General features: G+C 72.3%; 50 protein-coding genes, 1 other RNA gene and 3 pseudogenes (1 of these 54 only partly in view). 21 read left to right on the top strand and 33 right to left on the bottom strand.

Annotated elements, in window-relative coordinates; all coding sequences use genetic code 11:
• Positions 1 to 451: 451 nt before the first annotated feature.
• Entirely contained in the window at positions 452 to 1,528 is a 1,077-nt protein-coding gene (locus JNO44_RS15060) for an MBL fold metallo-hydrolase (protein ID WP_205364602.1), read from the bottom strand.
• Positions 1,529 to 1,748: 220 nt separating this feature from the next.
• Between JNO44_RS15060 and JNO44_RS15055 the strand changes: the two genes are divergently transcribed.
• Both JNO44_RS15055 and JNO44_RS15050 read left to right on the top strand, forming a co-directional pair.
• Complete coding sequence (locus tag JNO44_RS15055; RefSeq protein ID WP_205364600.1) at positions 1,749 to 3,200, top strand: aldehyde dehydrogenase; 1,452 nt, start codon at positions 1,749 to 1,751, stop codon at positions 3,198 to 3,200.
• Complete coding sequence (locus JNO44_RS15050) at positions 3,200 to 3,433, top strand: ferredoxin (RefSeq protein ID WP_205364598.1); 234 nt, start codon at positions 3,200 to 3,202, stop codon at positions 3,431 to 3,433. The genes JNO44_RS15055 and JNO44_RS15050 overlap by 1 nt, the downstream gene beginning before the upstream one ends.
• 194 nt (positions 3,434 to 3,627) lie before the next feature.
• Here the strand turns inward: JNO44_RS15050 and JNO44_RS15045 are convergent, their stop codons facing one another.
• Both JNO44_RS15045 and JNO44_RS15040 read right to left on the bottom strand, forming a co-directional pair.
• A complete protein-coding gene (locus JNO44_RS15045) occupies positions 3,628 to 4,890 on the bottom strand; it encodes a helix-turn-helix domain-containing protein (protein ID WP_205364596.1) in 1,263 nt (420 codons plus the stop codon).
• A gap of 343 nt (positions 4,891 to 5,233) precedes the next feature.
• Positions 5,234 to 6,646 (bottom strand): helix-turn-helix domain-containing protein, encoded by a 1,413-nt coding sequence (locus JNO44_RS15040; protein ID WP_205364594.1) that lies wholly within the window; start codon positions 6,644 to 6,646, stop codon positions 5,234 to 5,236.
• Here JNO44_RS15040 and JNO44_RS15035 point away from each other — a divergent pair.
• Complete coding sequence (locus JNO44_RS15035) at positions 6,645 to 6,932, top strand: hypothetical protein (RefSeq protein WP_205371446.1); 288 nt, start codon at positions 6,645 to 6,647, stop codon at positions 6,930 to 6,932. The genes JNO44_RS15040 and JNO44_RS15035 overlap by 2 nt on opposite strands.
• Positions 6,933 to 7,592: 660 nt before the next feature.
• Here the strand turns inward: JNO44_RS15035 and JNO44_RS15030 are convergent.
• Positions 7,593 to 8,285 (bottom strand): TetR family transcriptional regulator, encoded by a 693-nt coding sequence (locus tag JNO44_RS15030; protein ID WP_205364593.1) that lies wholly within the window; start codon positions 8,283 to 8,285, stop codon positions 7,593 to 7,595.
• A gap of 240 nt (positions 8,286 to 8,525) precedes the next feature.
• On the opposite strand from JNO44_RS15030, the gene JNO44_RS15025 reads away from it, so the two are divergent.
• From JNO44_RS15025 to JNO44_RS15005, 5 genes are all read left to right on the top strand, one after another.
• Complete coding sequence (locus JNO44_RS15025) at positions 8,526 to 9,887, top strand: glycosyltransferase family 4 protein (protein WP_205364592.1); 1,362 nt, start codon at positions 8,526 to 8,528, stop codon at positions 9,885 to 9,887.
• Positions 9,888 to 9,964: 77 nt separating this feature from the next.
• Complete coding sequence (locus JNO44_RS15020; RefSeq protein WP_205364591.1) at positions 9,965 to 10,828, top strand: class I SAM-dependent methyltransferase; 864 nt, start codon at positions 9,965 to 9,967, stop codon at positions 10,826 to 10,828.
• Positions 10,825 to 11,895, top strand: a complete 1,071-nt coding sequence (locus JNO44_RS15015) for a prenyltransferase/squalene oxidase repeat-containing protein (RefSeq protein WP_205364590.1) — start codon at positions 10,825 to 10,827, stop codon at positions 11,893 to 11,895. The genes JNO44_RS15020 and JNO44_RS15015 overlap by 4 nt, the downstream gene beginning before the upstream one ends.
• Before the next feature lie 139 nt (positions 11,896 to 12,034).
• Positions 12,035 to 12,607, top strand: a complete 573-nt coding sequence (locus JNO44_RS15010; protein WP_205364589.1) for a hypothetical protein — start codon at positions 12,035 to 12,037, stop codon at positions 12,605 to 12,607.
• A 454-nt stretch (positions 12,608 to 13,061) separates the two neighbouring features.
• The gene (locus JNO44_RS15005) at positions 13,062 to 13,874 is read left to right on the top strand and encodes a maleylpyruvate isomerase family mycothiol-dependent enzyme (RefSeq protein ID WP_205364588.1); all 813 of its coding nucleotides are present in this window, start codon (positions 13,062 to 13,064) and stop codon (positions 13,872 to 13,874) included.
• 196 nt (positions 13,875 to 14,070) lie between these two features.
• Here JNO44_RS15005 and JNO44_RS15000 read toward each other — a convergent pair whose 3' ends face one another.
• The 4 genes from JNO44_RS15000 to JNO44_RS14985 form a co-directional block, all read right to left on the bottom strand.
• Positions 14,071 to 15,078, bottom strand: a complete 1,008-nt coding sequence (locus JNO44_RS15000; RefSeq protein WP_205364586.1) for an LLM class F420-dependent oxidoreductase — start codon at positions 15,076 to 15,078, stop codon at positions 14,071 to 14,073.
• A gap of 172 nt (positions 15,079 to 15,250) precedes the next feature.
• Entirely contained in the window at positions 15,251 to 16,057 is an 807-nt protein-coding gene (locus tag JNO44_RS14995) for a DUF5336 domain-containing protein (RefSeq protein ID WP_205364585.1), read from the bottom strand.
• 188 nt (positions 16,058 to 16,245) lie between these two features.
• A complete protein-coding gene (locus JNO44_RS14990; protein ID WP_205364583.1) occupies positions 16,246 to 17,151 on the bottom strand; it encodes an N-acetylmuramoyl-L-alanine amidase in 906 nt (301 codons plus the stop codon).
• A gap of 19 nt (positions 17,152 to 17,170) precedes the next feature.
• Positions 17,171 to 17,830: a class I SAM-dependent methyltransferase gene (locus JNO44_RS14985; protein WP_189860988.1), complete on the bottom strand. Its 660-nt coding sequence runs from the start codon at positions 17,828 to 17,830 to the stop codon at positions 17,171 to 17,173.
• Positions 17,831 to 18,496: 666 nt separating this feature from the next.
• Here JNO44_RS14985 and JNO44_RS14980 point away from each other — a divergent pair.
• The 3 genes from JNO44_RS14980 to JNO44_RS14970 all read left to right on the top strand — a co-directional run bounded on the left by JNO44_RS14980 (position 18,497) and on the right by JNO44_RS14970 (position 23,603).
• Positions 18,497 to 20,683, top strand: a complete 2,187-nt coding sequence (locus JNO44_RS14980; RefSeq protein WP_205364581.1) for an acyl-CoA dehydrogenase family protein — start codon at positions 18,497 to 18,499, stop codon at positions 20,681 to 20,683.
• Positions 20,684 to 20,722: 39 nt separating this feature from the next.
• Positions 20,723 to 21,937 (top strand): thiolase C-terminal domain-containing protein, encoded by a 1,215-nt coding sequence (locus tag JNO44_RS14975; protein WP_205364579.1) that lies wholly within the window; start codon positions 20,723 to 20,725, stop codon positions 21,935 to 21,937.
• 220 nt (positions 21,938 to 22,157) lie between these two features.
• On the top strand, positions 22,158 to 23,603 hold the full coding sequence (locus JNO44_RS14970) for an MFS transporter (protein WP_205364577.1): 1,446 nt from the start codon (positions 22,158 to 22,160) through the stop codon (positions 23,601 to 23,603).
• A 40-nt stretch (positions 23,604 to 23,643) separates the two neighbouring features.
• Here the strand turns inward: JNO44_RS14970 and JNO44_RS14965 are convergent, their stop codons facing one another.
• The 4 genes from JNO44_RS14965 to JNO44_RS14950 all read right to left on the bottom strand — a co-directional run bounded on the left by JNO44_RS14965 (position 23,644) and on the right by JNO44_RS14950 (position 27,237).
• On the bottom strand, positions 23,644 to 24,249 hold the full coding sequence (locus tag JNO44_RS14965; RefSeq protein ID WP_039637015.1) for a response regulator transcription factor: 606 nt from the start codon (positions 24,247 to 24,249) through the stop codon (positions 23,644 to 23,646).
• Complete coding sequence (locus JNO44_RS14960) at positions 24,246 to 25,526, bottom strand: sensor histidine kinase (RefSeq protein WP_205364575.1); 1,281 nt, start codon at positions 25,524 to 25,526, stop codon at positions 24,246 to 24,248. The genes JNO44_RS14965 and JNO44_RS14960 overlap by 4 nt, the downstream gene beginning before the upstream one ends.
• An 83-nt stretch (positions 25,527 to 25,609) precedes the next feature.
• Complete coding sequence (locus JNO44_RS14955; protein WP_205364573.1) at positions 25,610 to 26,338, bottom strand: ABC transporter permease; 729 nt, start codon at positions 26,336 to 26,338, stop codon at positions 25,610 to 25,612.
• Positions 26,338 to 27,237, bottom strand: a complete 900-nt coding sequence (locus JNO44_RS14950) for an ABC transporter ATP-binding protein (RefSeq protein ID WP_205369854.1) — start codon at positions 27,235 to 27,237, stop codon at positions 26,338 to 26,340. Before JNO44_RS14950 ends, JNO44_RS14955 begins: the two co-directional genes overlap by 1 nt.
• 550 nt (positions 27,238 to 27,787) lie before the next feature.
• Between JNO44_RS14950 and JNO44_RS14945 the strand changes: the two genes are divergently transcribed.
• From JNO44_RS14945 to JNO44_RS14935, 3 genes are all read left to right on the top strand, one after another.
• On the top strand, positions 27,788 to 28,681 hold the full coding sequence (locus tag JNO44_RS14945) for a MaoC/PaaZ C-terminal domain-containing protein (RefSeq protein WP_039637020.1): 894 nt from the start codon (positions 27,788 to 27,790) through the stop codon (positions 28,679 to 28,681).
• 85 nt (positions 28,682 to 28,766) lie between these two features.
• Entirely contained in the window at positions 28,767 to 29,852 is a 1,086-nt protein-coding gene (locus tag JNO44_RS14940; RefSeq protein WP_205364571.1) for a Zn-dependent alcohol dehydrogenase, read from the top strand.
• Between the two features lie 66 nt (positions 29,853 to 29,918).
• A complete protein-coding gene (locus tag JNO44_RS14935; RefSeq protein WP_205364569.1) occupies positions 29,919 to 30,878 on the top strand; it encodes a 3-oxoacyl-ACP reductase in 960 nt (319 codons plus the stop codon).
• A gap of 93 nt (positions 30,879 to 30,971) precedes the next feature.
• Here the strand turns inward: JNO44_RS14935 and JNO44_RS14930 are convergent, their stop codons facing one another.
• Positions 30,972 to 31,133 (bottom strand): hypothetical protein, encoded by a 162-nt coding sequence (locus JNO44_RS14930; RefSeq protein ID WP_205364567.1) that lies wholly within the window; start codon positions 31,131 to 31,133, stop codon positions 30,972 to 30,974.
• A gap of 161 nt (positions 31,134 to 31,294) precedes the next feature.
• The gene (locus tag JNO44_RS14925) at positions 31,295 to 32,593 is read right to left on the bottom strand and encodes a hypothetical protein (RefSeq protein WP_205364565.1); all 1,299 of its coding nucleotides are present in this window, start codon (positions 32,591 to 32,593) and stop codon (positions 31,295 to 31,297) included.
• 234 nt (positions 32,594 to 32,827) lie between these two features.
• Here JNO44_RS14925 and JNO44_RS14920 point away from each other — a divergent pair, with 234 nt between their 5' ends.
• The 4 genes from JNO44_RS14920 (at position 32,828) to JNO44_RS14905 (ending at position 36,885) form a co-directional block, all read left to right on the top strand.
• The gene (locus JNO44_RS14920) at positions 32,828 to 33,853 is read left to right on the top strand and encodes an ABC transporter substrate-binding protein (protein WP_205369852.1); all 1,026 of its coding nucleotides are present in this window, start codon (positions 32,828 to 32,830) and stop codon (positions 33,851 to 33,853) included.
• 210 nt (positions 33,854 to 34,063) lie between these two features.
• Positions 34,064 to 34,939 (top strand): Nif3-like dinuclear metal center hexameric protein, encoded by an 876-nt coding sequence (locus JNO44_RS14915; RefSeq protein WP_205364563.1) that lies wholly within the window; start codon positions 34,064 to 34,066, stop codon positions 34,937 to 34,939.
• Positions 34,936 to 35,679, top strand: a complete 744-nt coding sequence (locus JNO44_RS44815) for a zinc ribbon domain-containing protein (protein WP_205369850.1) — start codon at positions 34,936 to 34,938, stop codon at positions 35,677 to 35,679. The genes JNO44_RS14915 and JNO44_RS44815 overlap by 4 nt, the downstream gene beginning before the upstream one ends.
• Positions 35,680 to 35,682: 3 nt before the next feature.
• The gene (locus tag JNO44_RS14905; protein ID WP_205364562.1) at positions 35,683 to 36,885 is read left to right on the top strand and encodes a bifunctional RNase H/acid phosphatase; all 1,203 of its coding nucleotides are present in this window, start codon (positions 35,683 to 35,685) and stop codon (positions 36,883 to 36,885) included.
• Positions 36,886 to 37,003: 118 nt separating this feature from the next.
• On the opposite strand, the gene eda is transcribed toward JNO44_RS14905, so the two are convergent.
• Together eda and yaaA are read right to left on the bottom strand one after the other, a co-directional pair.
• The gene (gene eda, locus JNO44_RS14900) at positions 37,004 to 37,663 is read right to left on the bottom strand and encodes a bifunctional 4-hydroxy-2-oxoglutarate aldolase/2-dehydro-3-deoxy-phosphogluconate aldolase (protein WP_205364561.1); all 660 of its coding nucleotides are present in this window, start codon (positions 37,661 to 37,663) and stop codon (positions 37,004 to 37,006) included.
• 72 nt (positions 37,664 to 37,735) lie between these two features.
• A complete protein-coding gene (yaaA, locus tag JNO44_RS14895) occupies positions 37,736 to 38,533 on the bottom strand; it encodes a peroxide stress protein YaaA (protein ID WP_205364560.1) in 798 nt (265 codons plus the stop codon).
• A gap of 127 nt (positions 38,534 to 38,660) precedes the next feature.
• Between yaaA and JNO44_RS14890 the strand changes: the two genes are divergently transcribed.
• The gene (locus JNO44_RS14890; RefSeq protein WP_205364559.1) at positions 38,661 to 40,184 is read left to right on the top strand and encodes an RNB domain-containing ribonuclease; all 1,524 of its coding nucleotides are present in this window, start codon (positions 38,661 to 38,663) and stop codon (positions 40,182 to 40,184) included.
• Between the two features lie 113 nt (positions 40,185 to 40,297).
• On the opposite strand, the pseudogene JNO44_RS14885 reads toward JNO44_RS14890, so the two are convergent.
• Positions 40,298 to 41,097, bottom strand: a pseudogene (locus JNO44_RS14885) (MerR family transcriptional regulator).
• A gap of 78 nt (positions 41,098 to 41,175) precedes the next feature.
• Between JNO44_RS14885 and rnpB the strand changes: the two are divergent.
• Positions 41,176 to 41,576: RNase P RNA component class A (gene rnpB / locus JNO44_RS14880), an RNA gene on the top strand.
• Between the two features lie 852 nt (positions 41,577 to 42,428).
• Here rnpB and JNO44_RS14875 read toward each other — a convergent pair.
• The 10 genes and pseudogenes from JNO44_RS14875 to JNO44_RS14840 all read right to left on the bottom strand — a co-directional run.
• A complete protein-coding gene (locus JNO44_RS14875) occupies positions 42,429 to 42,623 on the bottom strand; it encodes a hypothetical protein (protein WP_205364558.1) in 195 nt (64 codons plus the stop codon).
• Between the two features lie 136 nt (positions 42,624 to 42,759).
• Positions 42,760 to 42,957 (bottom strand): hypothetical protein, encoded by a 198-nt coding sequence (locus tag JNO44_RS14870; protein ID WP_205364557.1) that lies wholly within the window; start codon positions 42,955 to 42,957, stop codon positions 42,760 to 42,762.
• 92 nt (positions 42,958 to 43,049) lie between these two features.
• Positions 43,050 to 43,646 (bottom strand): DUF5753 domain-containing protein, encoded by a 597-nt coding sequence (locus JNO44_RS14865; protein ID WP_338058612.1) that lies wholly within the window; start codon positions 43,644 to 43,646, stop codon positions 43,050 to 43,052.
• A gap of 57 nt (positions 43,647 to 43,703) precedes the next feature.
• Positions 43,704 to 43,904, bottom strand: a pseudogene (locus tag JNO44_RS44810) (helix-turn-helix domain-containing protein); the annotation flags it as partial.
• A gap of 25 nt (positions 43,905 to 43,929) precedes the next feature.
• The gene (locus tag JNO44_RS14860; protein ID WP_205364554.1) at positions 43,930 to 44,457 is read right to left on the bottom strand and encodes a DUF6879 family protein; all 528 of its coding nucleotides are present in this window, start codon (positions 44,455 to 44,457) and stop codon (positions 43,930 to 43,932) included.
• On the bottom strand, positions 44,435 to 44,662 hold the full coding sequence (locus JNO44_RS14855) for a hypothetical protein (RefSeq protein WP_205364553.1): 228 nt from the start codon (positions 44,660 to 44,662) through the stop codon (positions 44,435 to 44,437). The genes JNO44_RS14860 and JNO44_RS14855 overlap by 23 nt, the downstream gene beginning before the upstream one ends.
• Before the next feature lie 127 nt (positions 44,663 to 44,789).
• Complete coding sequence (locus JNO44_RS43430; RefSeq protein WP_240167547.1) at positions 44,790 to 44,900, bottom strand: type VI secretion lipoprotein TssJ; 111 nt, start codon at positions 44,898 to 44,900, stop codon at positions 44,790 to 44,792.
• Positions 44,897 to 45,103 carry a hypothetical protein gene (locus JNO44_RS14850; protein ID WP_205364552.1) on the bottom strand — a complete coding sequence of 69 codons (207 nt, stop codon included), beginning with the start codon at positions 45,101 to 45,103 and terminating at the stop codon, positions 44,897 to 44,899. The genes JNO44_RS43430 and JNO44_RS14850 overlap by 4 nt, the downstream gene beginning before the upstream one ends.
• Positions 45,104 to 45,969: 866 nt before the next feature.
• The gene (locus JNO44_RS14845; RefSeq protein WP_205364551.1) at positions 45,970 to 46,890 is read right to left on the bottom strand and encodes a phosphorothioated DNA-binding restriction endonuclease; all 921 of its coding nucleotides are present in this window, start codon (positions 46,888 to 46,890) and stop codon (positions 45,970 to 45,972) included.
• Between the two features lie 146 nt (positions 46,891 to 47,036).
• Positions 47,037 to 47,383, bottom strand: a pseudogene (locus tag JNO44_RS14840) (aldo/keto reductase); the annotation flags it as partial.
• A gap of 218 nt (positions 47,384 to 47,601) precedes the next feature.
• On the opposite strand from JNO44_RS14840, the gene JNO44_RS14835 reads away from it, so the two are divergent.
• Positions 47,602 to 48,192: a GOLPH3/VPS74 family protein gene (locus JNO44_RS14835; protein WP_420882645.1), complete on the top strand. Its 591-nt coding sequence runs from the start codon at positions 47,602 to 47,604 to the stop codon at positions 48,190 to 48,192.
• 141 nt (positions 48,193 to 48,333) lie between these two features.
• Here JNO44_RS14835 and JNO44_RS14830 read toward each other — a convergent pair whose 3' ends face one another.
• From JNO44_RS14830 to JNO44_RS14805, 6 genes are all read right to left on the bottom strand, one after another.
• Entirely contained in the window at positions 48,334 to 48,876 is a 543-nt protein-coding gene (locus JNO44_RS14830) for a DUF6882 domain-containing protein (protein ID WP_205364550.1), read from the bottom strand.
• Between the two features lie 462 nt (positions 48,877 to 49,338).
• Positions 49,339 to 49,671, bottom strand: coding sequence for a hypothetical protein (locus tag JNO44_RS14825; protein WP_240167546.1), 333 nt, complete (start codon positions 49,669 to 49,671; stop codon positions 49,339 to 49,341).
• Between the two features lie 15 nt (positions 49,672 to 49,686).
• Entirely contained in the window at positions 49,687 to 53,592 is a 3,906-nt protein-coding gene (locus tag JNO44_RS14820) for a hypothetical protein (protein WP_205364549.1), read from the bottom strand.
• Positions 53,593 to 53,787: 195 nt separating this feature from the next.
• Positions 53,788 to 54,891 carry a hypothetical protein gene (locus tag JNO44_RS14815; RefSeq protein WP_240167545.1) on the bottom strand — a complete coding sequence of 368 codons (1,104 nt, stop codon included), beginning with the start codon at positions 54,889 to 54,891 and terminating at the stop codon, positions 53,788 to 53,790.
• A gap of 44 nt (positions 54,892 to 54,935) precedes the next feature.
• Positions 54,936 to 55,616 carry an RICIN domain-containing protein gene (locus tag JNO44_RS14810; RefSeq protein ID WP_205364548.1) on the bottom strand — a complete coding sequence of 227 codons (681 nt, stop codon included), beginning with the start codon at positions 55,614 to 55,616 and terminating at the stop codon, positions 54,936 to 54,938.
• Between the two features lie 116 nt (positions 55,617 to 55,732).
• Positions 55,733 to 55,787, bottom strand: partial view of an RICIN domain-containing protein gene (locus JNO44_RS14805; RefSeq protein ID WP_205364546.1) — the 3' portion only. The gene runs 500 nt beyond the window's last position; only the last 55 of its 555 coding nucleotides appear in the window; its start codon lies off the right edge, out of view; its stop codon occupies positions 55,733 to 55,735.

Genomic DNA, 55,787 nt, shown 5'->3' with positions numbered 1-55,787 from the left:
CATACCTCGACGGCGCCGCGCACCGGTCGGCCGCGGGGGCGGTGGATCCGGTGGCGGGAGCCTTGGTCGTGCCCCATCGGGTGCTCCGGCTCGTCCGGCCGCGGTGGGGGCGGCCGTGCTCACGGACGGGGTGCCCCCGGGCTCGAACGAAGCCGAGAGCTCAGGGGAGGGGCAGCGCCGGATTTGCACCGGCTTCCCCCCGATCGGGTACGGATGAAATTGTCCCGCACACCTTAACGCCGGCGGTCGGGAGGGCCCGGTGCGGCCGGGGTGGTGAGGCCGCCGGGCCGGTTCGGGATCAGTCGCCGGCTCTGCGCTCTCCCGCGGTGGGGCGGGGCGTTCGCCTGCCGCACCGTGCGGCTTTCCCCGGTGGGCCGGGCATCACCGGTGCCGGTGCCCGGCCCGGGTCCGTTGGTGGCCGCCCGCCCGTCACCTGACCGCGGCGACCGGTCTATATCGCTAGGTAGTGGACCGGATCCGAACCGGAAACCGGCTCGACGTGGCCGCGCTTGACCAGGTGGCGGAGGTGGGCCTCGGCCTCGGAGACGGCGATGTTGCGGGAGGCGGCGGGGATCTGGCCCCAGGGGCGGTTCCACTGCATGGCGGCCGCGAGCTGCCAGGCGGTGCGCGGTTCGCGGAGCAGCGTGCGGAGGTCGCTGAGGCGGTCCTCGTGGTGGGCGATCAGCTCGCGGACGCGGCCGGCGGCGTCCGGGAAGGCGTGCTGGTGGGCCGGCAGCACCTCGGCAGGCGCGAGGCGGGCGATGCGTTCGAGGGAGTCGAGGTAGTCGCCGAGCGGGTCGCCCCGGTCGTGCAGGTCGGGGGCGACGTCGTCGGGGTCCTCGTACAGGCCGATGTGCGGGGTGATGCCGGGGAGCAGGTGGTCGCCGGAGAAGAGCCGGCCGAAGGTGGCGGGTCGGGCGTCCTGTTGGGCGGGGTGCGCCTCCTCCAGGTGGAGGCAGACGTGGCCGGGGGTGTGGCCCGGTGTCCAGATGGCGCGGATGCGGCGGCCGGGGAGGTCGAGGAGGGCGCCGGGCTCGATCCCGCGGTCGGGCAGTGCGGCCCGTCGGGCGGGCGCCTTCCGGCCGCGTCGGGCGGCGCGGGCGGCGCGGGCGGCGCGGAGGGGCTCCAGGTGGTCGTCCGGTGCCCCGGCCGCGGTGAGCTTGACGAGCAGGTAGTCGAGCCACTGGCCGGGCCGTGCCGCGCGGGCGCGCCGGATCAACGCGGCGTCGGCGGCGTGCATGGCGATCCAGGCGCCGGAGGTCTCCCGCACCGCGGCGGAGAGCCCGTGGTGGTCGGGGTGGTGGTGGGTGATCACCACGCCGTGGATGTCGGCGGGGGCGAAGCCGCAGGCGGTGATGCCGGCGGTGAGCGCGTCCCAGGAGTCCGGGTCGTCCCAGCCGGTGTCGACGAGGACCGGGCCGCGGTCGGTCTCCAGGAGATGGACGAGGGTGTGGCCGAGCGGGTTGTCCGGGATGGGGACGGCGATGCTCCACACCCCGCCCTTGTGGTCGATCACCTGCGGTGCCATGGGTCCCGCCCCCTCCTGCGCCGTTGTCGCCCCAACTATAACTAGAACGAGTTTCAGTGCCAGGGGAACGCCTCGTGGCGGACGGGGAGTTGGGATTCGAGTGGTGGGCGTGGACTCCGCGGGAGGGAACTGGTATCAGTTCTGGTGGCGATTCTGATGGAGCGTCAGAAAACCGCCATCCGGAGCGCAATCCGTCGAGACCGTCGGGAGGCGGGCAGCTATGAGCGACCTCGTCGAGCACGGAAAGCTCTATATAGGCGGTGAGTTGGTCGACCCGGCCGGGCCGGAAACGATCGAGGTCGTCTCGCCGCACACCGAGCAGGTCATCGGGCGGGTGCCGCACGCCGCGCGGGCCGATGTGGACCGGGCGGTGGCCGCCGCCCGGGCGTCCTTCGAGTCGGGGGTGTGGGCGAACGCCCCGTTGGACGAGCGGATCGCGGTGGTGAGCCGGATCAAGGACGCGTTCGCGGTGCGCAGCGAGGAGTTCGCGCGGGTCATCGGGGCGCAGAACGGGACGCCGGTCACCTCGGGCGTGATGGTGCAGTCGCTGGCCGCGATGATGGCGTGGGACGCGGCGCTCACGGTGGCGCGGGAGTTCCCGTTCGAGGAGCGGCGGGCCGGGGTGCTCGGGCCGCTGCTGGTGCGGCGGGAGCCGGTGGGGGTGGTCGCGGCCGTCGTGCCGTGGAACGTCCCGCAGTTCACCGCCGCCGCCAAGCTCGCGCCGGCGCTGCTGGCCGGGTGCTCGGTGGTGCTGAAGGTCTCGCCGGAGACCCCGCTGGACGCCTATCTGCTCGCGGAGATCGTGACGGAGGCGGGGCTGCCGGCGGGGGTGCTGTCGATCCTGCCGGCCGACCGGGAGGTCAGCGAGTACCTGGTCGGGCACCCGGGCGTGGACAAGGTGTCGTTCACCGGGTCGGTGGCGGCCGGCAAGCGGGTCATGGAGGTGGCGGCCCGCAACCTCACGCGGGTGACGCTGGAGTTGGGCGGCAAGTCGGCGGCGGTGATCCTGCCGGACGCGGATCTGGACGCGGCGTTGGCCGGGATCGTGCCGTTCGCCTGGATGATCAACGGGCAGGCGTGCGTGGCGCAGACCCGGATCCTCGCCCCGCGCAGCCGCTACGACGAGATCGCCGAGCGGTTCGCCGCGGCGGCTGGCGCGTTGACCGTCGGCGACCCGCTGGATCCGGCCACGGAGGTCGGACCGCTGGTCGCCCGTCGCCAGCAGCAGCGTTCGCTGGACTACATCGCGCTGGGGCAGAAGGAAGGCGCCGAGGTGCTGACCGGCGGCGGCCGGCCGGAGGGGCAGCCGACCGGCTGGTACGTCGAGCCGACGCTCTTCGGCGGGGTCGACAACGGGATGCGGATCGCGCGCGAGGAGATCTTCGGGCCGGTGATCTGCCTGCTGCCGTACGGGGACGAGGAGGAGGCGGTGCGGATCGCCGACGACTCGGAGTACGGGCTGTCGGGGTCGGTGTGGACGGCGGACGTCGAGCGCGGCATCGACATCGCGCGGCGGGTGCGGACCGGGACGTACTCGGTGAACACCTTCAGCATCGACATGCTCGGGCCGTTCGGCGGCTACAAGAACTCCGGGATCGGGCGGGAGTTCGGGCCCGAGGGGTTCGGCGAGTACCTGGAGCACAAGATGATCCACCTGCCGGCGGGTGCCTGATGGCGGAGCGTTGGCGGGTGGCGGTGGACCGGGGCGTCTGCATCGGGTCGGGGCTGTGCGCGGGGACCGCGCCGGAGCGGTTCCGGCTGGACGCGGCGCGGCAGTCGCACCCCGTCGAGCCGGAGGCCGAGCCCGCGGGCGGGGTGCTGGCGGCGGCCGAGGGGTGCCCGGTGGAGGCGATCACGATCACCGCGGTGGAGAGCGGGGAGACGGTGTTCCCGCCGGAGGAGTGAGCCCGGGGAGTGAGCGACGGGGCGGGGACCGTGGCCATCTGCGGTCGGCCCCAGCCCCAACGGTCATCCTCCGCGCCGGAGGGGGCCGTTGGAACTGGGGGCCCGGGTCGGGCTGTCAGTTCAACGCCGGAGGACGTTGCCGTCGCAGTGCCATGCTCGGGCGCCGGCGGCAGTTGGTTCCTGTGGTTCCCGCCTCATAGCGTGTACGGGTCCTCTTGCATGGCTTCACTTACTCCGTGGAGGGCGTCGCGAAGGCTCTCAGGAATTTTCGCCTCCCCCTCCCCGATTGCGACGGTTCCCCTCAGTAGATTCCGCGCGCGCACCGAACCGATTTCGGAAACAGTCGGAATGATGAATTCGAGCAATTCCCCTGCTTCCAGCCACGCCTTCTCACTCAAGAGCGAGTCCAGGAGTCGCGCGGAATAAATTCCCTGATATCCGACCCGTGGGCGACGTTGGTTATATACATTTTCCTGGAGCAGTGGGATGGCGGATCTCCAGTCGCCCGAATCTTGGAGTACGAGGGCCAGATGACCGTTAACTTCATCGGCGCTGATCCACCAGGCCCAGAAAGGGTCACTGATTCTCGCGCCATCCTCGATCAGAGAGCGTGCGCGGTCGAATATCTTCATGGCTTCGGTCGTTCGACCTGAGGCGAACAACCCCCTGGCTTCACGCATCCTAAAGATTGCTTCAACGCGTGGTGACAGGTTCTGTTGGTCAAGAACCGATCGGGCGATGGCCATCTCTTCCCGTGGTCGCCCTTGCCACCCGGACTGCATGCTCATGTTCTGCAGAATCAGGAGTTCAATGGCCCGATCTCCTGACGTTCGCGCCAGAAACAGAGCCTCCTGATTGAATCGGCGTGCCGCTTCGTACTTCTCCGCGTCAAACAGGGCCCATCCCGCGACCTCCGCCAGCTCTGCGGCCGCAGCCTGAATGTCTCGCTCGTGCTTCGGCTCGGGTTCGCCACCGCCGAGACGGCGATGCACCGCTTTGAATGAGCGCGCCGCCACGTCTGCAATCGGTAAGCCATTGAGCTCGTTGTCAAGAGCGATCAGCCTTTGCGAGGTTTCTCGAATCGCCTCTACGTATTCATCGCCTCGCGCTTCGTTTGAAATGGAGATCCGTCGCGGTGCGGCGTGGTCGGCATGCGAATCAGCAACCCCCGGCAATGACTCCCACGGCCTGGGGGTGAGTCTTAGCATATGGCCCGGGATGCGAAGCGCGTCGGCTATCTTTTCAATTTTCGTCAGTGCGCTAATCGAACCCTCGCCGCGCGCGAGTTCGCTGATGCGGGAAGACTCGATACCGCACGATTCCGCAATTTGGTTGTAGGTGATCCCGGCCCATTTTCGAACCAGGTAGAAGAGCTGGCCGAAGTCATGCGCCTCAATGGCTTCTCGGACATCACTCCGAGCCAGTACCTCTGCCGGGATCGCAGTTGATGGCCTCATGACCAACTCCGGGTAGCCGAATGACGGTTACTGCCCATGCTACGTCCCGTCACCCGACGGCAAGCCCATGGTGGGTGACCCACCGTGGGCTTACGGCTGCACCGCCACGGCGGGAAGAACCCCGAAGTCTCGGCCGTTCCGCTCGTGGCCGGGTCGGATGCCTACCTCCGCTGGATCGCCACTACCGTCGGGCCGGTCCGCGAGCAGTAACTGTCATGCACGGGCCTTTTCCAAGACCTCGGCGACGTCGGGCACGGTCCGGTGTTCTCCGAGCCGTCGCAGGACGGGAGCGAGTCGACACGGCAACGGCTCCTCGAACCTGCCACCAACCCCCGTTATTGCCTTACGCACTGAGTACATGCCCGTGATCGTGAAGCAAGTCGCGGACCTCGGGTACTTCCTCGAAGTCCCGGAGTCGCTGGAGTACGACACGAGCCCGAGAGGCGGTGCGGTCACTCGCCATATCCGCAGACGCGGAGACAACACGTCGTGCTTCCTCGGCTGCTTGCTCCGGCTCGTTGGCGTTGGCAAGGGCGACCGCGAGCCATGAGCGGTAGAGGGCGACCTCTCGCGCGTGTGTGGCGTCGTAGCGGCTCAGTACGTCGGTCAACAACGGAACGGCACGCAAGGGACGGTGCAGTTCGGTGAAGACTCGGGCGTCCATCACCTCAAGTTCTTCCGTGCTCACCCAGTACGCCCATCGGGGCGCGTCTTCGTCGGCTTTGCTCAGCGCGTCGTGCGCTTGCCCGAGCGCCTGCATTGCGGGCTGTGCCTCTCCGGCGCGGGCGTGGGCCCACGCCACGCGGTCGAAGAAAAGTGCACGCGTCTTGGACGGGGCGTCCGGTCCGGCTTCCGCCAGGGCGGCGCGAGCGAGATCGAGGCCGACGCGTTCTTGTCCGGTGTTGCTGAGTTGGTAGGCGAGGCTCCCCGCTAGGTTCGCGACCAACGGGCCGTTCCCTGCCTGCCGCGCCGCTTCGATCCCGATGCGGTACACGTGTTCAGCCTTCTCGTGACGTCCCGCATCACTGGCGATCCATCCGGCGATCTGAGCCAGTTCGCCGATCTGGGCCAACAGTGCACTGCCGACCGCTTCTGTGTGCGTGCTCTCGCGGTACAACCGCATGGCTGCGTTGAGTTCGCGGAACACGGGTGCCATGAGATCGCCCCCGGCGAGTACGTCATCGGCGAGTCGGAAGCCGTGTACACGGGCTGCGAGGTTCGCCACGTCGTCGCTGCCGATGCGGCGACCGGCGCGTGTGGCGAGTGGCGCCAACAGGTCGCGCGGCGGAATCAGCTCGGAGAGGATCACGGCGGCCCCGAACGGTGGCCCGTCCGACTCACCGCGGGCGTGCGCGGCGGCTCGTTCCAATTCTCCGACAGGAACCCCTAAGACTTCCGCGATGAACGGCAGCCAGGCTTCCGGAATGCGCTCGCCGCGCTCCCACCGGGAGACCTCGTTCCGCGTGAGGGACGGTGTGCCCGAGACAGCACACAGTAAGGCAGCAAGCTGACGTTGACTCTTGTGGGCATCGCGTCTCAGGCGTGCCAAGTACGCACCGAACTGCCGTCGCCGTTCATCCGCCACTCGCTGGCCCCCTCTCCGTTCCCATTCTGGCCCCTTCCTGGCCCCCTGGCTGGCGCCTCTTTCAAGGAACCCTGGCCCACTTCGATGGGACGACACAAAGAGACCCCCGCGACGTTGCTGGAGCGGCGAACGTCCGGGGGCGCGGCCAACGCTGTAGAGGAGCGTCAACATGCCGAACCGTATCGCCCGTCTTGTCGAAGTGCTATTGCTTCGGTTACTGCCAGCGGCGGGCCGCCATCGGTCGGCCAGTGCACTGCCCGCCACATGGTCTGAGGACGCGCCGACGCCCGTACGTCCGTACGTTCCCGTCCGGCACGCGGGACTGCTTCATGGCGAGGACTCGGCCCTGATCCGCCCCTCCATCCTCACTCCCGAGGAGCAACGGGCGCTGTGGCAGGCCGTGCATGGTGTCGATACCGGCCCGCGCCGGATCTACGGGGTGGAGGCGATGGTCTGATGCCCCGCAAGTGCCGCCCGGTTCACCTGTCCGACCCGTTTCCGGCGCCGGAACCCGAACCTGTCGCCGGGTGTGACGTGTGTGCCGCCCTGGCCGAGCAGCGTGCGGTGGCGCGTGCCATCGGAGACAAGGCGACGGTGATCGACCGCAACGTCGAGATGCGCCGCCACTCTCACGTACGGAAGGCGAAGACATGACCGAGCGGGCCAGGTTGAGGCCGCCGGAGCTACGACCGCCGTTGGTGGCGACGGGTGAGGGCGTCGTCTACGTGCCCCCTGGTGATCCAGTGCCGTCGTGTCCAGATCCCTGTGCGATCTGCCAGGCGAAGGGGCGACAGGCCACGCCCGAAGAGTGACCCGATGAACTCCGCTGCGGTGAGCGCCAATTGCGGCGGCGCGGTGTCTCCCGACGGGGGATCAGCCGGATCACGGCAGACGTGTGGCGGCTCCGGCCCCGTCCGCCCTCGTATGCGGGGTGCCGCTTCGCCGGTGAGGGACGTCGCAAGGCCCCACCCCGTCCAGGGTTCTCCGGAGCCTGGACGGGGTGGGCTCGGCCGGGCTCCGTGAACGCACGTGGCGGGGCCCGTAGGGGGTGGGGTGGTCGGACCCGTAGGGGGCGGGAGGGCCCCTTGCGGGCCAATTACCCGTGTGCGGGGGGAGGTTATGCGGAGGGAGGGTGACGGTCCTGCGTCCGGCCCGGGGCCGTCAGGTCGATCAGGCGGCAGACGGTTTCGATGTCGATCTTCACCTGGGCGATCGAGGCGCGCCCGGACAGCCAGGTGATCAGCGCCGAGTGCCAGGTGTGCTCGATGACCCGGACCGCGGAGAGCTGTTCGGGGGTGGGCGGGACGGCGGGGCGCGCCGGCCCCTTCGAGGGGGGGTGGGCGACGGGCGGGGCCATGGCGTCGAGGATGATCGCGGTGGTCAGCCGGGAGACGGTGTCCACCTCGGGGCTGACGGACCGGTCGGCGAAGGTCAGCGCGCGCACCATCGCGTCGGCCAGGTGCGGTTCGCGCTGCAGGGCGCGGAAGGCCCGCATCAGCGTCTGGGCGACCCGAGCGCCGGGGTCCTCCTCCGACGGGGGGCGCTTGCGCAGCGTCTCGTGCATGTGCTGGAGCTGGTCCTGCATGGTGGCGACGAGCAGGTGCACCTTGGACGGGAAGTAGCGGTAGAGGGTGCCGAGCGCGACTCCGGAGGATTCGGCCACCTCGCGCATCTGGACGGCGTCGAAGCCGCCGCGGCTGGCCAGCTTGGCGCTGGTGTGCAGGATGCGGCGGCGCCGGGCCTCCTGACGTTCGGTCAGGGGAGGACTAGCCGGAAGCGCCGGCCCGGCCGCCTTGGATTCCGTAGTCATGTGTCCCATTCCGTGGCTTTCCGTCCGCGATGCGGTGAGTGCCGGTGGTGTGTGATCGGCACAGCATGGCAGGGGTCCTGTCGTGGCGCGAATCACCTGGTGCGGCTCTTTTCGCTCCGTTCCCGGCCGGTAGATTCGAAACTCGGTGAACTGATCAGTAGCTTTTCAGTTCTGAAACTTGTTCTAGATTACCGCCAGCGGTTACGCTCCGGCGAAAGTCCAGTGAGAAGGGGGCCGTGCGTGACCGCAGAGGCCGTCCAGGCAGCCGCGCCCCGCCCGGCGGAGACCCCCTCGGCCTCCGCCCCGATGGACCCCGAGCGTCCCCTGCGGATCGCCATGCTCACGTACAAGGGGAACCCGTTCTGCGGCGGTCAGGGCGTCTACGTCCGCCACCTCTCCCGCGAACTGGCCCGCCTCGGCCACGCCGTCGAGGTGATCGGCGCCCAGCCCTACCCCGTCCTGGACGAGGGTGTGACGCTGACCGAGCTGCCCAGCCTCGACCTCTACCGCCAGCCCGACCCGTTCCGCACCCCCGGGCGCGACGAGTTCCGCGACTGGATCGACGGCCTCGAAGTCGCCACGATGTGGACCGGCGGCTTCCCCGAACCGCTGACCTTCTCCCTGCGCGCCCGGCGCCATCTGGCCGCCCGCCGCGGACAGTTCGACGTCGTCCACGACAACCAGACCCTCGGCTACGGCCTGCTCGGCGGCCCGACCGCGCTCGGCGCCCCGCTGGTCACCACGATCCACCACCCCATCACCGTCGACCGCCGACTGGACCTGGCCGCCGCGCAGGACTGGAAGCGCCGCGCCTCGGTCCGCCGCTGGTACGGCTTCACCCGGATGCAGAAGCGGGTGGCCCGGCGGCTGCCGTCGGTGCTCACCGTCTCCGGCTCCTCCCGTCAGGAGATCGTCGAGGACCTCGGCGTCCACCCCGGCCGGATCCATGTCGTCCCCATCGGCGCCGACACCGACCTCTTCTCCCCGGACCCGTCCGTCCCGGAGGTGCCCGGCCGGATCGTCACCACCTCCAGCGCGGACGTCCCCCTCAAGGGGCTGATCCACCTCGTCGAGGCGCTGGCAAAGGTGCGCACCGAGAACCCCGACGCCCACCTGGTCGTGGTCGGCAAGCGGGCCGACGACGGGCCGGTCGCCGCCGCCATCGAACGCCTCGGGCTGTCCGACGCCATCGAGTTCGTCAAGGGCATCAGCGACGCCGAACTCGTCGACCTGGTGCGCGGCGCCCAGATCGCCTGCGTGCCCTCCCTCTACGAAGGCTTCTCGCTGCCCGCGGCCGAGGCGATGGCCACCGGCACACCACTGCTGGCCACCACCGGCGGTGCCATCCCCGAAGTCGCCGGACCGGACGGCGAGACCTGCCTCGCGGTGCCGCCGGGCGACGCCGGGGCGCTCGCCACCGGCCTGCTCCGGCTGCTGGGCGACGAGGCGCTCCGCCGCCGGCTGGGCGCGGCCGGCCGGCGGCGGGTGCTGGCCCGCTTCACCTGGCGGCAGGCCGCCATCGGCACCGCCGAGCGCTACCGCGAGGCCATCGCCCGCCAGGCGGGCCGGTCCGCCGCTTCGCCGGTCGCCGGCCGTCGGTGACCCGTACCATGCCGCACTCCCACCGCCCACGCCGCACCTCACCCCGCCCCTGACCGCCGGACGAAAGCGTAAACGCCGTGCTGACCGTCGACTTTTCCCGATTCCCGCTCGCTCCCGGCGACCGCGTACTCGACCTGGGCTGTGGCGCCGGCCGGCACGCCTTCGAGTGTTACCGGCGCGGCGCGCAGGTCGTCGCCCTGGACCGGAACGGCGAGGAGATCCGCGAGGTCGCCAAGTGGTTCGCCGCGATGAAGGAGGCCGGCGAGGCCCCGGCGGGCGCCTCCGCGGTGGCGATGGAGGGTGACGCGCTGGCGCTGCCGTTCCCCGACGCGAGCTTCGACGTCGTGATCATCTCCGAGGTGATGGAGCACATCCCGGACGACAAGGGCGTGCTCGCCGAGATGGTCCGGGTGCTGCGCCCCGGCGGCCGGATCGCGGTCACCGTCCCGCGCTACGGCCCGGAGAAGGTCTGCTGGGCGCTCAGCGACGCCTACCACGAGGTCGAGGGCGGCCACATCCGCATCTACCGCGGCGACGAACTCCTGGGCAAAATGCGGGAGGCCGGCCTGGAGCCGTACGGCACCCACCACGCGCACGGGCTGCACAGCCCCTACTGGTGGCTGAAGTGCGCCTTCGGCGTGGACAACGACCAGGCGCTGCCGGTGAAGGCGTACCACAAGCTGCTGGTCTGGGACATCATGAAGAAGCCGCTGGCCACCCGCCTCGCCGAACAGGCCCTCAACCCGCTCATCGGCAAGAGCTTCGTCGCCTACGCCACCAAGCCGCACTTGCCGGAGATGGAGTTGGAGACGGAGGGGGAGACGGAGGGGGAGACGGCGCCGGAGAAGACGGCCGCCGCCAAGCCGGCCGCCAAGCGCACCCGCTCCGCGACCAAGCCCGCCGCCGCCAAGCCCGCCACCGCCCGCGGGGCCGCCAAGTGACGAGTCCCGGGCGCACCGAACGGCTCGTCCTGCCGGGGGTGCTCACCGCCGAACAGGCCGCCCGTACCGTCGAGGGCATCCTGGCGGCCCAGCGCACGGACGGCGCCATCCCGTGGTTCCGCGGCCACCACCTCGACCCGTGGGACCACACCGAGGCCGCCATGGCACTGGACGCGGCCGGCGAGCACGAGCGCGCCGAGGCCGCCTACGACTGGCTGGTCCGGCACCAGAACCCGGACGGTTCCTGGTACGCCGCCTACGCCGACGGCGACGCGAACGCCCCCACCGACCGCGGCCGGGAGACCAACTTCTGCGCGTACCTCGCGGTCGGGGCCTGGCACCACTACCTGTCCACCGGGGACGAGACCTTCCTGGACCGGATGTGGCCGGCGGTCCACGCGGCGATCGAGTACGTCCTGGAACTCCAGCAGCCCGGCGGCGAGATCGGCTGGAAGCGGGAGGACGACGGCACGCCCGTCCGCGACGCCCTGCTGACCGGCTCGTCCTCCGTCTACCAGGCGCTGCGCTGCGCCCTGGCGATTGCCGAGCAGCGCGAGGAGCCGCAGCCCGACTGGGAACTGGCCGTCGGCCGCCTCGGCCACGCGATACGCCACCACCCCGAGCGGTTCCTCGACAAGTCCCGCTACTCCATGGACTGGTACTACCCGGTGCTGGGCGGCGCGGTGCGCGGCACGGCGGCCCAGCAGCGGATCGACGCGGACTGGGACCGCTTCGTCGTCCCCGGTCTGGGCGTGCGCTGCGTGGTGCCCAACCCCTGGGTCACCGGCGGCGAGAGCGCGGAACTGGCGCTGGCGCTGTGGGCGATGGGGGAGTCCGACCGGGCCGTGACGATCCTCAAGTGGATCCAGCACCTGCGCGCCGACAACGGCATGTACTGGACCGGCTACGTCTTCGAGGACGAGACGATCTGGCCGCGGGAGCTGACGTCGTGGACCGCCGGTTCGGTGCTGCTGGCGGTCGCCGCGCTCGGCGGTGACGAGGCCACCACCTCGGTCTTCGGCGGCGAGCGGCTGCCGACCGGGCTGGCTCCGGACTGCTGCCGGTAGTCGCACCCCAGGGGGACCCGCCCACCGGCCCGGCGTACGGGCCACCCCATCTGGCCGTTGCCCGGTGGCGACCCTCCGGCGGGCGGGTCAGGCTGCGGACGATGTTCCCCAGCCGACCCGAGCCCGCCGGAGGCGCGCCGTGACCGTTCCGCAGTCCCCCGTCCGCGACCGTGCCGCCCTGCGCAGGGGCGTCGTCGCGCTGCTGCTGGCCTGCACCCTCACCCTGGGCGCCGTCGCCTGCGGCGGTTCGAAGAAGAACGAGGGCGGGGCCAGCGGCTCACCCAGCCCCACCGGCTCGGCGGAGAAGCAGAAGTTCGCCAAGACCCGCTTCGTGACCAACGCCGGGCTGGCGGCCGGCGCCACCTACCAGTGGATCATCAAGCCGTACAAGGCCGGGGCCTTCAACAAGGGGGCCCAGCACCGCAAGACCGCGCTGGTCAAGGCGGGCCTGGCCGGGGTCTTCACGTACAACCGGCTCAAGGCCGCGGTGCGCAACGCCGAGGGCGACCCGACGCTCTCCAAGGCGCTGGCCCCGCTCAACAGCGGCATCGAGTCGCTGAAGAACCTCGGCACCAAGCTCCGCAAGGGCGAGGCCGGCTCCGCCGACGTCGACCAGTTCCAGAACGTCATCAACAACGTCAAGGACGTCGGGAAGAAGAACGGCGCCGAGGTGAAGGACCAGGTGCCCAGCACGTCCCAACTGGGCGGCTGACGACGCGCTGCGCGGTGCCGCTGCGCGGTGCGAATCCGCTGCGCGGGGCTTTTCGGCCGCGGTGCCGGGTCTGTGGGGTGGGGGTTGTGCGGACTGCTGCGCTTTACGTCCGCACAACCCCCACCCCACAGACCCGGCACCTCCCGTTGATGGGTGGGTTTCAGGTCGTGGGGGTGCGCCTTGGTGGGGTGGTGACCCGTCGTCGGTCGAGGGGGTACCGGCGGTGGAACTCCTGGGGGCAGGTGGCGGCGGGGGACGTCAGCCGAGCACGGCGGATCGGCGGGCGGTGCGGAAGGCGGCCGTCCCTGCCGCCCCACTCAAGGGTCTGTCCGACGGATCTCCGTGGCGTCGTGGCGTCCCGGGCGCGGGCGACGCGGTGAGGGGGATCGACATGGTGCCGGTCGCCCCGCAAATGGGGGGTGGAACCGAGCGGCGGCGCACTACTGTGCGACGTATGTCGCTCCAAGGCTCCCTCACCCACGAGGAATACTGCGCCCAACTGCTCGCGGAAACCGAGAAGTTCCGGGCCTCCGTCCGCCACGCCGACCTCTCCGCGACCGTGCCGACCTGTCCCGACTGGACCCTGGCCGACCTCGCCCGGCACGTCGGCGGCGCGCACCGCTGGGCCGGTGAGCTGGTCGCCACCCGTGCCACCGCCGTGATCGACCCGACCACGATTCCGGGCGCCGGCGGGCCGGACGACGACACCCCCGAGGCGCTCGACGCCTGGCTGGCGGAGGGCGCCGAGCGCACCGTGGCGGCGCTGCGCGAGGCCGGCCCGGACAGCACCGTCTGGTCCTGGGCCTCGGACCACCGGGCCGGGTTCTGGGCCCGCCGGATGGTCCACGAGACGGTGATCCACCGCGCCGATGCCGCGCTCACCACCGGCGCCGCCTACGAGGTCCCGCCGGAGGTCGCCGCCGACTGCCTGGACGAGTGGCTCGAACTGTGCGCGCTGCCGACGGCGGCGGAGCGCTGGGCGGACCGCGCCGAGGGCCTGTTCGGCCCCGGTCGGACGCTCCACCTGCACGCTACCGACGCCCCGCCCGCCCTGCACGCCGAATGGGTGCTGGACCTGACGGGTGACGGGCTCACCCACCGCCGCGCCCACGAGAAGGCCGCGGTCGCCCTCCGCGGCCCGCTCACCGACCTGCTGCTGGCCCTCTACCGCCGGCGTTCCCTCGACGACGAGGGCGGCGAGCGCATCGAGGTGCTCGGCGACCGCCCGCTGTTCGACCGCTGGCTGACCTACGCCTCCTTCTCCTGAACCGCCACTGGCCCACTGACGTCGGCCCCCACCCACCGTCTTCATGACCACCCACGGGAGGTGACGCACCCGACAGCCCCGCGCAGCGGCCCCGCGCCGCAGGCGCAAAAGCGAGCAACCCCCGTGGCGGGGGAGTCGACAACGTGGGAGGCAGCCGGCCCCAGGCCCACGGCGGGAAGCCAGCGCAGCGCAGCGGCTAGTTCAGTTCCGCCAGCACTCGCAGCGTCCGTGGGTCAGGGGCGGTCACCAGCAGGTCGGTGACCGGCCCCGCGCGCCACAACTCCAGCCGTTCCGCGATCCGTTCCGGCGGGCCGACCAGCGAGATCTCGTCGGCGAAGGCGTCCGGTACGGCCCGCACCGCCTCGTCCCGGCGGCCTTCGAGGAAGAGCCGCTGGACCCGCCGGGCCTCGTCCGCGAATCCCATCCGCGCCATCAGGTCCGCGTGGAAGTTCTTGGCCGCGTGTCCCATCCCGCCGATGTAGAAGCCGAGCATCGCCTTGACCGGCAGCAGTCCCTCGGCGATGTCGTCGCAGACCACGGCGCGCGCCATGGGGGCGATCAGGAAGCCGTCCGGGGCGTTGGCCAGCGACTTCGCGTAGACCTCGGTGCGGGTGGGCGACCAGTACAGCGGCAGCCAGCCGTCCGCGATCTCGGTGGTCTGGGCGATGTTCCGCGGTCCCTCCGCGCCCAACAGGACCGGCAGGTCGGCCCGTAGGGGGTGGGTGATGGGCTTCAGCGGTTTGCCGAGGCCGGTGCCGTCCGGGCCCTGGTAGGGGTGGGGGTGGAAGGTGCCGTCCGACGCCACCGGGCCCTGCCGGCGCAGCACTTGGCGGATGACGTCCACGTATTCCCGGGTGGCGGTCAGCGGGCTCTTGGGGAACGGCCGCCCGTACCAGCCCTCGACGACCTGCGGCCCGGACAGTCCCAGGCCCAGCAGCATCCGCCCGCCGGAGAGGTGGTCGAGGGTGAGCGCGTGCATCGCGGTGGCGGTGGGGGTGCGGGCGGCCATCTGGACGATGCCGGTGCCCAGTTTGATCCGGGAGGTGTGCGCGGCGATCCAGGTGAGGGCGGTGAACGCGTCGGAGCCCCACGCCTCCGCGGTCCACACCGAGTCGTAGCCCAGCCGCTCGGCCTCGCGGGCGAGTTCGAGGTGCCGGGGGTCGGGGCCACGGCCCCAGTAGCCGAGTGCCAGACCGAGTCGCATGACCCGCCTCTCTCCGACGTCCGGTTGTCCACGCATAGGTGACGCTGCGTCAGTTCGCTGGTCCGCCGCACTGTACGGCGCCGTCGGGGACATGGCAACGGCCCCCCGCCCGGGAGGGCGAGGGGCCGGGCCGGCCCAAAGGCCGCGACAGGACCGCGGGGTGCCGGCTGTGTCAGCCGCGCTGGATGCCGGTGGTGTCCTGGAGGATGCCGCGCCGACCGTCCTGGGTCTGCGCGATCAGCGCCGCGCCGCGCTGCTCCACCGCGAGGTACCAGGTGCCGGGCGCCAGTTCGGCGATCGGCGACGGCGAGCCCTCCTCGCTGTAGAGCGGGCGGGCCACCGGCACCGCGAACCAGAACGGGGCGAAGTCCGCCGGGCCGCCGGCCGCCGGGGTGGCCCCCGCCGCGCCGCCGGCCGTGGCGCCGGAGTCCCCGGCCGGGGCCTGCTGGCCGCCGTAGCTCTGGCCGGACTGCTGCTGCCCGCCGGGGTAGCCGTAGCCGCCCTGCTGCTGGGCGCCCGGGTAGCCGTAGCCCTGGGTGGCGCCGGCGTTGCCGTACGGCCCGGAGACCTGCGGGCGGGGCGCGCCGACCAGGGCGACCTTCAGCGCCGGGACGAGCGGGGTGGCCACCGCGGCGGCCGCCTGGACCAGCGCGGCGATCAGGCCGAGGATCAGGCCGGCGCCCGCGCCGTGGCTGTCGATGATCGCCCAGAACGCGGTCCAGGCGGCGAACACGGACAGCGCCACTCCGAACTGCCCGAGCTCCAGCCCGGCGACCTTCCGGGGCTGCGGCAGCGCCCGCGCCGTGACGATCAGGCCGGCGGCGATGACGCCGGCCAGGTAGACGCTCATCAGCAGGTGCAGCGATTGCCAGGCGTTCGTGTCGCCGTACGCGTAGAGACTGAGGAACGAGGCGATCAACAGCAGCACCGCTGCTCCGATCACCACGCCGTCGCCTCGACTGAGGGAGCGGATGTTCACGTAAAGGTCCTTTGTCGGTTTCGTGTTCCTGGTCGACTTCGTGAGGGCGTCGACGCTGTCGCTGGCGCGGTGCGAGGCACGGCGATGGTCCCCCATCGTAAAGGGAACCTATCGTCGAATCCTGTGGGCCGCCCCGGGTATCGGCAGGGCCCTCGGCCGGAAGTCCGTTCGGCTGGTCGGGAGTGTGTTCAGCGCGTCAAGAAGTCCGTAATGCCCTCCGTGATCCCACGGGCCGCTTTTTCCCGCCACTGTGCATCGGTCAATTGCGCGGCGTCCTTCGGATCGCGCATATTGCCGCACTCGATGAACACCTTCGGCACCGTGGAGAGGTTGAGCCCGCCGAGATCGGAGCGGACGTCGAGCCCGGTCCCGTGGCCGACGTAATTGGAACGTGCACTTCCGGTCACCGCCGCGAACCGGTCGGCCAGCCGCTCGCCCAGGTCCCGCGACGGCCCCACGATCCGTGAGGTGTCGGCCGCGCCGGCGGTGACCCGCGCCGGGAGGATGACGTGGAAGCCGCGGTTGCCGGCGACCGAGCCGTCGGCGTGCACGGAGACCGCGGCGTCGGCGTGCGCCGCGTTCCCCGCCGCTGCCCGCCCGTCCACGCACGGCCCGTACGGCCGGTCGCCGTCCTGGGTGAGGACGACCCGGGCGCCCTCCGCCCGGAGCAGCGCCCGGGCCCGCCGGGCCACGTCCAGTGTGAACTCCGCCTCGGCGTAGCCGTCGTCGGTGGCGGTGCCGGTGGTGTCGCACTCCTTGCGGTCGTTGCCGATGTCGACGGGCCGGGCGATCTCCCGGGTGTGGTCCCGGTTGCGCGGGTTGTGGCCGGGGTCCAGGAGCACGGTCCTGCCCTTGAGGCGCGGACCGCCGGCCGGGGCCGGGCGGTCGGCACCCGCCGTGGGGGCGTCGTCGCCGGCCCCGCCGCCGTCCGCGGACGGCGACCCGGAGGCCGCGCCGCCGGCGGGGAAGGGGCCGCCGCCCGGTGGCCGCCAGAGCAGCCAGCCGCCGACCCCGACGGCCACCACCACCGCCAACACGATCAGCAGGGGGCCGCGTGAGCGGCGGGGCGGGGGGAAAGTGCTGCCGTTCGACACCTGCGCGATGGTAGCCGCCTTAGATTTTGGCGCCCGTGCGCCGCAGGACGCGCAGCGAACGGTGGACGGAAACCTCGGTGAACGCGCCGGACTCCAGGGCCCGGCGGTAGATGCGGTACGGGGCCTGTCCGCCGTCCGCCGGATCCGGGAAGACGTCGTGGATCACCAGCAGCCCGCCCTCCGCGACGCGCGGGGCCCAGCCCTCGTAGTCCGCGGTGGCGTGCTCGTCGGTGTGCCCGCCGTCGATGAAGACCAGGCCGGCCGGCGCCTGCCACAGGGCCGCGATCTGCGGCGAACGGCCCACCAGGGCGATCACCCGGTCCTCCAGGCCCGCGGCGTGCAGGGTGCGGCGGAAGGCGGGCAGGGTGTCCATCCGGCCGACGACCGGATCGACCACCTCCGGATCGTGGTACTCCCAGCCCGGCTGCTGCTCCTCGCTGCCCCGGTGGTGGTCCACGGTGACGGCCATCACGCCGGCGGCGCGCGCCGCCTCGGCCAGCAGCAGCGTGGAACGGCCGCAGTAGCTGCCGATCTCCACCAGCGGCAGCCCCAGTGCCGCCGCCTCGCCGGCCGCCGCGTACAGGGCGAGCCCCTCGTCCACCGGCATGAAGCCCTTCGCCGCCTCGAACGCGGCGAGGATCTCCGGCCGGGGGGCGGTCGGGGCCGTGGGAGCGGTCATGGGCTTCCTCCTGGTGGGACGGGGTGTGTACGGGAACGGGCCGCGCGGATGGGGCCGTGCGGATCGTGCCGTAGGGATCGTGCCGTACGGCGGGTGCGATATCGGAACGGGGGTTCGTTTTCCCGGTTCCCGGTTCCCGGTTCCGGCCCGGCGGTTCCGGCTCCCGGTTTGCCGGTTCCCGGGTGGTGTGCCCGGGGCGCCCACCGGGGACCTTCTCCTGCCCCGCTGCTTCCGCAGTCGTCCGTTCCCAATAGCGGACGGCGGTTCCCGGCATCCGTGAATTCCGCGCATTCCGACGTCCGCGGAACGGAAGGGGGAACGCGCACCGGAACGCACGCCGGAACGCGCATCGGCACGGGTGTTGGGACCGGACCGGGAAGGAATGCCGGCGGCGTCCCGAAACGGTGCGGGATAAAGGCGCGCGGATAAACCGCCGGGCGGGGCGGGCGCGGGGAATGGCGAGCGGCCCGCACGAATTCGCGGTGTGTTTCCGGTCCGCGTCGGACGCGGTCGATTCCCGTCGGCCGACGGCCGCCGGGGCCGCCGGGCCGGGGCCGTGCCGGTGCCCGTGCCGCCTCGCGCCGTGTCGCGTCGCGTCGTTCCGGCCCGGCACCCACCGCTCGGCTGACCTTCCGTCAGATTGAAACGTGTTCTACTCTGCCCGCCATGGGGATCGGAATCACGCAGGACCATCGTGACCTCGCGGAGGCGGCGCGCGGCTGGGCCGCACGCGCCGTACCGCCCGAAGACGTGCGCAAACTGCTCGACACCCCGCCCGCACGGACCGGCCGCCCCGCCCACTGGGACGGGCTCGCCGCACAGGGGCTCCTCGGCCTCCACCTCCCGGAGGCCGACGGCGGGGGCGGCGGCGATCTGCTCGACCTCGCCGTCGTCCTGGAGGAGTTCGGCCGCGCCGCGCTGCCCGGCCCCTACCTGCCCACCGTTCTCGCCGCGGCACTGCTGCACCGCGGCGGCGCGCCCCGGCACCTCGTCCGGGCGCTGGCCACCGGCGAGCGGATCGCCGCCGTCGCCCTCGACAGCGGCTCCCTCACCGCGGTCGAAGGGGCCGACGGCCACCTCCTCGGCGGCACCGCGCCGCCCGTCCTGGCCGGCGGCGACGCCGACCTGATCGTGCTGGCCGCGGAGGCCGCGAGCGGGACGGTGTGGCTGGCGGTGGACGCCGCCGACCTCGCCGTCCGCGTCCACGACAGCGCCGACCCGACCCGGCCGACCGCCGAGGTCCGCGCGGACGGGGCGACGGTGCCCGCCGACCGGCGGCTGACGCTCGACGGCGCGCTGGTCCGGGACCTCGCCGGGGTGCTGCTCGCCGCGGAAGGCTGCGGAACCGCCGCCTGGGCGCTGCACACCGCCGCCGAACACGCCGCGGTCCGCGAGCAGTTCGGCCGCCCGATCGGCCAGTTCCAGGGAGTCAAACACCTCTGTGCCGAGCTGCTCGTCCGCTGCGAGCAGGCCCGCGCCCTGGTCTGGGACGCGGCCCGGGCCGACGGCGCACCGCCCGAGGTGCGCGGTCTGGTCGCCGCGCTGGCCACCGCGACCGCCCTGGACGCCGCCGTCGGCTGCGCCAAGGACTGCATCCAGATCCTCGGCGGCATCGGCTTCACCTGGGAGCACGACGCCCACCTCCACCTGCGCCGCGCGGTCACCGCCCGCCAGCTGCTCGGCGGCGGCGACGCCCACCGGCTGCGCGCCGCCCGCTACGCCGCGGCCGGCGCCCGCCGCGCACTGCGGCTGGAACTCCCCGCCGAAGCCGCAAAGTTCCGGGACCGGGCGCGCGCCGCCCTCGACCCGGTGCGCGGCCTGGACCCGCCCGCCGCCCGCCGCGCCCTGGCCCCCACCGGATACGCCGCACCGCATCTGCCCGCCCCGTACGGACTGGGCGCGGGCCCGGTCGAACAGCTCGCCATCCAGCAGGAGATGGCCGCCGCCGGCGTCCGGGTCGGTGAACTGGGCATCGCCACCTGGGTGGTACCCGCGCTCCTCGCGCACGGCACGGCCGCCCAACAGGAGCGGTACCTGCCGCCGACGCTCCGGGGCGACCGGCTGTGGTGTCAGCTCTTCTCCGAGCCGGAGGCCGGTTCGGACCTGGCGTCGCTGCGCACCCGCGCGGAGCGGACCGCGGACGGCGGCTGGCGGATCAACGGCCAGAAGGTGTGGACGTCGGCGGCGCAGACCGCCGACCACGGCATCCTGCTCGCCCGCACCGACCCGGACGCGCCCAAGCACCGCGGCCTGACCTTCTTCATCATCGACATGTCGACACCAGGCATCGACGTCCGACCTCTGAGGGAGATCACCGGCGACGCCCTCTTCAACGAGGTCTACTTCGACGACGTGCTGCTGCCGGCGGACGCGGTGGTCGGCGCGGTCGACGACGGCTGGCGGGTCGCCCGCACCACCCTCGGCAACGAACGCGTCCACATGGCCGACCAGATGGCCTTCGACACCGGCCTGGAGGCGCTCGTCGCCCGTACCGCCGAACTGGACGGCGCGGTCCGCGCCCGGGTCGGGGCGCTGGTCGCCGAGGCCCACGCGCTGGGCTGCATCGGGCTGCGCACCACGCTCCAGCGGGTGTCGGGTCTGGAGCCGGGCGCCGGCGCCAGCATCCGCAAGCTGGTGCAGACCGCCCACCAGCAGAAGGTCGCCGACCTGGCCCTGGAACTCCTCGGCCCGGCCGGCGCGGTCCGCGAGGGCCCCGGCGCCCCCGCGCTGCACGGCTTCCTCATGTCGCGCTGCCTGACCATCGCCGGCGGCACGACCCAGGTGCAGCTCAACGTCGTCGCGGAACGCCTCCTCGGCCTGCCCCGCGACCCCGAACCCCGCCCCCTGATCTGACCTGCATCCGTATCCGTCATCTGGCCCAGGAGGATCCGCATGGCCGGCACGGCGTACATCATCGGCGTCGGGATGACCCGGTTCGAGAAACCGGAGACCCGCGACTGGCAGTACTGGGACATGGCGAAGGAGGCGGGGGGTGCGGCGCTCGCCGACGCCGGCATCGGCTACGACGCGGTCGAGCAGGTGCCGGTCGGCTACTGCTGCCAGGCGTCCACGGCCGGTCAGCGCGCCGTCTACGAACTGGGACTCACCGGCGTCCCCGTCTACAACGTCAACAACAACTGCGCCACCGGCTCCACCGCGCTGATGATGGCCCGTCAGTTCGTCGCGTCGGGTCTCAACGACTGCGTCCTGGCGCTGGGTTTCGAGAAGATGAAGCGCGGCGCGCTGGGCGCCGGCGCGGACGGTGCCCGTGGCGGAGCCGCTGGTGTGGGGGGCTCGTCCTCGCCGGTCGCCCGGCACTACGGGGTGATGGCCGCGGCCCACGGCTTCGAGATGACCCCGCCCACCGCCCAGATCTTCGGCAACGCGGCCCGCGAACACATGGCGCGCCACGGGACGACCGCCGAGCAGCTGGCCATGGTCGGCGCCAAGAACCACCGGCACTCCGCGCACAACCCGTACGCCCAGTTCCGGGACGTGTACACCGTCGAGGAGATCCTCGCCGCCCGCACCGTGCACCGCCCGCTCACCAAGCTCCAGTGCTCACCGACCTCCGACGGCGCCGCGGCGGCGGTGGTCGTCTCGGAGCGCTTCGTCCGCGCGCACGGGCTGGCGGAGCGCGCGGTGGAGATCGCCGGGCAGGCCATGACCACGGACACCGAGGAGAGCTTCGCCACCGGCTCCTGCATCGACGTGGTCGGCGCGCCGATGAGCCGGGCCGCGGCCCGCCGCGCCTACGAGGCCAGCGGTCTGGGCATCGAGGACGTCGACGTGATCGAGCTGCACGACTGCTTCTCGATCAACGAGCTGCTGACCTACGAGGCGCTGGGGATGTGCGCGGAGGGCGAGTCGGGGAAGCTGGTCGCCGACGGTGCCACGACCTACGGCGGGCGCTGGGTGGTCAACCCGTCCGGCGGGCTGATCTCCAAGGGGCATCCCCTGGGCGCCACCGGGCTGGCCCAGGCGGCCGAGCTGGTCTGGCAGCTGCGCGGCACGGCCGGCGAGCGCCAGGTTCCCGGTGCCCGCGTCGGCCTCGCCCACAACATCGGCCTGGGCGGCGCGGCGGTGGTGACCCTGTTGCGCAGGTGACGACGGTGAGGGGTGGCATCGCACGTTAACCACCGCCCCTCGACGGGTAGTTGGTTCCCCGGGGGCCCACGCGACCCCTAGGGGACCCCCGCCCCCGCCCCCTAAGGCCCACCCGCCCCGCCCACCCCGCCCGCCCCGGCCCTACGCCTTTGGACCTAGGCCCGAGCGGCCGGCGCATGCACCGATATCCCGATGCGGGAGGCGAGCGCCGGGTGCGAGCATGGTCCGCATGCCCCCGATAGCCACCTCCTCCACGCTGTCCGCGTCCGTGCGCCGGAGGGCCGCGCCGGCCTGGCTGGTGATGCTGCTGGTCTGCGCCGGACAGTTCCTGGTCGTGCTGGACGTCTCCGTCGTGAACGTGGCACTGCCCGCCATGCGTTCCGGACTGGGCCTGTCCGAGCTGGGCCTGCAGTGGATCGTCAACGCCTACGTGATCACCTTCGCGGGCTTCATGCTGCTCGGTGGCCGGGCCGCCGACATCTTCGGCCGCAAGCGGATCTTCCTCGTCGGGCTGGCGCTGTTCACCCTCGCGAGCGCGGCCGGCGGCCTCGCCCAGGAGCCCTGGCAGCTGATCGCCGCCCGCACCATCCAGGGCGTGGGGGCCGCGGTGCTCTCCCCGGCCACCCTCACCATCCTGACCACGTCGTTCCCGGCCGGTCCGGCCCGTACGCGGGCCATCGCGACGTGGACGGCGGTCGGCGCGGGCGGCGGCGCGGTGGGCGGCCTGGTCGGCGGGGTGCTGACCGAGTACCTGTCGTGGCGGTGGGTGCTGCTGATCAACGTCCCGGTGGGCGCGCTGGTGTTGGCCGGTTCCGCGCTGTGGCTCGCCGAGAGCCGGCAGGGCGCCGCGCGGCGGCTGGACGTGCCCGGCGCGCTGCTGGTCACCGGCGGGCTCGGCCTGGTGGCGTACGGCATCGTGCAGACCGAGACGCACGGCTGGGGGTCGGCGTCGGCGCTGCTGCCGCTGGTCGCGGGGCTGGTGGTGGTCGCGGTCTTCGTCGCCGTCGAGGCGCGCACCAAGGCGCCGTTGATGCCGCTGGGGCTGTTCCGACTGCGGTCGGTCTCCTCGGCCAACGCGGCGATGGTGCTGTCCGGCGCCGCGATGTTCTCCATGTGGTACTTCCTGTCCCTCTACACGCAGAACGTCCTGTCCTACACGCCGCTGCAGGCCGGTCTCTCCTTCATCCCGCACTCGCTGTGCATCGTGCTGGGGTCGAAGATCGCGCCCCGGCTGATGCACCGGCTCGGCGCCAAGACGCTGGCGGTCGGCGGGGCGGTGCTCTCGCTGGCCGGGATGGCGTGGCAGAGCACGATGGCGGTCGACGGGACGTATCTCGGGTCGATCCTCGGCCCGGGCGTGCTGATGGCGCTGGGCGCCGGGCTGACCGCGACGCCGATCGCCGCCATCGCCACCTCCGGTGCCGACCCGGACGACCAGGGGCTGGTCTCCGGCCTGATCAACACCTCGCGGCAGATGGGCGGCGCGCTGGGCCTGTCGGTGCTCTCCACCGTCGCGGCCTCCCGGATCGCCTCGGGCTCCGGCCGGGCGGCGCTGGCGAGCGGCTACGGCACGGCCTTCCTGGTCGGTGCGGTGGTGCTGGCCGGCAGCATCGCGCTGATGCTGCTCGCGCTGCCGCGGCGCCGTACGGACACCGCGCACGGCTGAGCGGGCGTCCCCGGCCGCGGCCGGGGACGCTTCGCCGGCCCTACAGCCAGCCGTTGCGCCGGGCCGCCCGTACCGCCTCGATGCGGTTGCGGGCGCCGGTCTTGCCGATGGCGGCCGAGAGGTAGTTGCGGACCGTGGCCTGCGAAAGGTGCAGCTTGGCGGCGATGTCGGAGACCGTGGCGCCGTCCACGGCGGCGGTGAGGACATCGCGCTCGCGCGGGGTCAGCGGGTTGGGGCCGGCGCTCAGGGCCGCGGCGGCCAGGCCGGGGTCGATCACCCGCTCACCGGCCAGCACCCGGCGGATCGCCGCCGCCAGGTCCTCCACCGGCCCGTCCTTCACCAGGAAGCCGGACGCCCCGGCCTCCATGGCGCGGCGCAGATAGCCGGGCCGCCCGAACGTCGTCACGATCAGCACCTTGCACGAGGGCAGCGCGTCGCGCAGGTCGGCGGCGGCGTCCAGGCCGCTGCGCCCGGGGAGTTCGATGTCCAGGAGCGCGACGTCCGGGCGGGTCTCCAGCGCGGACGCGACGATCTGGTCGCCCGCCGGGACCTGCGCCACCACCTCCATGTCGTCCTCAAGTCCGAGCAGCAGCGCCAGCGCGCCCATCATCATCCGCTGGTCCTCGGCCAGCAGCAGCCTGATCACCTGGACAGTTCCTCCGTATCCGCCAGATCGCCCGCGCCCACCGGGAGTTCGGCGGTGACGCGGAAGCCGCGCGGCCCGTCGGGGCCGCTGCGCAGTGTGCCGCCCGCCGCGGCCAGCCGCTCGGTCAGCCCCTTCAGGCCCGTGCCGCCCACCGGCCCGGTGGTGGCGTCGGGCGGTGCGAGGGCCCCGGCGGCCTCGTCCGCGAAGGACGCACCGGAGCTTACGGGACCGCGGCCGTCGTCCGTGATCGTCAACCGCACCCGGTCGTCGTCCGCGTGCACTGTGATCTCGCAGCGGGTGGCGCCGCTGTGCCGGACGGCGTTGGTGACGCCCTCGCGGACCACCCAGCCCAGCAGCGCGGCGGCCTGCGGCGGCAGCGGCGGCCCGGACTGCCGCACCACCGGCTCGATCCCGGCGCCGTCCAACGCCGAACGGGCCCGGTCCAGTTCGGTCGCCAGGCTGCCCTGGCGGTAGCCGGTGACCGCCTCGCGCACCTCGGTCAGCGCCTGCCGGCCCACCGCCTCGATGTCGGCGGCCTGGGCCAGCGCCGCGTCGAGGTCGCGCGGCGCCAGCCGGCGGACCGCCTCGGCCTTGACCACCACCACGGACAGGGTGTGGCCCAGCAGGTCGTGCAGGTCGCGGGAGAACCGCAGCCGCTCCTTCTCCACCGCGCTGCGGGCCAGTTCCTGGCGGGTGGCGCGCAGTTCCTGGATGGTGTCGAAGAGGCTGAGGACGGTGGCCGTCACCATCCCGGACAGGAACGTGCCGTAGCCGATGCCGAACGCGCCCGCGGCGCCCGCGTCCGACCAGCCGGACAGGAAGCCGGCCGCCCCGCTGAGCGTGATCAGCCAGATCGCGAGCGGCTTGCCGCGCAGCGCCCGCACCGTGCCGGAGGCCAGCGACAGCAGGGGGAAGAACAGGAACCAGTTGCCGCCGAAGCCGAGTGCGACGGCGACGGTGACGGCGGTCAGCGCGGCCAGCGCGTAGACCGGGTAGCGGGTGTTGCGCAGCCGGGGGCTGAAGGCGGCGAAGACGACGGTGACGTAGAGGGAGTTGAAGGCGAGGAGCCCGGCGCCGGCCAGCCAGGGGTTGCCGGACTTGCCCTGGATGATGTTGGAGAACGCGCCCAGTCCCATCAGCAGCCAGGGCAGGAAGGCGCCCCGGCCGGGGCCCCTGGGCTCGCGCTCGTCCGGCCGCTTCGCCGCCGGGCCCGGTCGTTGCTCCGGCCCGCAGTCGGGCGCGCCGTCCCGCTCCCGCCACCGTCCTGTCAGGATCATGTCGTTCCTCGCCTCATGCCGTGCTCTCCCCCTGCTCGTACCGCCGACGGCACCTGCCGCCGCGCCGCCGCTCGTGCCGCTGGTCACAGCGTCCGCGCCGCCCGGCGGTAGGCGTACACCGCGTAACCGCCGAAGAGTGCCAGCCAGACGGCCAGTATCGCCACCGTGGTCGGTCCCGGCGCGCCGCCCTGGGCGATGCTCTGGCCCAGGTCGGCGAAGCGGTTGGCGGGCGTCCAGGAGGCCAGCGTCCGCAGCCAGCCGGGGAACGCCTCGATCGGGAACCACAGGCCGCCGACGATCGAGAGCAGCAGCAGGCAGCCGGTGTTGACCAGCCCGGTGGCCTGGGAGGAGAGGCGGTAGCCGTTGCCGAGTCCGAGCAGGGTGAACGGGACGGAGCCCAGCCACAGCAGCACCACCAGCGCGGCCCACTGCCAGGCCGCCATCCGGATGCCGTTGACCAGCGCGCCCACCAGGAGCACCGCGCCGATGGCCGGCAGCACCGTCACCGAGCCGGTCAGCCCGCGGCCCGCCACCACCTGTGCCGGGGGGAGCGGGGTGATCCGCAGTTGCCGCAGCCAGCCCAGGGACTTGTCCTCGGCGACGCCGGTGCCGCAGCCGAGTGCCGCGCCCAGCGCGCCGTACGCGGCGAGGCCGACCATGGAGGAGACCCGCCACTCCCCGGCCGCCGGGCCGGAACCGGCGCCGACATGGGTGAACAGCAGGTACATCACCACCGGCATCCCGATCCCGAAGATCGCGAAGGTCTTGTCGCGCAGGGTGCGGCGCACTTCCAGGCGGACGTAGTCGAGCATCACACCGTCTCCTTCGTGGGGCGGGCGGCGGGCGCCGCGGTGGTCAGGGCGAGGAAGGCGTCCTCCAGGCTGGCCGGGGCGACCTGGAGGCCGCGGATCAGATCCAGTCCGGCCAGTGCGCGGACCGTCGCGTCGGAGTCCGTGGTGCGCAGCCGGGCGCGGTCGCCGCGGATCTCCACCGCGCACACCCCGGGCAGTCCGGCCAGCGCCCCGGTCTGCGCGCCGGCGAGGTCGAAGGAGACCCGTGCGCTGCCGGCCCGCTGCTTGATCTCGGCCCCGCTGCCGTCGGCCGCCACCCGGCCGCGGTCCAGGACCACGATCCGGTCGGCGTGCTCGTCGGCCTCCTCCAGGTAGTGGGTGGAGAACAGCACCGTGCGGCCGCCCCGGGCGTAGCGGCGCATCGAGCTCCAGAAGTCGCGTCGGGCCTCCACGTCCAGCGCCGCCGTCGGCTCGTCCAGCACCAGGAGTTCGGGGTTGCCGGCGAGCGCCACCGCGAAGCGGACGCGCTGGGCCTGGCCGCCGGAGAGCCGGTCGATCCGGCGCCCGGCGAGCTCGCCGAGCCCGGCCAGCCGCAGGGCCTCGCCGACGTCCATCGGGTCGGGATAGGTGGCGGCGACGAACTGGACCAGCTCGCGGACGGTGACCCGGGGGACGGGTTTGCCGTCCTGGAGCATGGCCCCGACCCGGCCCGCCCGGACAGCCGCCTGGGGTGCGTCGCCGAACAGCCGCACCTCGCCCTCGGTGGGCGGCAGCAGGCCGAGCAGCATGTTGACGGTGGTGGACTTGCCCGCGCCGTTGCGCCCGAGCAGGGCCACGGTCTCGCCCGGGGCGATGGTCAGCTCCAGCCCGTCCACGGCCCGCACCGCGCCGTAGCTCCGGGTGACGCCGGTGAACGTCACCGCGGCGCCCGCCCGGCCCGCGGCCGGTGCCGCGCCGGGCCCCCGCACCCTGCTCGTCGTCCCTGTCACAACTGCCTCCCCGTGGTGTCGACGCAGCTCCGTGCGCCGGTGGGCGGTGCCGTCCGACCGCGAGCGGTCCGCGCCGTGCGGTGTGGGCGACCTCGTCACCCGCTGCCTCAGACGTTACGGAGAGTCGCCGCCGCGGCGGCAGATGCGAATGTGGGGGAACGGCCCTGACAAATGTCATGGGTCGGTGCGCCGAACGGCGCGGTCGGGGGCCGGAAGGCGGGGCGGGGCGCGGCCGGACGAGGCCGTGGGCGGGCGGCGGCCACCGGCATCTGACATACCGTCAGGGGTCTTCCGGGTCTCGCCCGCATCGGCTATACATGACTGCCATCGGCTAGAACGCGTTCTAGAAGCGTAGTGCGCCGGACGCCGGCGGAGTGCGCCGAGGAGCGCGGGCCCGCCGACCCGATACGACCCCGGCGCGGCCGACGGTGCGGACGGCCGGGCCGGGGTCTCACACCGTGGTGAAGGAGCAAGCACCCCCATGCCCATCGACGCCGCCAAGGCCACCTCCGCCGAGCCGCGGACCACCGAACTCGCCTGGGACCACAAGGACGTCCAGCTCTACCACCTCGGCATCGGCGCCGGCGCCGCCACCCCGGAGCGGCCGCACGCCGCCACCGACCCCGACGAACTCCGCTACACCCTGGAGAGCGCACTGCACGTGCTCCCCAGCTTCGCCACCGTCGCGGGCGGGGGAATGGCCCTGGCCGGCGGACTCTCCGCCCCGGGCATCGACGTCGACCTGGCGGCCGTCCTGCACGGCGGGCAGACCGTCACCGTGCACCGCCCCCTCCCCGTGAACGGTCGCGCCACCCAGACCTCCACCGTCCCGGCCGTCTACGACAAGGGCAAGGCGGCCGTCATCGTGCTGCGCTCCGAAGTGGCTGACGACGACGGGCCGTTGTGGACCTGCGACACCCAGATCTTCGTCCGCGGCGAGGGCGGCTTCGGCGGCGAGCGGGGCCCCTCGGTCCGCGGCGAACTGCCCGACCGGGCACCCGACCTGACCACCGAACGCCTCGTCCGCGCGGACCAGGCGCTGCTGTACCGCCTCTCCGGCGACTGGAACCCGCTGCACGCCGACCCCGAGTTCGCCGAGCTCGCCGGGTTCGACCGGCCGATCCTGCACGGCCTGTGCTCGTACGGCGTGACGCTCAAGGCGGTGGTGGACACCGCGCTGGACGGGGACGTCTCCCGGGTGCGGTCGTACACCACGCGGTTCGCGGGTGTGGTGTTCCCGGGGGAGACGCTGCGGATCCGGCTGTGGCGGGAGCCGGCGGAGGCGGGCGCGGGCGGTCGCATCCGGGTCTCGGTCACCGCGGCCGAGCGGGACGACGCGCCGGTACTGGCGGACACGGTGGTCGAGCACGGCTAAGGGGTGACCGCAAGGCCCCTGGGCCCGGTCGGCGGAGCACGGCCGGACCCGCCGGAATGTCGTACGTACGAGAGGAGCCGCTCGGATGCGCGCAGCCGTACAGCACGAGACGGGACGGGACAAGCTGGAGGTGCTCGACGACGTCGAGGCGGTGGGGTTCGGCCCCGGCCGGGTCAGGGTCCGGATCCGGGCCACCGGACTGTGCCACTCCGACCTCTCGGCGATGAGCGGGGTGCTGCCGCAGCCCGCGCCCTTCGTCCCCGGGCACGAGGGGGCCGGGGAGATCCTCGACGTCGGCGACGGGGTCAGCGGCCTGAAGGCGGGCGACCGGGTCCTGATGTGCTGGCTGCCCGCCTGTGGCAGCTGTCCGTCCTGCAAACGCGGTCAGACCCACCTCTGCCTGGCCGGATTCATGAACGCCGGCACCCCCAACTTCAAGCGCCCCGGCGCCAGCCCTTCCGAGGTGTTCGGCTTCGCCGGCACCGGCACCTTCGCCGAGGAGGTGGTGGTCGCCGCCAACTGCGCGGTCCCGATCCCGGACGACGTCCCCTACGAGATCGCCGCCCTGATCGGCTGCGGGGTCACCACCGGGCTCGGCGCGGCCTTCAACACCGCGAAGGTGGAGGCCGGTTCCTCGGTCGCGGTGATCGGCTGCGGCGGCGTGGGCATCTCCGTCGTCCAGGGGGCGCGGGCCTGCGGCGCCGCCCAGATCACCGCCGTCGACCCGGTGGCGGCCCGACGCGAGGCCGCCCTCCGGTTCGGCGCCACCGAGGCCGTCGCCCCCGAGGAACTCGCCGATGCCAAGGCCCGGATCACCGGCGGCGAGGGCTTCGACTACGTCTTCGAAGTCGTCGGCAGGTCCGCCACCGCCCGCACCGCGTACGAGACGACCCGGCGCGGCGGCACCCTCTGCGTGGTCGGTGCGGGCGCGCTGGACGACACCTTCCAGGTCAACATGTTCGAGCTGTTCTTCGACGAGAAGCGGATCCTGCCGTCGCTGTACGGGGGCGGGGACGTGCTGCGCTCCTACGAGCGGGCCATCGCCCTGTGGCGGGCCGGCCGGATCGACCTCGAAGGGCTGATCACCCACCGGGTCCGGCTGGACGGCATCAACGACGCCCTGGACCAGATGCGTTCGGGCACCGCGCTGCGCACCTGCATCGAGATCTGAGCGGCGGTCCGCACGGCGCGCCGAGAGCCGCGCGGAACCGCACCGGAAGCACAGGAGGGGACACGCATGGCACAGCCACTGGAGGGCCTGACCGCGATCGTCACCGGTGCCGGCCGCGGAATCGGCCGGGCCGAGGCCCTGGAGCTCGCCCGCCTCGGAGCCCGGGTCGTCGTCAACGACTTCGGCCAGCCGGGCCGGGCCGGGACGGGCGCGGCCTCGGCCGCTCCCGCGCAGGAGGTCGTCGAGGCGATCCGCGCGGCCGGCGGACAGGCCGTCGCCCACACCGGCGACGTCGCCGACCACCAACAGGCCGGGGAGCTCGTCCAGTTGGCGATCGACACCTACGGCCAGCTGGACATCCTGGTCAACAACGCGGGCATCCTGCGGGACCGGATGGTGTTCTCGATGACCGAGGACGAGTGGGACTCAGTCATCCGGGTCCACCTCAAGGGCCACTTCAACACCACCCATTTCGCCGCCGCGCACTGGCGCGCCCGCTCCAAGGAGGCCGGCGGACCGGTCTTCGGCCGGATCGTCAACACCTCCTCCGAGGCGTTCCTGGCCGGCTCCGCGGGCCAGCCCAACTACGCCGCGGCCAAGGGCGGCATCGTCGGCCTGACCACGTCCACGGCGCTGGCGCTGGCCAAGTACGGCGTGACCGCCAACGCCATCTGCCCGCGCGCCCGCACCCGGATGACCGAGGACGTCTTCGCCGGCATTCCCGCCCATCAGGGGGGCGCGGTGGCCGAGGACGGCCGGCCCGACCCGCTCGCGCCCGAGCACGTCGCGCCGCTCGTCGGCTATCTCGCCTCGCCGGCCGCCGCCGGGGTCAACGGCCAGCTGCTGGTCGTCCACGGCGGCATGGTCGCGATCGCCGAACGCCCGCGGATCGCCGCAAAGTTCGACACCGCAAAGGAGATCTTCAGCTACGAGGAGCTGGACGGCCTGCTCACCCCGTACTACGCCGAGCGCCCGGCGCACGAGACCTTCGCGGCGGCCGAGGTGCTGGGCCTCAAGCACGACTGACGGTCGCCCGGCCGGACGGCGTCCGGGCACACAACGGCCGTGGCCGCCGCCCGCGTTCGCGGTGCGGCGGCCACGGCCTGCGGCGTCTGGCGCTCAGAAGGTCTGGACCTGGTGGTCCCGGCGGTGCCGCCCGTGCGCGGTGTCCTGCGCCTCCTCTGTGGCGGCGGCCGGACCGCGGTGCCTGCCGGAGCCTGCGGCCTCGCCGGCCGCCTCGTACGGGCGCGCCTGGGTCGTTTCGGTCTGGGCTTCGGACATGAAAAGAGTCACTCCGTCGGATCGCTTACAGCTGTACGCGTCGGGACCTCCCCGGCTCCCGCCGGGAAGCGACCCGTGCGGTGCCGTCGGTGGCCGGGTCAACCGGCTGCACAGCCCCCACCCGAAATACTAACGGGGCGGGTTTCGGCGCTCCACTGGGACTACCGGGCCGCGAGAGGCGCCTGTTGCAGGGGAACTGGCCTGCACATCCGGGGATGTGGGGGAAGGTCGAGCGGTTCCGCGTCGAGGGGCTTCGGTTGTGGAGATGCTGTGGAGTCGGCGATGTTATCGCCGGTTTCCAGGACGATTTCCCCGCCGTCCGGCGGCCCCGGATCGGGCGGAACCGCGACCTCCGGAAGCTTTGCGTCCGCAACGCCGCCTGTCGGAACGGCGGCCTCCGGGGCCTCCTCCGTGCGCGGATCCCCCGTCCCCGCGACCGGCTCCAGCGGTCCCAGCGGCACCGCCATCCGTGCCACCCCGCACGACACCGCCGCCGTCGTGTAGGGGAGCAGCAGTTCGCCGTCCGGTGTCCACCGACCGCTGCCCGCCAACCAGCCCTCCGGGGCCGGGAACTGCCGCAACTGCCGCTCCGGGGGCCGCCACACGCCCAGTCGGGTCCCGGCCGGGCCGTCGAGCCGGAACGCCACCGCGCAACTCTCCGGCAGCAGCGCCCGCCCCGGCTGGATCGCGAACGGCGTCACCGCCATGTCGGGCGCCCGCAGGCACTCCGGAAAGCGCACTGGCAGGCTGCTGCCCAGGACGCCCCAGCCCAGCCGGTCGTGCCCGGGGGCGTCCGACCGGACCAGCAGCAGCCCGCTGTCCGGATCGGCGAGCAGCAGCCGGTCGTCGCTCTCCTCGGTGATCTGCAGCAGCGGGCTGATCTCCGCGTCGCGGGCCAGGTCGAGCAGTACGGTCTTGGTGCGGCCGGCCGCCTCCCGGTCCACCGCCAGCAGGCGCCCCTCGTGGTCCAGCCAGACCCCGCCGGTGCAGCGGCCCGGCACCACGGCGACCCGCTCCGGTCCCCCCGTCCCGCCGTGCACCCGCCACAGCGCGGTGCTCTCGGCGCCGGGCGCCAGCGCATAGCCGAGCGTCCCGCCGGGGGCGGGCGGCAGCAGGGACAGCGCCCGCGCCGCCACCGCGCCGACCAGCACCTCCTGGGTCCCGGGCCCGGTGGGGGAGAGCAGGGAGACGGTGAAGCGGTCGGCGACCCGGCGGACGATCACCACCCTGCCGTCCGCGAGCGGCAGCAGGGCGCTGTCCGGCTCCTCGGGCTGACTGCCGGCCAGCGGGACCGCGTACGGCTCCGGACCGCTGATCGTCCAGCGCTCCGGATACCAGCTCCCGGCCGCGTCGTCGTGACGGGCGAGCCGGGCGGCGTACGAGCCGTCGGCGGCGAGGGTCAGCGCCGCGCGCGGCGGGCTGTCGAGCGCCGAGGCGTCCTCACCGGCACAGATCGTCATCAGGTGCCACCTCCAGTGGAGGGACGTTAGTTTTCGCACTTCCGGCCGATCAACGGCAGTTGCCGGTCTTCACGCATAAGGGTGGCGGTTGTCCGATTCGCCGGTGTGGGGAGGGGTGGGTGTGCTTCGCGATTCGAGGATGCTTAAAGTTAGGCGGACCTAAGTTGTCGGCGGGTGGTCCGGGGATGCCCCGGTCCGCCCGGCGGCGGCCGCCTTCGACCTGGAGTGTTCGTGATGCCCCTTCGCCGCGGCGCCGCCGCCATAGTCCTCGCCGCCGCCGGCGCGCTCGCACTCGCCGGCTGCGGATCGTCCGGCGCGGACGGCGGCAGCGACCGCGGCGCCGGTTCGAAGTCCGTGGCCCAGGGCGGCAAGGACTTCGGCTCGGCCGCCGACCAGACCGCGAAGATGGGCACCGACGCCGAGCCGGGCCGGTTCCCGCGCACCGTCCGGCACGCCATGGGCACCGCGACCCTCCCGTCCGCGCCCAAGCGCGTGGTCGTCCTCGACGTCGGCGAACTCGACAACGTCGTCTCGCTCGGCATCAAGCCGGTCGGCTACGCGCCCACCGAGGGCGACGCCGCCCTCCCGGACTACCTCGCCAAGGACGCCGGCCACCCCAAGAGCGTCGGCACCATCAACGGCCTCAACCTGGAGGCCATCAACGCCCTCAAGCCCGACCTCATCCTGGGCAGCAAGCTGCGCGCCGAGAAGCAGTACCAGCAGCTCAGCAAGATCGCGCCGACCGTCTTCTCGATCCGCCCCGGCTTCACCTGGAAGCAGAACTACCTGCTCAACGCCGCGGCCCTGGACAAGACCGCGCAGGCCAAGAGCGCCCTCGCCGCCTACGAGGCCAAGGCCGCGAAGCTCGGCGCGGACATCGGCCCGAAGAAGCCGACCGTGACGATGCTGCGCTACATGCCGCAGTTCACCCGCCTCTACGCCCAGCGCTCCTTCATCGGCACCATCCTGAAGGACGTCGGTCTGCCCCGCCCCAAGAACCAGCAGGTCGACGACCTCGCCACCGAGGTCAGCCCGGAGAACATCAACCAGGCCGACGCCGACTGGATCTTCACCGGCGTCTACGGCGACCCCAAGTCCACCAAGCGCGACACCGCCGAGCAGAACCCGCTGTGGAAGAACCTCAAGGCGGTCAAGGACGGCCACGCCGAGAACGTCAAGGACGAGACCTGGTACCTCGGCCTCGGCGTCACCGCGGCCAACAGCGTCCTGGACGATCTGCGCGGCTTCCTCGTGAAGTAGCAGCCTCGTGAAGTAGCAGCGGCCTCGTGAAGTAGCGGCCCTGGAGCAGCGACCCGTGCACCGCGTCGCACCGCGTCGCGCCGCCGCACCGGCGGATCACGGCCACGGCGCCCGGATCGGCGGCCGGAATCCTTCGCCCGGAGGGGCCCGCGGTCCCCGCGCGGACCGCGGCCCGGCGCGCGGGCGCGGGGGAGAGGTAACCTTCCCCCCGTGCCCGCACTGTCTGAAGTCCTCGCCGCGCTCGACGTCCTCTGGCCCCCCGAGCGGGCCGAGGGATGGGACGCCGTCGGCACCGTCTGCGGCGACCTCGACGCCGAGGTCGGCCGGGTGCTGTTCGCCGTCGACCCCGTCCAGGAGGTCGTCGACGAGGCCGTGCGGCTCGGCGCGGACCTCCTCGTCACCCATCACCCGCTCTACCTGCGCGGGACGACGACGGTCGCGGCGTCCACCTTCAAGGGCAAGGTCGTGCACACGCTCATCAAGCACGACATCGCCCTGCACGTCGCGCACACCAACGCCGACACCGCCGACCCCGGCGTCTCCGACGCCCTGGCCGGCGCCCTGGACCTGCGGATCCTGCGCCCCCTGGTGCCGGACCCGAGCGACCCGGCCGGCCGTCGCGGCCTGGGCCGGATCTGCGAACTCCCGCACCCGATGACGCTCGCCGAGCTGACCGCGTACGCCGCCGCCCGCCTGCCCGCCACCGCGCAGGGCATCCGGGCGGCCGGCGACCCGGACCGCGAGATCCGCACCCTGGCGGTCTCCGGCGGCTCCGGCGACAGCCTCTTCGACGACGTACGGGCGGCCGGCGTGGACGCGTTCCTCACCGCCGACCTGCGGCACCACCCGGCCTCCGAGGCCACCCAGCACAGCCCGCTGGCGCTGCTGGACGCGGCCCACTGGGCCACCGAATGGCCGTGGTGCGAGCAGGCCGCGGCCCAACTCGACGCGGTCTCCGACCGGCACGGCTGGGGACTGCGCACGCACGTCTCCCGCACCGTCACCGACCCCTGGACCGCCCACGCGGCGTCCGCCCCGCTCACCAGCCCCCTTGACCATTCGCACACCACAGGAGCCCCCCGCTGAACGCCGCGCCCGCCGACCAGATCCGTCTCCTGGACGTCCAGAACCTCGACGTCCGGCTCACCCAGCTCGCGCACCGACGCAAGAACCTCCCCGAGCTGGCCGAGCTGCAGACCCTGGAGGCCGACCTCACCCAGCAGCGCGATCTGCTCGTCGCCGCGCAGACCGAGGAGAGCGACACCAGCCGCGAGCAGACCAAGGCGGAGCAGGACGTCGACCAGGTCCGCCAGCGCGCCGCCCGCGACCAGAAGCGCCTCGACTCCGGCGCCGTGGCCTCCCCCAAGGACCTGGAGAGCCTCCAGCGCGAACTGGCCTCGCTGGCCAAGCGCCAGGGCGACCTGGAGGACGTCGTCCTGGAGGTCATGGAGCGCCGCGAGGGCGCCCAGGAGCGGGTCCGCGAGCTGACCGACCGGGTCGAGGCCATCCAGGCCAAGGTCGACGACGCCACCACCCGCCGGGACGCCGCGAACGCCGAGATCGACGCCGAGGTCGCCACGGTCAACAAGGAGCGCGAACTGACCGTCGCCGACATCCCCGAGGCGCTGGTCGCGCTCTACGACCGCATCCGCGCCAAGCAGGGCGGCATCGGCGCCGCCCGCCTCTACCAGCGCCGTTGCGAGGGCTGCCGGTTGGAGCTGGACATCACCGAGCTCAACGACGTCCGGTCGGCCGCCGCCGACACCGTCGTCCGGTGCGAGAACTGCAGCCGCATCCTGGTCCGTACGCCCGACTCGGGGCTGTAGGCCGTGGCGCGCGAGCTGATCGTCGAGGCGGACGGCGGTTCCCGGGGCAACCCGGGGCCGGCCGGCTACGGCGCGGTGGTCCTCGACCCGGCGAGCGGTGAGGCGCTGGCCGAGGCCGCCGAGTTCATCGGGACGGCGACCAACAACGTCGCCGAGTACAAGGGCCTATTGGCGGGGCTGCGTGCCGCCAAGGCCCTGGACCCGGAGGCCGCCGTCCACGTCCGGATGGACTCCAAGCTCGTCGTCGAGCAGATGTCCGGCCGCTGGAAGATCAAGCACCCGGACATGAAGCCGCTGGCCGCCGAGGCCGCGTCGATCTTCCCGTCCGCCCAGGTCACCTACGAGTGGATCCCGCGCTCCCGGAACAAGCACGCCGACCGGCTCGCCAACGAGGCGATGGACGCGGGCAAGCAGGGCAAGCAGTGGGAGCCGCGCGACTCCCGGGCGGCGCTCGCCGGCCCGGTCGACGCGGCCCCCGTCCGCAGCGCCGCGGCCCGTGCGGCCGACGCCGCCGCCGAGGCCGCGGAGACCGCGCACGCCGCACCGGCCGCCCCGCCGGTCGGCTGGGGCTCGCCGGACCTCGGTGTCCCCGCGACCTTCGTCCTGCTCCGGCACGGGGAGACCGCCCTGACGCCGCAGAAGCGCTTCTCCGGCAGCGGCGGGACCGACCCCGAACTCTCCGACGCCGGCCGCCGACAGGCCGAGGCGGCCGCCGCCGCGCTCGCCGCCCGCGGCACCATCCAGGCCGTGGTCAGCTCGCCGCTGCGCCGCTGCCAGGAGACGGCCGGGGCGGTCGCCGCCCGGCTCGGCCTCGACGTCCGCGTCGAGGAAGGGCTCCGGGAGGCCGACTTCGGGGCCTGGGAGGGGCTGACCTTCGCCGAGGTCCGCGAACGCTACCCCGACGACCTGGACGCCTGGCTCGGTTCGACCAAGACGGCGCCCACCGGCGGCGGCGAGTCCTTCGCGACGGTCGCCCGCCGGGTCGCGGTCGCCCGCGACAAGCTGCTCTCCCGCTACGCCGGCAAGACCGTCCTGCTGGTCACCCACGTCACCCCGATCAAGACGCTGGTCCGTCTGGCGCTGGGCGCCCCGCCGGAGTCGCTGTTCCGCATGGAGCTCTCCGCGGCGTCCCTGACCGCGGTCGCGTACTACGCCGACGGCAACGCCTCGCTGCGGTTGTTGAACGACACCTCCCACCTGCGGTAGACGGCGCCCCGGCGCGCGTGCGTCGAACGCGTCCGGCCCGGCACACGGCGATCGTGTGCCGGGCCGGACGCGTTCGCGGGCGGTGCCGGTCGTACGGCGGGCGGCGCCGCCCCGGGCGTCAGCCGCCCAGCGCCGCCGCCTCCCGGGCCAGTCCCTCGACCCGCGCCCAGTCCTTGGCGGCCAGTGCGTCCGCCGGCAGCATCCATGTGCCGCCGACGCAGCCGACGTTGGGCAGCGCCAGGTACGAGGGGGCCGAGGCCGGGCCGATCCCGCCGGTCGGGCAGAAGCGGGCCTGCGGCAGCGGCGCGGCCAGCGACCTCAGATAGGCGGTGCCGCCCGCCGCCTCCGCGGGGAAGAACTTCAGCTCGGTGACCCCCTCGTCCAGCAGGGTCACCACCTCCGAGGCCGTCGAGACACCCGGCAGGAACGGCAGTCCGGAGTCCCGCAGCGCGCCGAGCAGCCGAGGCGACCAGCCGGGGCTCACCAGGAACCGCGCCCCGGCCGCCTTGGCCGCCGCGACCTGCTCCGGGTCGAGCAGGGTCCCGGCGCCGACCGCCGCCTCCGGCACCTCGTCGGCGATGGCCGAGATCGCGTCCAGCGCGGCGGGCGTGCGCAGGGTCACCTCGATCGCCGGCAGCCCGCCGGCGACCAGCGCCCGGGCGAGCGGAACGGCGTCCGCGGCGTCCTGGAGGACCACGACCGGGATGACCGGGGCGAGGTCGAGGACCGAGGGGGACGGGGGCACGGGGGAGGGGGCGGCGTCAGTCACGCCGCCCATCCTGCGCCCGGCCCTCATCCTCCGCAACGGCCGTTGCGCATGTTGCAATGCGAGGGACGGTTCGCCGATCCCTCACAGCTCCGTGACGATCACATCCAGCGCCCACGGCCTGCCGGCCTTCGCCGGGGCCTGCGCCTCCACCACGTACCCCAGCACGCGCAGCGCCTCCACCAGCTCCGCCGGATCCGCCGGCGCGGACCCCGCCATCAGCAGGTCCCGCACCAGCCGGCCCTTGGTCGCCTTGTTGAAGTGGCTGACCACCGACCGCTTCTCGACCCCGTTCACGATCTTCGACTGGAGCACCCGCACCGTCGCGGTCCGCCCGGCCGGCTCGCCCTTGGGCTTCCACGCCGTGGCGTACGCCGCCGACCGCAGGTCCAGCACCAGGCCCTCCCCGGCGGCCTCCGGCAGCACCTCCGCCATCGGCCCCCGCCAGAACGCGCCCAGCGCGCCCAGCCCCGGCAGCTTCACCCCCATCGAGCAGCGGTACGACGGGATCCGGTCGCCGATCCGCACGGCGCCCCACAGCCCCGAGAACACCAGCAGCGACCGCTCGGCCCGCTTTCGCGCCGCGGCGTCCAGCGAGGCCAGCCCCAGGGCGTCGTAGAGCACCCCGGTGTAGATCTCCCCGGCCGGCCGGGTGCCCGCCGTGCGCAGCCCCGCGTTCTTGGCGACCTCGCCCTTCAGGCCCTCGCTCAGCCCCAGAACCTCCTGCGCCTTGGCCGCGTCGGCCGCGCACAGCTCGACCAGCTCGGCCAGCACCTCTGACCGCGCCGCGGTCAGCCCCGGCAGCGACAGCCCCTCCAGGTCCAGCGGCTTCCCGGTCCCTCCGGCGGCCTTCCCCTCCGACGGCGGCAACAGCACGAGCACGGTGTTTCTCCTTCACGGCAATACGGGCAGGGGGTGCGGCCCCGTCGAAAGCTTAGGGCGTGTCCGCGGCCCCGCCCGGCCCCCGTACGCCGCGCCGGGAGCGCCCGGCGGTCATACGCTCGATTCCATGCCCCGTCGCCATATGCATGTGACCGACGCAGCGGAGGCCCCCCTCCGGGCCGCCCTGCACGAGCTGCGCGTGCGGCTGGAGATCCCCGACCACTTCCCGCCCACCGCCCAGGCCGAGGCGGAGAGCGCCGCCCGCGCCCCGCGCATCCCGGCCGGCGACGGCGAGGTGGTCACCGAGCACACCCTGGACGACGCCACCGACCTGCCCCTGTTCACCCTCGACCCGCCCGGCTCCCAGGACCTGGACCAGGCGATGTTCCTGTCCCGGCGGCGGGGCGGCGGCTTCCGCGTCCACTACGCCATCGCCGACGTCGCCTCGTTCGTCACCCCGGGCGGCGCCCTGGACGCCGAGGCGCACCACCGGGTGGCCACCCTCTACTTCCCCGACGAGCGGGTCCCGCTGCACCCCACCGTGCTCAGCGAGGGCGCCGCCAGCCTGCTGCCCGACCAGGACCGCCCGGCCGTCCTGTGGCAGTTCGACCTCGACGCCGCCGGCGCGCTGACCGGCAGCACCGTCCGCCGCGCCCTGGTCCGCTCCCGCGCCCGCCTCGACTACCCGGGCGTCCAGCGCGTCCTCGACGACGGCACCGCCGAGGAGCCGCTCGCCCTGCTCCGCGAGATCGGGCTGCTCCGCGAGGAGCTGGCGGCGGCCCGCGGCGCGATCTCGCTCAACCTCCCCGAGCAGGAGATCGTCGAACGCGACGGCCGCTACACCCTCGCCTACCGCGCCCCGCTCCCGGCCGCCGCCTGGAACGCCCAGATCTCCCTGCTCACCGGCATGGCCGCGGCCGAGCTGATGCTCGCCGCCGGCACCGGCATCCTGCGCACCCTCCCGCCCCCCGGCCCGCAACCCCCTTCGAGCGGCGAGGACCCCGACCCCCCGACCGGCTCGGTCGCCCGGCTCCGCCTGACCGCACAGGCCCTCGGCGTCGAATGGCCCCACCACACCTCGTACGCGGCGCTGATCCGCACCCTCGACCCGCGCCGCGCCGGCGACGCCGCGTTCCTCCAGGAGTGCACCACCCTGCTCCGAGGCGCCGGCTACACCGTCTTCGACGGCGGCGCCCCGCCGGCCGCCGGCGTCGTGCACGCCGCGGTGGCCGCCCCGTACGCGCACGCCACCGCCCCGCTGCGCCGGCTCGTGGACCGCTACACCTCCGAGCTCTGCCTGGCCGCCGCGGCCGGCCACGCCCCGCCCGGCTGGGTCCGCGCCGCCCTCGCCGCCCTCCCGCACGAGATGGAGACCGGCGCCCAGCACGCCAACCGGGTCGAGCGGGCCTGCGTCGACCTCGTCGAGGCGGCCCTGCTGCACGACCGGGTCGGCGAGACCTTCGAGGCCCTGGTCGTCGACCGCCACGCGGACGACCCGACCCAGGGCACCGTCCACCTCTGCGAACCGGCCGTCATCGGCCCCGTCCAGGCCGCCCCCGGTGGCCCCGAGCTGCCCCTGGGCCAGCGCATCAGGGTCCGCCTGGCCGGCGCCGAACCGGGCCGGGTACCGGTCCGCTTCACCCCGGTGTGACCGGCTCCGGGGCCGTCGCCGCACCACCCACCGCACCAGACTCGTCAGCCACCGCCCCTCGTGCCGCAGCAGCCGCCCCACCCGCTCCCCGAACCGGGCGTCGTTCCTCGCGCTCATCGCGTTCCCTCCCCGATCATCCGCATCGCCACCCGCATCGCCTCCGCCTGCGCCGGCGCCAGCTCCCTCACCAGCAGCTCCGCCCAGACCTCGGTCGCCCGCCCCGAGTCCGCCACCGGCCCGGCCCCGGCGGCGATCGCCGCCACCACCCTGTCGGGCACGCACTCCACCAGCGCCCGCGCGGCCTCCACCACCCGCGGATCGTCCACCGCCGCCCCCGCCAGCCCGTCCAGCAGCCCGTACGCCGCATACGCCCGCTCCATCGAGTCCGGCGTCACGAACATCTCCCGCAGCGCCGCCGCCATCGCCCCCCGCGCCCGGCCGTCGCCCGACGCGTCCAGCAGGGCCAGCACCTCCCGCTCCCGCACCGCCATCGCCGGTTCCGGCCCCGGCAGCGTCGCCGACGTCCGCGCCATCTTCGCGAACACCTCGGCCAGTTGCTCCGACACCGGGCCCTCCTCCGGCAGCCCACCCGGCTCCTCGCTGCGCCGCAGCACCTCCGCCAACCGCGCCCGCCGGGCCCGGATCGCCTCCTCCTGCCGCGCCAGGTCCTCGTCCAGCTCCGTCAGCACTTCCCGCAGCTCCCGGCCGGCGTCGTCGGCCAGCACGTCCCGCACCTCCTCCAGCCCGAGCCCCAGCTCCGTCAGCCGCCGCACCCGCGCCAGCGCCACCGCGTCCCGTACTCCCGGTACCCGTTGGCCTTCCGCTGCGGCTCCGGAAGCAGCCCCAGGTGGTGGTAGTGCCTCACGGTCCGCGTGCTGACGCCGGCAAGCCCGGCGAGTTCCCCGATACGCATGAGCCCCAGTGGAAACGTTGTCGCAACGGCAAGGTCAAGCCGCCGGAATCCGCCAGGTAGCATGGTCGGCACGGCGGACGAGCCGGCCGGGCGGCCGCGTGGGGATCATCGATCCCCCCGAGGAACGTCCGGGCTCCACAAGGCAGGGTGGTGGGTAACGCCCACCCGGGGTGACCCGCGGGACAGTGCCACAGAAAGCAGACCGCCGGGGACTTCGGTCCTCGGTAAGGGTGAAACGGTGGTGTAAGAGACCACCAGTGCCCAGGGTGACCTGGGCAGCTAGGTAAACCCCACCCGGAGCAAGGTCAAGAGGGGCCATCGGCTGATGGCCCTGCGCGGACGATCGAGGGCTGCCCGCCCGAGTCCGCGGGTAGACCGCACGAGGCTGCCGGCAACGACAGCCCTAGATGGATGGCCGCCTCCCGGCCGACCGCAAGGTCGCCCGGAGACAGAACCCGGCGTACAGGCTGACTCGTCCGTCGGCTAGCTAGCACTGGCCCTCTGAACTGGCAAAACACCAGTTCAGAGGGCCTTTTTCGCTCCGTCAGCTGGTGATCGCCTGTTCACAGTTTGTGGCTGTTTCCGGGTGTTTCTAGGTGTCGAGTGGCGATCCTGTGGCGGTGATGGGCGTCCGAAACGGTACCCCCGCCAGGCGAAGCAGTGGTCTCTGGCAGGCCCGGCGACGGGGTTCAAGCGGGCCGCCCTAGTGCCCCTCCGAAGACGACGGGGATTGCTCGTACTGCTTAGGTTTGCCGTTGGTCGGCCCCGCGGGTTAGCCCCCGCGTGCTCGGGGCGACGGAGAAACTGGCGGGGCTGCCCTTGCGCACTGGTCAGTGGTTCACTCGACCATGTGAGACAGGAGCAGCATTGCGCCGCCCCATAGACCTACTGCCAGCAGTCTGGCGAGACCCGCAGCTACTGCCATGCCAGCGGTGAGGAATTGTGTCTCTCGGTCCTCGTTTTCGCGGGCGTGTTCGGCTTCGTCATGAGCTGCTGCATCGCATCCGGCGCACCCCGATATTTTGTGCTCTAAGCCATCCATCAGGACGCCTGCGGGCCGGTGCCGCACCGGGCGCACGGGAAGCGGCAGGGGGGCGCTTTCTGGCCCTTGGGGATTTTCAACACGGCTGGAGTATTGCCCCATATCGGTGGTGCGCCGCTGGTTCGCTCTTCCCACTGTCGAACAGGTTGTTCCTGGCTCACGCTTCCTCCGCTCCGTCTCAGTGCAAGGGGCCGACTTCCGAACTTCCGAAAGCCGGCCCCGGATCACGTTCCGTCCCTGCCGCCCGGCACCGCCGCCGTTACGGGAGGGGTGGGTTCAGGCGTGCGGCTTACTTGCCGTCTCCGCCGCTGGGCTGCGGAGCGGGGTCGCGGGGTGCCTCAGGGGGCATGGGTCCGCCGTCGTGCTTCCCGCCGTCGGCCTCGGCGACGACCGCCAGGTCCGCCGGGTGCCGGAACGGGACACCACGCCAGCCTTCGGCGTCGGGGATGCGCGTCTCGAACGTCTCGACCGCTACAGCGCTCATCTCTCAACCTCCTCTTTCGTGAGGGGCCGCACCGCCGTACCGTCGAGGGCACGGCCCGAAGGTCCGCAGGTTTCCTGCGGTTGGGTCACCCGCCCCGGCGCTTACCTGTCCAGGGTTTCCGCCGCCGGGGCGGGAGTCAGTGGTTCTGCTGGTGGCTACGGATGTCCGCAGCAGCAGCGCAGGCGGCCCGCCAGTCGTTCCGCTTCAGCGCCTGGTCTCGCTCGTCGTGCGAGGCAGCGCACGGCTTGCAGCCCCGTACCGGGTGGCCTTCGACCAGCCAGCCGTCCAGCGGAAGTTCCACAGGGCTTTCGCTGTACCGGTTCGGGCTGCTCATAGCTCTCCGCCGTTCGTCGCACGTCGTCTCGGTGTTCAGTCAACGACAGTCGGTCACTGGTCCTCAACGAACTTCTACGAACTTGCACGGCTTCACCCGAGGGAGTCGATTGCCCCCGTGATGAGCTTCCTGGCAGGCGCACCGTAGGCAGCGATGGCAGCGAGTTCGGTGAACGTCCTGGTGTACTCAGCGATCTCACTTGGTCGCGTCACCGTGAGGCTGGCAGACACCAGTTCACCGGCAACCTCTTTCTCGTCGTAGATGGAGAAGGATTCACACGGCCATGCATTGCCGCGCACGGCCCCCATCGGGATGACGCCCAGACTCACAGACGGAGCAGCGGTTATGCCGATGAGGTGTCCGAGCTGGTTCAGCATCGTGTTCCGGCTACCAATGACCGTCCGCAGTACCCACTCCTCGATCAGGAAGGCGAACCGGCGCCCTCCCCTGTGCAGAACGCTCTGACGGCTCATGCGTGCTGCTACGGCTTCCCCGATGTCGCCGGGGGCGTCTCGCAGCGCGACAACGGTCTTGAGAATCGCCTCGGTGTAGTCCTGTGTTTGGAGCAGGCCGGGCATTACCTGGGACTGGTAGAACCGGAACCAGTGGGTGCGCTCGAATAGCGGAACCACGGACTCTTGAACGCGTTTGAGGCCGGCGCTCTCCACCCGGCGCCATTCGACGTACATCCCATCGATACCGCGGGCCGTCGCGATGAGGTCCGCGGCTTGGTCCTCCGCATGGCAGATGCGGGTCCAGACCCAAATGTCCTTGTCGGATGGTGGAGTTGCGCCACTCTCCAGACGAGAACTCTTGGACTCGTGCCACCCTGCCGCCGCCGCCAATGCGCGAGCAGTCAGACCAGCGTCCTTGCGGATCTCGCGAAGGCGCTTGCCGAGCGCTTGCCTGGCCTCTTGGACCGTGGATGGCGGCGACGGGCGGGGCACAGTGTTGTTCTGCCTTGTCGGTGACTCATACCGGCTTGTAGTCCTCGTGTGGCGTCGCACGTCGCCACACTGCTTCAAATGCCGTAGAGCACAGACGGACTACCGACGGCTCGGCCGTTCGTTCCTCGTCCCCGTCGGGCGAAAGCTCACCGTCGCCGGCGAAGTGCAGGAACACGGCGAGGCTGTTGTCGAACAACCAGAAGTCGTTGCCGGGGAGCGCGAGGTCCGATGCCTTGCGACGTGGCAGCCAGCGAATTTGCTCGCCGGCAACCAGGCTGCGGGGCGCTAGATAGTGCTCGAAGCGGAGGTAGTCACTCATGGGCTCGGAGAAGATCCGGGCGCGTCGGACGACAACACCACGGCTTGTAATCTCCTTCATCAGCGACAGCCACGGCCGCGAATCCGGGTCGCAGTTCGGCGAAACGCTACGAGGGTCCTGTGACCAGGCGACGAACTCCGGGGCGGACTTCATGTAGCCGTCCCGCATCTCCAGGTGCATGGCAGAGTGCTTCGCCTGCCGGAACAGGTTCTCAAACGTCGCTTCCGCCGCCACCGTTCACCTCCGGGAAAAAGTTGACCATGTACTTGGGGATCTCCACGACGGTCTCATGGTCCGGGAGATCCATCTGCAACAGACGCTCGTCGTCCAGGACCTTCAGCCCCTGGACCAAGTACCGGTCCCGGACGTCGTCGTAGTAGACGGTCGCGGACTTGCCTTCCAGAGACTGAGGGTCTTTGCCGAGCATGTGCAGTGCCATGGTGACCTCCTCGTTCACTGAAGACGATCTCTATGTACGAGCTTGCACTCAACTCACGTGCGTCCGCACCGAACTTGCACGAACTTGCACGAACTTAAGGTTCGCGTGATCGACACCGGTCCCCTTCCTAGGGTCGGTCCCGGCAGCCGAGCCGGGCCCATACGGAGCCGTCGGCGTTGCGGAAGAGCGCCAGGACTCCGATGCGGCGGCCGTCGGGGTCGGTGAATTGGTCTCTCATGCTGCGGCCTCCCGTTGGTCCTGCTCCTGGTTCTCCAGCCTCTGGCGTTCGGTCAGCGTCGCGGGCATGCACCAGGAGGTGAGGGCGTCCCAGGGCGGATGGTGCGGCCTGGTGAGCACCAGGCAGTCACCGTTGATCGCGGTGATGCGGCCGACGTTGCCTCTGGTGGTGTCCAGGACGATGTCCTGAGCGTCGAAACGCATGGTGTTTCCCCTGTGATGGTGGGGCCCGCCCCGGCAGTGACGTACCCATGGGGTGCCGGGGCGGGGGTTGATGGCCGCCCAGGCCGGGCTGGGATGGGCCGGGGCGGCGTGGGAGTCCACCTGACGTGGTCTGCCCGACAGAACCTGTCAGGTGGACTCCGTGCTCCCCGTGGGTCTCCTGCGGTGAGAGACGGGGAGCCCACGAGCGGGGGTGTGGGCTCAACCGCGGGGAGCGTGCCCGGCGGGGATTAGGCCGCCGGGGGGCTTCAGGGTCGCCGGTGGCGACCGCGCAAGGTGATCTGCTGCGGGACCAGTTCGGGGGCCCGTGCGGTTCGTGGCGCTGCCTTGGCCGGCGGGCCGAGGGCGCCGACCACGCCCGCGTCACCGCGAGCAGCCGCGCGCCCGCCGGGGCCTGCGCATCCCGGGCGGCCTGATCGGCCTGTTCCATCGCCGCGCCGGAGGTGTTGCAGGCATTGATGACCAACGCGGTCAGCAGGTCGTCCCGATGCGGGAAGGCGGCTGCCACGTCCGTGACGGCAAGACCGCTGTCGGCGGCGATGGCACCCAGGGACAGTCCTCCGGCACCCAGTTCCACCAGCAGCCGGCGCGCGGTTGCCTTGATGGTCTCCGGCAGCCCGGTGTGCGCATCGCCCGTACTCGTTCCGGAAACATCGATGGCCAAACCGTACCTGTCGGCCACACCGGTGATCGGCCCGGTCGCCCAGCCATGCGGTCCAGGCACCGAGATCTGGCCATGAGGGGCGGGGCTGTGGCTTCTGCCCCCTTCCGCGGCGCGGCGATTCCCGTTCCGTTCCGCGGCGATGTTCGTTCCTTTCCGCGGCGCGGAGATGTCCGTGGAGCAGCTGTCACGTGGCGTGCGCGGGCCTCCCCGCGGGTGTTCGGGGTGTGCCGTGGAAGACCTGTCGGGCGTGCCACTCGCGGTGTCGCCGTGCGACCGGTGCGTTGCCTGGCTGCGGGCCCATGACTGGTCGGCCGGTGAGGGCGAGTACGTACTGGCGGCTGGCCTCGCTGCGGCCGACGAAACGTTGCGAGACCAGTATGCGGTGGTCGTCCCCGAGGCCCAGGACCCCCTTGTCGAAGAGCTTGTGATGCAGCGAGCACAGGCACAGACCGTTGTCGACCTCGTCTGGCCCGTTGTGTGACCACCAGCGCACGTGTGCGGCCTCCAGTCCGACCGCGCTCGTGCCCAGGGCCCCGTCGTAACCGCAGAACGCGCATTGGAACTCGTAGGCCGTGAGGATGAGTTCGCGCATCCGCCGGTCACGTTGCCGTCGGGCGCGGGCACCCGCGCCGGACACGTGCCCGGCCTCGGCGAGCTCCAGGTCGAGACCGACGGCCTCGCACAGATCCGTATGCAGGGACGGCGGGAAATGGGTGTCCAGCAACACTCTGGTGAGCCGGGTCAGCAGCGACGAATCCGTAGCGAGCGCGGTCCGCAGACCGGGCGCGAGCCGACCGGTGGCTCCGCTGGAACGCAGCACCCCCACTCGGCTGCCGGGGCTTCCCAGCCCCTGGTCCGTCCTGACTTCCCACACGCCGTCACTGGCGAGGTGATGGAAGGGGTACGCGGGGGTCGTCGGGTGTGGCGGGCCGTACTCGGTGAGCAGTTGCCTGAGTTCGCCCTCGACTGCGCTGTACCGCAGTTCGCCGTCGGCGTCCCGCTGGTAGTTGGCGAGCGCGTACAGCAGCAGCAACGGCTTGTGCGGGGCCCGGGCACCGTTGTTGGTCCACTGCCTCAGCTTCGCCACCCGATCAAGCCAGTCCATGGGCCGCAAGGATAGTTGTCGTCACGGACGTCGCATGCCGTGGGGACGTCGTACGGCGCGGGTCGAGCGGCGGGCGCACGAGCAAGCCGGCCGGCCTGGTCGGCCGGTTTCCTGCCGGAACGGCCCGGCCAGTACGGCCGACGCGTCTACCCGACGGCGGCCCTGTGGTGCAGGGAGCCGAGGCCGGCCGGCTCGTCCTTGGAGAGGCGGAGTGCGCCGGCGGCCATGTTGGACACGAGGTGCTCCTCGTCGCCCGTGCCCGGGATGGCCTGCGCCTCGGCGAGCTGTGCGGGGAGGGCGTTGGAGACGCCCAGGTGACGTATGAGTCCGGCGTCGCGCAGCTCGGCCAGTGCGCCGAAGCGCTCGGCGATCGAATCGCGCCCGACGATACGGAGGTTCACCACGTCCAGGCAGTCGCGGCCGAGCTGGCGCAGGTCTCCTCGACCTGGCCGCGCAACTGCTCGGGCGCATGGGGCTGCCACGCGCCCGAGCGGACGAGGCGGTCCCGCCCTCGCCCCCGTAACGCGCACGGCTCAGGGGCAGCCCCGCCGTGGGAACTTCCCGGCGACTCCAGGAGTCTGACCAACTGAATCGACTGAATCAACGTCGATTGCTCACGAGACATGCCGGGGGACTGGGTGACCGTCACGCTGGCCGAGGAAATCATGCTGCTGTCCCTGGACAGGGAGTCCGGGGTAGCAACGACAGGCGGTGGGCTGGGCCGTCGCGGGTGGGATCCTGCTGGAACTGGCCCTCGCCGGGAGGGTGTCCGTCGAGGGCAAGTACCTCACCCTGACGGACCCGGCGCCGACCGGTGAGCAACTACTCAGTGACCGGCGGGAGTTGCTCGATGCCTGGCTGCGCGGCCGCAAGCGGCGACGTGTGACGGACTGGCTGACCAAGGACCGGGCCAAGGCCCCGCAGGCGGCTGTGGAGAGCCTGTGCACGCGGGGCGTGGTCGCCGAGCAGCAGCACAAGGCCCTCGGCCTGTTCCCGACCCGCCGCTACCCCGAGGCTGACAGCGCACCCGAGCGTGAGCCGCGGCAGCGGCTCCGGGCCGTCGTCCTGGGCGGCGCTGCCCCGGACGAGCCCACGGCGGGCCTCATCGCCCTGATCCACGCCGTCAAGCTGCACCGCCTGGCATTCCCCGACGTCCCGCGTCGGCAGGTGGCCGACCGGATGGCGGAGATCGCGGCCGGCCAGGGAGCGGCCGAGAGCGTTCGTGCCGCGATCCAGAACATGCAAGCGGCCCTGGCCGCTGCCGTCGTTGCCGCCAGTAGCGTTACCGCGGCCGGAAGCTGAGTCCGCAGCGCCGCGCCGCGCCACGTACCAGACGGTGGCCGCTGGACGTCCCTTTCGACGGGCGCCCGTCCTCGAACTGAGGTGTGGCGTACGGCGGCGGCCCGCCGCGTGGTGGCCTGCCCTGCGGCGCCCTGACGCCCGCTAACCGATGTCGATCGAGAAGGTCGTCGTGCTGCCGTCCGCGGCAGTCAGGGTGACCGGCCCGAAGGTGGTGATCACGATCGACTGGCTGCCGGCGCCGCGGTAGAAGCCAGTCGCCTCGGTGGCCCTGACGCCCAGAGCGGCGAGGGTGTCGGCCATCTGCTCGTCGGCCTCCACCTCGGGCTCGGCGAGAGCACGGTGGCCATGGGTCTCGGCCCAGTCACGAATGCGGTGGGCGTCGCGACTCATGTCGGGAAGGACGCCCTCGTTGGCCCACGCCCACAGCCACGAGGCCGACGTGGGGCTGTAGCTGGCGAGGATCTGCGCCGGCGCGGTGGCGGTCTTGTCGGGGAACGTCCAGGTGATGAGACCGGTGCGCTGGTCAAGGCTCCACTGATCCGCCGAGCCGAGCCCCCATGACGCGTGCGCCTGGGCCAACTGCTCGATCATGTCCTTACCCTGCAAGAGCAGCGTGCTCAGCTCCTGCTGATCGGCGCTCGGAACGGCACCTTCCTGCTCACCGGCTCGCCTGAAAAATCCCATGCGACCCAGTATGTTGGTGCCTCTTTACGGCCCTGTCCTGGTCCCGGAACCAGTGCAGGTCACCCTGGCGGGACCCGTGTCCTGCCAGGTTGCGTCGGCTGCTCGACCGGCCATCTGTGGCACTCCCACGCGCGCAGCCGCATCAAGCGCGTTCAGGGCGGCGGTCGGCGAGGTGCGTCCGGGTGCCAGGGTGGCCACGAAGGAGGTAGGGCCAGCCGGGAATCATCTGGGCCGAGCCGCTACCTTCGCCACAGGTGTGGCAGAAGGGCCTCTCCTGGCTGGTGAGGGATGCGTCGCTCGGGGGTTTCTGGAGCAGCGGATTGTGTCCTACACATCTGAACCCGGGGGTCGAGTTGTCGGCGGAAGCAGATGGCCTCACCGGCGAATCCCGGTGAGGCCATCTGCCAAAGGAGGGCTACCTCGTCAACGAGGTTCTCGAATCCGAGGGCAGCGCCTTGTCGCTCATGTTTCCAGCCGTGCTGCACGTTGCTTGAGGGATTCGGCTTCCGCGTCCCAGTCCGGGCCGAAGCACAGGAGGTCTGCCGCGGCCTCCCGGAGCAACTCAGGGTCGTCGGGGCGCTGCAAGCAGGCAAGCCGGTACGCCAAGTTCCGCGCCCACACGGGAAGTGCCATCCAGTCTTCCGTCATGACTCCGTGCAACATTTCCAGGATCTCGTCAGGCCCCGCGAAGGTAACCTGCTCGATGAAATCCCGGACGGCGTCCGGAGTCTCTGCCGGAGAATCCCCGTGCACTGCGCGAATCAGCGCTCTTGCATACGTGGTTGAATCTGACACGACTATCCTTTGTCGCTAGGGCTGGAGCCAGTAGGTAGCCAGACGGTAAGTGCCGTCGAGTGTGTGTGTGACCCGGTATCCGACCTTGTGTCCATCGATCTGAACCACCCTTTCCAGCGGTTCAGTGAACTCGGGCGTCCCTGGCCGCGGCACCTTGCCGCCACCCTTCATGTACTTGTACACATCCGAAACAATCTCTTGTTCGATCTTATCCGGGCGAAGCTTCGTGTTGCGAAGATCTCTTATCACTCCGTCCGGCCCTTCATGAGGGCGATCGTATCCATGACCGGTATTGAACTGCCACTGATCGTCACCGACCTTCGCCGAACGTTTGAGGTCCTTGCCGGTGCCCTTCGAGGTGTACGTGCCGATTGCTGGGCCGCAGGGTGTAGTGCTGCTGAAGGCCGCGGTTCGCGCGGCTGGCACAGGACAGACGGCACCCTTCCGCACCTTAGCCAGCACGTCCTGGCCCTTGCTGATCAGTTTCTTCGCGGCTTTGGACTCCTTCAGGAACGTCCCGAGCCCCCCGACGATGCGGCCAACGGCCTTTGTGATCGCTGGGAGTTCCTTGATGGCCTTAAGTGCCTTACCCCATGGAAGAGCGCCGATCAGCGTCCAGAAGCAGCTCTCGACGTTGCCTTCGGTGAAACACTTCTTGATGTCATCGACGCCGAGGAGCTCTTCAAGGATTTTGCCGCCGTTTTCCTTGATGAAGTCGAGGACGTCCTTGTCCGCGAGAGCTCGGGCCTTCTCGTACTCCTCAGGTGATATGCCGGCGTCCTTGAGGGCCTGTTCCTCCTCAGGCGAGAGCTTGTTACCGCCGCTGGTGTCATCCTTCGCGGCCTCCGCCCGCCGTTTGCGCTCCTGTTCGCGCTCGTATTCCTCGGCCTTCTTCGCCGCCTCGTCCGCTTCCTTGGCGTACTTGTTGGCGTTCTTGGCCGCGGCCTCTGCGGACTTGGCGTGGTTTTCGGCGGAGTCGGCCAGCTTGCCCGCGTCGGCGGCGTCCTTCTCCGCCTGGGCCGCGGCGCCCTGGGCGACGCTGGCCTCGTGTTCGGCCTGGTTGGCGGCGCTGTTGGCCGCGGCGGCGTGCTGGTCCGCCTCGGCGGCGGCGTTGCGGGCCCGGGCGGCTTCGGCCTCGGCCTCGTTGGCCGCCTTGCGCGCGGCGGCCGCGTCCGCGGCGGCCTGGTTGGCGGCCTGGCGGGCGAGGTTGGCGTCGGCCTTGGCCTGGGCGTCGGCTTGGTTGGCGGATGCCGCGGCGGCCCGTGCCTTGGCGCCGTCGGCGGCGGCTTCGGCCGCGGACTTCATGGCCGCGGCCGCGGAACGTGCGGCGTTGGCCGAGGACCTGGCGGCGTCGGCGGCGGCCTTGAAGGCCGGGAGGACCTGGGCGCCTGCCCGCTTGGCGGCGGCCTCGGCGGCCTCGGCGGCCTTGACCGCTTCGGCGGCCTTGGCCTCGGCAGCGGTGACCTGCTCCTCGCCGGTCTCCTGCGCGGCCTTGGCGACCTCGGCGGCGAAGTCGGCGTCGACGTCCTTGCCGGCGAAGGGGGCGGTCAGCTCGATGGCGGTGTTGGCGGGATCGGCGATCCCGGCGGCGGTGTTCCGGGCGGCGCCGGACGCCTGGACGGCGATGGTGGACTGGAGCCTGGCCATGGCCGCTTCGCGGGTCGCGCCCTCGGCTTCGTCCTTGGTGCGGTTGGCTGCCTGGAGGGCCTGGTTGGCCTCGACGGCGGCCTGCCCGGCCAGGCGGGACGCCTCGTGGGCGGCGATGCCGGCGCGGGCTTCCTGGGCGGTGGCCTCGGCTGCCTTGGTGTTGGCCTTCAACGCCGCGGCGTGGGTTGCCTGGTACTCGGCTTCGGCCTTGTTGGCCGCCGCGTTGGCGCGTGCGGCGGCGGCTTCGGCCTTGTTGGCGGCGGCGTTGGCGCGCGCGGCGTGCGCGCCGGCCTCGGCCGCGGCGGCCCGGGCCCGGGCCGCCGCACCCGCGGCCTCGGTGGCCGCGGAGCGGGCGCGTACCGCCGCGCCGCTGGCGGTGTCCGCGGCGCTGCGGGCCTGACCGGCCGCCGCACCGGCGGTGTTGGCGTCCGCGCGTGCCGCCTGCGCTGCGGCGTTGGCCTCGCCGGCGGCTGCGGTGCCGCGGCCCGAGGCGGCCATCGCCTCGGTGGCCTTGGCCCGGGCCTCCTTGGCCTGGTGGTTCTGCTCGGCCTTGAACGCGGCGTCGCGGGCTTTGCGGGCGTTGGTCTCCTCGCCGCGGGCCCGCTCGTCGGCCTTGGCCGCGATGCCCTCGTGCTCGGCGGCGCTGGCCCGAGCCGAGGCCGCGGTGGCCGCGGCCGCCTGGGCGTCGGCGCGCGCCGCGGCCGCCGTACGGGCCTCGGCCTCGGCACGCGACCGCGCCGCGGCTGCCTTGTCGCGTTCGCGTTCGGCGCGGGCTCGTGCCTGGGCGGCCAGGTTGCGCTCGCGTTCGGCGATCGCGCGCTGCTCGGCGGCGATCTTGGCCTGGCGCTGGGCCTCGACGCGAGCTTCCCGGGTCTTCTTGGCGTGTTCCCAGGCTTCCCGCTCGGCCTTCTCGGCGTCGAGGCGGGCCTGCTTGGCGCGGGCGGCCGCGTTGGCCGCGACCTTTGCCTGCTTGTCGGCAGACGCCGCCAGCTCGGCCGCTGCCTTGGCGTGCTCCTCGGCGTTGGCCCGCCACTTCCTGGCCTGCTGCTCGTGGGCTTCGGCGGCGTTCTTGCCGTCCAGCGCAGCGGCGTCGGCGGCGGTGGCGTCGACGGCGTGCTGGGCGGTCCGGGCCGCCTTGGCCGCCGCGTCCGCCGCGGCCGCGATGCCCGAGGCGACCTCGGACCACTGCGTGCCGTGGGTCAGCCCGGTCTCCACCAGAACGTCGGCCTGCACCTTGGCCTGGCCCGCGGCGGTCTTGGCCCGCCGGGCCGCCTCGGCGGCGTACCCGACCTGGCGTTCGACCTCGGTCTTGACGCTGTCGTAGGAGGACAGGCGCTTGCCGGCCCGGTCCGCCGCGAGCATCCGGTCAGCCTCGCGCGATGCCTGGGCCGCCGACGTCATCGCGTTGGACGCGTCCTTGAGCGCCTTGACGGCATCGCCGTGGAAGCCGATCAGCTTGGTACGAGCCTCCGCCGCGCGCTTGGCCTTCTCGGCCAGCTCACGCAGTTTCTCGGCGGCCTCCTGGGCCTCCTTCTGGGCCTTCTCCTGGGCCGCCCGGTCCTCGGCGTCCTTCTTCGCCGCGACCTGGTAGCCCTTCTCCAGGAACTCCTCGATCGCCTTGTCGGTGCCCGCGTCCAGTGCGGCCTGGGCGGCCTTCTTCACCTCGGGGCCACCGGCGTTGGCCAGCAATTCCACGCGCTTGCGGAGCTCGGCCGCGCGCTCCTTGGCGTTCTTCTCGTCCTTCTGGTCCTTCTGGCGGGCGATCTCCGCGCCGAAGGCCAGGAAGTCCTCGCGGTCCTTGGCCGTCGCCTTCGGCCCCAGCACGCGTTCGACCTCGGCGTTGAAGGTCGGCCCGCCGGTGCCGCGCATCGCCTCGATCTTCTTGCGGTTCTCGGCGTCGACACCGCTCTTCTTGTCCTTGGCGCGCTGGCGGGCGTCGGCCTCGCCGTGCTCCAGGAACTCCCGGATCGCGTTCGGGTCCTTGCTCTCCAGGGCCTTCTTGGCGGCCTCGCGGACCTCGTCCTCCTCGTCGAACTCGGCGAAGTCCTCGACGAGTTGACGGTCACGCTCCGCACTGAGCCGGTCCAGCTCCGAGCGCGGTGCGGCGGCCGGTGTGGCGGACGTCTTCGGCAGGGCGGCGGCGAGCCGGTCCAGCGTCGCCATCGCCTGGGTGAAGTCGCCCTTGCCCTCGGCGCGCTGCATGCGCTCGGTGGTCGCAGCCGTTGCCTGGCTCGTCATACCGCCCAGCAGCGCGACAACCACCGTGGTGGTCACTGTCTTGCGCGCTATCCCGGCGAGACCGCCGCCGCGTGGTCTTCCGGCTCGCGGCCGGAATCTCCCCATCACGGAAAGAACCCCCAATTGGGATGAGTCGGATATATAGCAAAAACCCCCGCCCTCTCCGTACGAGCAGGGCAGGGGGCATCAGCCGGCGCGCGGGGTCGCGCGCCGGCTGAACGACTGGGAGGATCAGCCCTTGACGCGGCTCTCGGCGGCCTGGGCGCGGTCGTACATGTCCCGCCAGAAACGGGCGGTCTCGACCGCTTGCGCCCCTTCCTTGGCCCAGGTGTCCCCGGTGGCCTCGGCCGGGTCGGCGATGCCCCGCCAGATTCCGTCCGCGGCTTCCCGGGCGAGCCGGGCCACGCGCTGCCAGTTCTCCGCCTGGGCCTTGGCCGCGGCCTGCTCGACCAGCCATGCCCGCTGCGCGGCGCCCGCGTGCTCGGCGACCGCCTGCCAGGCACGCTCGGCCTCGGCCCTGGCCTTCGCCGCGTCGACCGCGTCGTTCACCGCGGCCTCGGCCGCCTCCGCCTGCTTGATCAGACGGGCCAGGGTGGCGTGCCGCATCCGCTCCGCGTCCGCGGTCCGCAGCCGGTAGCCCTCCAGGTCCAGGCTTGCGCCGGTCACCCAGCCGTAGCCGAAGAACTCCGCGATGTCCGCGTCGGTCGCACCGGGCCGCAGCGCCCACTGGGCCGCCACCCGTACCTGCTCGCCCGGGTCGCCCTCGGCCACCGAACGGACGAACTCACGGTCCCCGGCGGCGATTTCCCGCCGGTGCCCCTCGTCCGCCGCGCGGGTCGCCCGGTCGCGCTGCTGCGCCTCGGCGTACCCGGTCCGCACGAACGCCGCCCGGTCCGCGTCCGTGCCCTTCAACGCACGGGCGGCCGCGGCGCGGGCAGCGGGGGAGAACTCGGCGGTGTGGGTCTGGACGACCCGTTCGCAGAACGCCTTGTTCCGGACCCGGGTGTCCCGCAGCCGCTGCTTGGCGTAGTCGTAGCCGCCGCCGGGCGCCAGCCACTCCGCGATCGCCTCGTCCCCACGGGAGTTGCGCAGCGCGTTCCACGCCGAGGTACGGATCTCGGCGGGCAGCCGCGACATCGCCAGCCGATGGACGTAGTTGCGCGCCTCCTCGGCCGCCGCGGCCTTGGCGGACACGGTGTGGTCCGCCGACTGGTCGGCCTGGACGACGGCGGGCGCCGGGGCCTCGGCCCAGGCGGGGGTCACGGTCGCGACGGCGGCCCCACCGGCCAGCAGGCCCGCCACCACTGCCTGGGCGACCCACAACTTACGGCTCACTGTTGACCTTTCAGAATCGGAAGGTTCCACTGCACTGGTCGAGGTCACGCGACCGGCAGGATCCGCCACAGCTGCGCGTCGGTCTGGTTGCAGTACCACTGCTGAGCCTTGACGCCGTCGTCCTTCTTGCCGTGGTCGATGTCCAGGCAGCGGTCCGGGGTGTGCATGGGACGCAGCTGGTAGAGCTTGTTGACGGGGTCGACGAGGACCATCCGCCAGCGCAGCTGGGCGCCACCGCCGGTGCAGCCCCACTGCTGGACACGGGCACCGGCCTGGGTGCCGCTGTTCTCCACTTCGAGGCACCGGTTGCTGTTCTCGTTGCGCAGCACGAAGGACGAGTCGACGGTGGGGATGGCGCGCCACTGCTGCGCCTTGCCCTCGTTGCACGTCCACTGGAGTGCGGCCGCGCCGTTGTCCTTGCTGCCGGAGTCGATGCCCAGGCACTTGCCGCTGCTCGCGACCTGGAGCCGGACGGTGTCGCCCTTGTCCGAGTTGGCGTCACTGGCGGTCTTGGCCCGGTTGGTGGCTTCGCGGGCGGCCTCGGCGGCCTTGTTGGCGGCGTCCTCGGCGGAGCCCTTGCCGGCGGCCTTGGCCGCCGCCTCGCGGGCGTCCTTGGCAGTGGCCCTGGCGGAGTCGTCCCCGCTCGCGTGGGCGGTGGTCGCGCCGGCGGTCAGTGCGGCGACGCTGCAGGCGATGGCCAGGGCGGCTCGGATGGTCCGAGACATCTGGAAGTCCGTTTCTTCTCGATGGGTGGGGAGCCCGACGGGGGTGGGCGCGGGGTGGTGCCCGGCGGCGCCGAGCCGGTCAGCGACGGCGACCGGCTCGGCGGCCGCGGGCGGGGTCAGACCTTGGCGGGCTTGAGCTGCCAGCGCTGCGCGTCGGTGCCGTTGCAGTAC

The sequence above is a fragment of the Streptomyces noursei genome, assembly GCF_016917755.1.
Lineage (GTDB): Bacteria > Actinomycetota > Actinomycetes > Streptomycetales > Streptomycetaceae > Streptomyces > Streptomyces yunnanensis.
The sequence above is the reverse complement of the archived record's forward strand: the minus strand, read 5'-3'. Positions and strand labels throughout refer to the sequence as shown.

Excerpts from the sequence above, each read along its gene's own strand:
- JNO44_RS15060 (WP_205364602.1), bottom strand. The coding sequence starts at position 1,528 with ATGGCACCGCAGGTGATCGACCACAAGGGCGGGGTGTGGAGCATCGCC.
- JNO44_RS15055 (WP_205364600.1), top strand. The coding sequence starts at position 1,749 with ATGAGCGACCTCGTCGAGCACGGAAAGCTCTATATAGGCGGTGAGTTG.
- JNO44_RS15050 (WP_205364598.1), top strand. The coding sequence starts at position 3,200 with ATGGCGGAGCGTTGGCGGGTGGCGGTGGACCGGGGCGTCTGCATCGGG.
- JNO44_RS15045 (WP_205364596.1), bottom strand. The coding sequence starts at position 4,890 with ATGAGGCCATCAACTGCGATCCCGGCAGAGGTACTGGCTCGGAGTGAT.
- JNO44_RS15035 (WP_205371446.1), top strand. The coding sequence starts at position 6,645 with ATGCCGAACCGTATCGCCCGTCTTGTCGAAGTGCTATTGCTTCGGTTA.
- JNO44_RS15040 (WP_205364594.1), bottom strand. The coding sequence starts at position 6,646 with ATGTTGACGCTCCTCTACAGCGTTGGCCGCGCCCCCGGACGTTCGCCG.
- JNO44_RS15030 (WP_205364593.1), bottom strand. The coding sequence starts at position 8,285 with ATGACTACGGAATCCAAGGCGGCCGGGCCGGCGCTTCCGGCTAGTCCT.
- JNO44_RS15005 (WP_205364588.1), top strand. The coding sequence starts at position 13,062 with ATGTCGCTCCAAGGCTCCCTCACCCACGAGGAATACTGCGCCCAACTG.
- JNO44_RS15000 (WP_205364586.1), bottom strand. The coding sequence starts at position 15,078 with ATGCGACTCGGTCTGGCACTCGGCTACTGGGGCCGTGGCCCCGACCCC.
- JNO44_RS14985 (WP_189860988.1), bottom strand. The coding sequence starts at position 17,830 with ATGACCGCTCCCACGGCCCCGACCGCCCCCCGGCCGGAGATCCTCGCC.
- JNO44_RS14980 (WP_205364581.1), top strand. The coding sequence starts at position 18,497 with ATGGGGATCGGAATCACGCAGGACCATCGTGACCTCGCGGAGGCGGCG.
- JNO44_RS14975 (WP_205364579.1), top strand. The coding sequence starts at position 20,723 with ATGGCCGGCACGGCGTACATCATCGGCGTCGGGATGACCCGGTTCGAG.
- JNO44_RS14970 (WP_205364577.1), top strand. The coding sequence starts at position 22,158 with ATGGTCCGCATGCCCCCGATAGCCACCTCCTCCACGCTGTCCGCGTCC.
- JNO44_RS14960 (WP_205364575.1), bottom strand. The coding sequence starts at position 25,526 with ATGATCCTGACAGGACGGTGGCGGGAGCGGGACGGCGCGCCCGACTGC.
- JNO44_RS14955 (WP_205364573.1), bottom strand. The coding sequence starts at position 26,338 with ATGCTCGACTACGTCCGCCTGGAAGTGCGCCGCACCCTGCGCGACAAG.
- JNO44_RS14945 (WP_039637020.1), top strand. The coding sequence starts at position 27,788 with ATGCCCATCGACGCCGCCAAGGCCACCTCCGCCGAGCCGCGGACCACC.
- JNO44_RS14940 (WP_205364571.1), top strand. The coding sequence starts at position 28,767 with ATGCGCGCAGCCGTACAGCACGAGACGGGACGGGACAAGCTGGAGGTG.
- JNO44_RS14935 (WP_205364569.1), top strand. The coding sequence starts at position 29,919 with ATGGCACAGCCACTGGAGGGCCTGACCGCGATCGTCACCGGTGCCGGC.
- JNO44_RS14930 (WP_205364567.1), bottom strand. The coding sequence starts at position 31,133 with ATGTCCGAAGCCCAGACCGAAACGACCCAGGCGCGCCCGTACGAGGCG.
- JNO44_RS14925 (WP_205364565.1), bottom strand. The coding sequence starts at position 32,593 with ATGACGATCTGTGCCGGTGAGGACGCCTCGGCGCTCGACAGCCCGCCG.
- JNO44_RS14920 (WP_205369852.1), top strand. The coding sequence starts at position 32,828 with ATGCCCCTTCGCCGCGGCGCCGCCGCCATAGTCCTCGCCGCCGCCGGC.
- eda (WP_205364561.1), bottom strand. The coding sequence starts at position 37,663 with ATGGGCGGCGTGACTGACGCCGCCCCCTCCCCCGTGCCCCCGTCCCCC.
- JNO44_RS14890 (WP_205364559.1), top strand. The coding sequence starts at position 38,661 with ATGCCCCGTCGCCATATGCATGTGACCGACGCAGCGGAGGCCCCCCTC.
- JNO44_RS14875 (WP_205364558.1), bottom strand. The coding sequence starts at position 42,623 with ATGAGCGCTGTAGCGGTCGAGACGTTCGAGACGCGCATCCCCGACGCC.
- JNO44_RS14870 (WP_205364557.1), bottom strand. The coding sequence starts at position 42,957 with ATGAGCAGCCCGAACCGGTACAGCGAAAGCCCTGTGGAACTTCCGCTG.
- JNO44_RS14865 (WP_338058612.1), bottom strand. The coding sequence starts at position 43,646 with ATGTACGTCGAATGGCGCCGGGTGGAGAGCGCCGGCCTCAAACGCGTT.
- JNO44_RS14855 (WP_205364553.1), bottom strand. The coding sequence starts at position 44,662 with ATGGCACTGCACATGCTCGGCAAAGACCCTCAGTCTCTGGAAGGCAAG.
- JNO44_RS43430 (WP_240167547.1), bottom strand. The coding sequence starts at position 44,900 with ATGAGAGACCAATTCACCGACCCCGACGGCCGCCGCATCGGAGTCCTG.
- JNO44_RS14850 (WP_205364552.1), bottom strand. The coding sequence starts at position 45,103 with ATGCGTTTCGACGCTCAGGACATCGTCCTGGACACCACCAGAGGCAAC.
- JNO44_RS14845 (WP_205364551.1), bottom strand. The coding sequence starts at position 46,890 with ATGGACTGGCTTGATCGGGTGGCGAAGCTGAGGCAGTGGACCAACAAC.
- JNO44_RS14830 (WP_205364550.1), bottom strand. The coding sequence starts at position 48,876 with ATGGGATTTTTCAGGCGAGCCGGTGAGCAGGAAGGTGCCGTTCCGAGC.
- JNO44_RS14810 (WP_205364548.1), bottom strand. The coding sequence starts at position 55,616 with ATGTCTCGGACCATCCGAGCCGCCCTGGCCATCGCCTGCAGCGTCGCC.